At 69.4% G+C, this 57,671-nt stretch carries 47 protein-coding genes; 21 read left to right on the plus strand and 26 right to left on the minus strand.

The genetic code is table 11. The features are described 5' to 3' along the window. Positions 1-174 precede the first annotated feature (174 nt). The 6 genes from LKO27_RS14775 to cydC all read left to right on the plus strand — a co-directional run bounded on the left by LKO27_RS14775 (position 175) and on the right by cydC (position 7,983). Positions 175-606, plus strand: coding sequence for a transposase (locus tag LKO27_RS14775; protein ID WP_227738286.1), 432 nt, complete (start codon positions 175-177; stop codon positions 604-606). A 161-nt stretch (positions 607-767) separates the two neighbouring features. Beyond that, on the plus strand, positions 768-1,946 hold the full coding sequence (locus LKO27_RS14780; protein WP_227738287.1) for a PPK2 family polyphosphate kinase: 1,179 nt from the start codon (positions 768-770) through the stop codon (positions 1,944-1,946). Between the two features lie 235 nt (positions 1,947-2,181). After that, the gene (locus tag LKO27_RS14785) at positions 2,182-3,672 is read left to right on the plus strand and encodes a cytochrome ubiquinol oxidase subunit I (RefSeq protein ID WP_227738288.1); all 1,491 of its coding nucleotides are present in this window, start codon (positions 2,182-2,184) and stop codon (positions 3,670-3,672) included. Positions 3,673-3,683: 11 nt separating this feature from the next. Continuing rightward, complete coding sequence (cydB, locus tag LKO27_RS14790) at positions 3,684-4,760, plus strand: cytochrome d ubiquinol oxidase subunit II (protein ID WP_227738289.1); 1,077 nt, start codon at positions 3,684-3,686, stop codon at positions 4,758-4,760. After that, positions 4,757-6,382 (plus strand): thiol reductant ABC exporter subunit CydD, encoded by a 1,626-nt coding sequence (gene cydD, locus LKO27_RS14795; RefSeq protein ID WP_227738290.1) that lies wholly within the window; start codon positions 4,757-4,759, stop codon positions 6,380-6,382. Before cydB ends, cydD begins: the two co-directional genes overlap by 4 nt. Beyond that, a complete protein-coding gene (gene cydC, locus LKO27_RS14800; RefSeq protein WP_227738291.1) occupies positions 6,379-7,983 on the plus strand; it encodes a thiol reductant ABC exporter subunit CydC in 1,605 nt (534 codons plus the stop codon). The genes cydD and cydC overlap by 4 nt, the downstream gene beginning before the upstream one ends. A gap of 19 nt (positions 7,984-8,002) precedes the next feature. Here the strand turns inward: cydC and LKO27_RS14805 are convergent, their stop codons facing one another. Further along, a complete protein-coding gene (locus tag LKO27_RS14805) occupies positions 8,003-8,527 on the minus strand; it encodes a hypothetical protein (protein WP_227738292.1) in 525 nt (174 codons plus the stop codon). Between the two features lie 219 nt (positions 8,528-8,746). Between LKO27_RS14805 and LKO27_RS14810 the strand changes: the two genes are divergently transcribed. Both LKO27_RS14810 and LKO27_RS14815 read left to right on the plus strand, forming a co-directional pair. After that, positions 8,747-10,039, plus strand: coding sequence for a glycosyltransferase (locus LKO27_RS14810; protein ID WP_227738293.1), 1,293 nt, complete (start codon positions 8,747-8,749; stop codon positions 10,037-10,039). A 28-nt stretch (positions 10,040-10,067) separates the two neighbouring features. Then, complete coding sequence (locus LKO27_RS14815) at positions 10,068-11,081, plus strand: Gfo/Idh/MocA family protein (protein WP_227738294.1); 1,014 nt, start codon at positions 10,068-10,070, stop codon at positions 11,079-11,081. 85 nt (positions 11,082-11,166) lie between these two features. On the opposite strand, the gene LKO27_RS14825 is transcribed toward LKO27_RS14815, so the two are convergent. From LKO27_RS14825 to LKO27_RS14845, 5 genes are all read right to left on the minus strand, one after another. Continuing rightward, positions 11,167-12,330, minus strand: coding sequence for a resuscitation-promoting factor (locus tag LKO27_RS14825; protein ID WP_304650912.1), 1,164 nt, complete (start codon positions 12,328-12,330; stop codon positions 11,167-11,169). Between the two features lie 157 nt (positions 12,331-12,487). Further along, positions 12,488-12,931 (minus strand): CHRD domain-containing protein, encoded by a 444-nt coding sequence (locus LKO27_RS14830; RefSeq protein WP_227738295.1) that lies wholly within the window; start codon positions 12,929-12,931, stop codon positions 12,488-12,490. Positions 12,932-13,018: 87 nt separating this feature from the next. After that, a complete protein-coding gene (gene trxA, locus LKO27_RS14835; RefSeq protein WP_227738296.1) occupies positions 13,019-13,387 on the minus strand; it encodes a thioredoxin in 369 nt (122 codons plus the stop codon). 45 nt (positions 13,388-13,432) lie between these two features. Next, entirely contained in the window at positions 13,433-15,646 is a 2,214-nt protein-coding gene (locus LKO27_RS14840) for a heavy metal translocating P-type ATPase (protein ID WP_370630047.1), read from the minus strand. A gap of 41 nt (positions 15,647-15,687) precedes the next feature. Continuing rightward, positions 15,688-15,951 carry a heavy-metal-associated domain-containing protein gene (locus LKO27_RS14845; protein ID WP_227738297.1) on the minus strand — a complete coding sequence of 88 codons (264 nt, stop codon included), beginning with the start codon at positions 15,949-15,951 and terminating at the stop codon, positions 15,688-15,690. Between the two features lie 446 nt (positions 15,952-16,397). Between LKO27_RS14845 and dnaB the strand changes: the two genes are divergently transcribed. Further along, the gene (gene dnaB, locus LKO27_RS14850) at positions 16,398-17,756 is read left to right on the plus strand and encodes a replicative DNA helicase (RefSeq protein ID WP_227738298.1); all 1,359 of its coding nucleotides are present in this window, start codon (positions 16,398-16,400) and stop codon (positions 17,754-17,756) included. 29 nt (positions 17,757-17,785) lie between these two features. Here dnaB and LKO27_RS14855 read toward each other — a convergent pair whose 3' ends face one another. From LKO27_RS14855 to LKO27_RS14885, 7 genes are read right to left on the minus strand one after another with little or no spacing between them, the layout of a single operon-like run. Continuing rightward, a complete protein-coding gene (locus tag LKO27_RS14855) occupies positions 17,786-21,004 on the minus strand; it encodes a hypothetical protein (protein ID WP_227738299.1) in 3,219 nt (1,072 codons plus the stop codon). Positions 21,005-21,015: 11 nt separating this feature from the next. Continuing rightward, a complete protein-coding gene (locus LKO27_RS14860) occupies positions 21,016-22,908 on the minus strand; it encodes a glycoside hydrolase family 3 protein (protein ID WP_227738300.1) in 1,893 nt (630 codons plus the stop codon). Then, on the minus strand, positions 22,905-24,443 hold the full coding sequence (locus LKO27_RS14865) for a glucoamylase family protein (protein WP_227738301.1): 1,539 nt from the start codon (positions 24,441-24,443) through the stop codon (positions 22,905-22,907). The genes LKO27_RS14860 and LKO27_RS14865 overlap by 4 nt, the downstream gene beginning before the upstream one ends. Positions 24,444-24,489: 46 nt before the next feature. Then, positions 24,490-25,311, minus strand: coding sequence for a carbohydrate ABC transporter permease (locus LKO27_RS14870; protein WP_227738302.1), 822 nt, complete (start codon positions 25,309-25,311; stop codon positions 24,490-24,492). Continuing rightward, entirely contained in the window at positions 25,311-26,237 is a 927-nt protein-coding gene (locus LKO27_RS14875; protein ID WP_227738303.1) for a carbohydrate ABC transporter permease, read from the minus strand. Before LKO27_RS14875 ends, LKO27_RS14870 begins: the two co-directional genes overlap by 1 nt. 3 nt (positions 26,238-26,240) lie before the next feature. Then, positions 26,241-27,524, minus strand: coding sequence for a sugar ABC transporter substrate-binding protein (locus tag LKO27_RS14880; RefSeq protein WP_227738304.1), 1,284 nt, complete (start codon positions 27,522-27,524; stop codon positions 26,241-26,243). Then, positions 27,511-28,551, minus strand: coding sequence for a LacI family DNA-binding transcriptional regulator (locus LKO27_RS14885; RefSeq protein WP_227738305.1), 1,041 nt, complete (start codon positions 28,549-28,551; stop codon positions 27,511-27,513). Before LKO27_RS14885 ends, LKO27_RS14880 begins: the two co-directional genes overlap by 14 nt. A 1,301-nt stretch (positions 28,552-29,852) precedes the next feature. Between LKO27_RS14885 and LKO27_RS14890 the strand changes: the two genes are divergently transcribed. From LKO27_RS14890 to LKO27_RS14910, 5 genes are all read left to right on the plus strand, one after another. Next, complete coding sequence (locus LKO27_RS14890; RefSeq protein WP_227738306.1) at positions 29,853-30,317, plus strand: aminoacyl-tRNA deacylase; 465 nt, start codon at positions 29,853-29,855, stop codon at positions 30,315-30,317. A gap of 162 nt (positions 30,318-30,479) precedes the next feature. Continuing rightward, on the plus strand, positions 30,480-32,318 hold the full coding sequence (locus LKO27_RS14895) for a S8 family serine peptidase (protein WP_227738307.1): 1,839 nt from the start codon (positions 30,480-30,482) through the stop codon (positions 32,316-32,318). Continuing rightward, positions 32,315-32,986, plus strand: coding sequence for a hypothetical protein (locus LKO27_RS14900; RefSeq protein WP_227738308.1), 672 nt, complete (start codon positions 32,315-32,317; stop codon positions 32,984-32,986). The genes LKO27_RS14895 and LKO27_RS14900 overlap by 4 nt, the downstream gene beginning before the upstream one ends. Next, positions 32,983-33,807 carry a RimK family alpha-L-glutamate ligase gene (locus LKO27_RS14905; RefSeq protein ID WP_227738309.1) on the plus strand — a complete coding sequence of 275 codons (825 nt, stop codon included), beginning with the start codon at positions 32,983-32,985 and terminating at the stop codon, positions 33,805-33,807. Before LKO27_RS14900 ends, LKO27_RS14905 begins: the two co-directional genes overlap by 4 nt. Before the next feature lie 16 nt (positions 33,808-33,823). Continuing rightward, complete coding sequence (locus LKO27_RS14910; protein WP_227738310.1) at positions 33,824-34,567, plus strand: sulfite exporter TauE/SafE family protein; 744 nt, start codon at positions 33,824-33,826, stop codon at positions 34,565-34,567. Here the strand turns inward: LKO27_RS14910 and ligD are convergent. The 4 genes from ligD to LKO27_RS14930 form a co-directional block, all read right to left on the minus strand. After that, positions 34,552-35,622, minus strand: coding sequence for a non-homologous end-joining DNA ligase (gene ligD, locus LKO27_RS14915; RefSeq protein WP_227738311.1), 1,071 nt, complete (start codon positions 35,620-35,622; stop codon positions 34,552-34,554). The genes LKO27_RS14910 and ligD overlap by 16 nt on opposite strands. A gap of 40 nt (positions 35,623-35,662) precedes the next feature. Continuing rightward, positions 35,663-36,631 (minus strand): substrate-binding domain-containing protein, encoded by a 969-nt coding sequence (locus LKO27_RS14920; RefSeq protein WP_227738312.1) that lies wholly within the window; start codon positions 36,629-36,631, stop codon positions 35,663-35,665. A gap of 70 nt (positions 36,632-36,701) precedes the next feature. Then, positions 36,702-37,700 (minus strand): ABC transporter permease, encoded by a 999-nt coding sequence (locus tag LKO27_RS14925; protein WP_227738313.1) that lies wholly within the window; start codon positions 37,698-37,700, stop codon positions 36,702-36,704. Continuing rightward, positions 37,697-39,262: a sugar ABC transporter ATP-binding protein gene (locus tag LKO27_RS14930; protein ID WP_227738314.1), complete on the minus strand. Its 1,566-nt coding sequence runs from the start codon at positions 39,260-39,262 to the stop codon at positions 37,697-37,699. The genes LKO27_RS14925 and LKO27_RS14930 overlap by 4 nt, the downstream gene beginning before the upstream one ends. 93 nt (positions 39,263-39,355) lie before the next feature. On the opposite strand from LKO27_RS14930, the gene LKO27_RS14935 reads away from it, so the two are divergent. The 3 genes from LKO27_RS14935 (at position 39,356) to LKO27_RS14945 (ending at position 43,578) form a co-directional block, all read left to right on the plus strand. Beyond that, positions 39,356-41,665 carry an ATP-dependent DNA helicase RecQ gene (locus LKO27_RS14935; RefSeq protein ID WP_227738315.1) on the plus strand — a complete coding sequence of 770 codons (2,310 nt, stop codon included), beginning with the start codon at positions 39,356-39,358 and terminating at the stop codon, positions 41,663-41,665. Positions 41,666-42,085: 420 nt separating this feature from the next. Next, positions 42,086-42,760 carry a hypothetical protein gene (locus LKO27_RS14940; RefSeq protein WP_227738316.1) on the plus strand — a complete coding sequence of 225 codons (675 nt, stop codon included), beginning with the start codon at positions 42,086-42,088 and terminating at the stop codon, positions 42,758-42,760. Next, on the plus strand, positions 42,757-43,578 hold the full coding sequence (locus LKO27_RS14945) for a hypothetical protein (protein ID WP_227738317.1): 822 nt from the start codon (positions 42,757-42,759) through the stop codon (positions 43,576-43,578). The genes LKO27_RS14940 and LKO27_RS14945 overlap by 4 nt, the downstream gene beginning before the upstream one ends. A 478-nt stretch (positions 43,579-44,056) precedes the next feature. On the opposite strand, the gene LKO27_RS14950 is transcribed toward LKO27_RS14945, so the two are convergent. The 8 genes from LKO27_RS14950 to LKO27_RS14985 all read right to left on the minus strand — a co-directional run bounded on the left by LKO27_RS14950 (position 44,057) and on the right by LKO27_RS14985 (position 52,308). Further along, positions 44,057-45,046 (minus strand): FUSC family protein, encoded by a 990-nt coding sequence (locus tag LKO27_RS14950; RefSeq protein WP_227738318.1) that lies wholly within the window; start codon positions 45,044-45,046, stop codon positions 44,057-44,059. Between the two features lie 104 nt (positions 45,047-45,150). Continuing rightward, complete coding sequence (locus tag LKO27_RS14955; protein WP_227738319.1) at positions 45,151-45,543, minus strand: hypothetical protein; 393 nt, start codon at positions 45,541-45,543, stop codon at positions 45,151-45,153. A gap of 51 nt (positions 45,544-45,594) precedes the next feature. After that, a complete protein-coding gene (locus tag LKO27_RS14960) occupies positions 45,595-47,964 on the minus strand; it encodes an alpha-amylase family glycosyl hydrolase (protein ID WP_227738320.1) in 2,370 nt (789 codons plus the stop codon). A 154-nt stretch (positions 47,965-48,118) separates the two neighbouring features. Beyond that, a complete protein-coding gene (locus LKO27_RS14965; protein WP_227738321.1) occupies positions 48,119-49,990 on the minus strand; it encodes a DUF3592 domain-containing protein in 1,872 nt (623 codons plus the stop codon). A gap of 72 nt (positions 49,991-50,062) precedes the next feature. Continuing rightward, the gene (locus LKO27_RS14970) at positions 50,063-50,590 is read right to left on the minus strand and encodes a hypothetical protein (protein WP_227738322.1); all 528 of its coding nucleotides are present in this window, start codon (positions 50,588-50,590) and stop codon (positions 50,063-50,065) included. Next, positions 50,587-51,156: a signal peptidase I gene (locus LKO27_RS14975; protein ID WP_227738323.1), complete on the minus strand. Its 570-nt coding sequence runs from the start codon at positions 51,154-51,156 to the stop codon at positions 50,587-50,589. Before LKO27_RS14975 ends, LKO27_RS14970 begins: the two co-directional genes overlap by 4 nt. Position 51,157: 1 nt before the next feature. Continuing rightward, positions 51,158-51,721: a hypothetical protein gene (locus LKO27_RS14980; protein ID WP_227738324.1), complete on the minus strand. Its 564-nt coding sequence runs from the start codon at positions 51,719-51,721 to the stop codon at positions 51,158-51,160. A gap of 53 nt (positions 51,722-51,774) precedes the next feature. Beyond that, positions 51,775-52,308: an alternate-type signal peptide domain-containing protein gene (locus LKO27_RS14985; RefSeq protein ID WP_227738325.1), complete on the minus strand. Its 534-nt coding sequence runs from the start codon at positions 52,306-52,308 to the stop codon at positions 51,775-51,777. Between the two features lie 265 nt (positions 52,309-52,573). Here LKO27_RS14985 and LKO27_RS14990 point away from each other — a divergent pair, with 265 nt between their 5' ends. Beyond that, on the plus strand, positions 52,574-52,999 hold the full coding sequence (locus LKO27_RS14990; protein WP_227738326.1) for a hypothetical protein: 426 nt from the start codon (positions 52,574-52,576) through the stop codon (positions 52,997-52,999). A gap of 39 nt (positions 53,000-53,038) precedes the next feature. Here LKO27_RS14990 and LKO27_RS14995 read toward each other — a convergent pair whose 3' ends face one another. Continuing rightward, complete coding sequence (locus LKO27_RS14995; RefSeq protein WP_227738327.1) at positions 53,039-53,911, minus strand: response regulator transcription factor; 873 nt, start codon at positions 53,909-53,911, stop codon at positions 53,039-53,041. Between the two features lie 263 nt (positions 53,912-54,174). Between LKO27_RS14995 and LKO27_RS15000 the strand changes: the two genes are divergently transcribed. The 3 genes from LKO27_RS15000 (at position 54,175) to LKO27_RS15010 (ending at position 57,425) form a co-directional block, all read left to right on the plus strand. Next, complete coding sequence (locus LKO27_RS15000; RefSeq protein ID WP_227738328.1) at positions 54,175-55,533, plus strand: hemolysin family protein; 1,359 nt, start codon at positions 54,175-54,177, stop codon at positions 55,531-55,533. Further along, complete coding sequence (locus tag LKO27_RS15005; protein ID WP_227738329.1) at positions 55,530-56,591, plus strand: hemolysin family protein; 1,062 nt, start codon at positions 55,530-55,532, stop codon at positions 56,589-56,591. Before LKO27_RS15000 ends, LKO27_RS15005 begins: the two co-directional genes overlap by 4 nt. Before the next feature lie 201 nt (positions 56,592-56,792). Further along, positions 56,793-57,425, plus strand: coding sequence for a hypothetical protein (locus LKO27_RS15010; RefSeq protein ID WP_227738330.1), 633 nt, complete (start codon positions 56,793-56,795; stop codon positions 57,423-57,425). The last annotated feature ends 246 nt before the right edge of the window (positions 57,426-57,671 follow it).

Here is a 57,671-nt window from a genome sequence, read left to right on the forward strand (position 1 = left end):
TCGTGATACATCCGCACCGCCCGAGCCTTCAACTCGGCCGGGTACCTCTTCGACGTGTTTCCTGGCATGACTCCATCCTTCCCAAGGATCGAAGTCTCCGGACACACCGGGGTGATTCACCCAAACACAGCCACCACCGACCCCACCGCAGCAGCCAAGACCGCACTACGGTCAATGGCCCGCACCTGGCAACACCTCACCGACGAGATCACCGACCTCGACCAACACATCGCAACCCTGCTCGAGACCATCAACCCACGCCTCCTGCAGGTCCACGGCATCGGAGCAGCAGTGGCAACCCAACTCCTGATCACCTGCGGCGACAACCCCAACCGGATCCGCCACGAAGCCAGCTTCGCGATGCTCTGCGGCGCCGCCCCCATACCCGCATCCAGCGGCAAGACCCGCAGACACCGCCTCAACCGCGGCGGCGACCGCAAAGCCCACAGCGCCCTCTGGCGGATCGCGATCACCCGCATGAGCACCGACCAACGCACCAAAAACTACGTCGAACGACGCACCACCGAAGGCCTCTCAAAACGAGACATCACCCGCTGCCTCATCCGATACATCGCCCGCGAAATCCACCCAATCCTCACCAGTTGACAACCATAGGAGCATCGCCGACTCGTGCCTCGCCAGCTACTCGACCAGCGGAGAGCCAGCACGTGCGGCGACGTGTCGAGATCACCGCCCTGCCGCCTTCGGCCCCCTCGCGAGACACGGGATGGAAGAATGGAGCACTTGTATCGTCGAGAGGAACCTTCATGGCCAAGTCTGCGAGGACCCAGTGGAGCGAGGATCCGCGAGCGGCCCTGCGGCCGGGAGAGGGCTTCGACCTCTCCACCTTCGACCGCGCCGGCACCCCGGGATTCGCCGGGGACAAGGACATGGGCAAGGAGCTGACCGACACCAGAGGGGCGCTCCTCAACCAGCTGCAGGAGCGGTTGTTCGCCGAGGGCAGGGCCGGCGGCAAGCGCTCGGTGCTGGTGGTGGTCCAGGGGCTGGACACGGCGGGCAAGGGCGGCATCGCGCGGCACGTGATGGGCTACGTGGACCCACAGGGGGTGCACCTGCGATCCTTCGGGGTCCCGACTGAGGAGGAACGCAGCCACCACTACCTGTGGCGGATCGAGAACGCGCTGCCCGCGCCGGGGCGGATCGGGGTGTTCGACCGCTCCCACTACGAGGACGTGCTGGTCGTCCGGGTGGAGAACCTCGTCGAGCAGTCCGTGTGGGAGGACCGCTATGACGAGATCAACCAGTGGGAGAAGCGCCTGGTCGACTCGGGAACCGTCCTGCTGAAGTTCGCGATGATGGTCTCCCACGAGGAACAGGGCCTCCGGCTGATGGAACGCCTGGACAGGCCGGACAAGCACTGGAAGTACGCGCCGTCGGACCTCGACACCCGCGCCAAGTGGGAGCGGTACCAGGAGGCCTACCAGGCGGTGTTCGACCGCACCAACACCGACTACGCGCCGTGGTACGTGCTTCCAGCCGACCGCAAGTGGTACCCGCGCCTCGCCGTCACCGAGATCCTCACCCGTACGTTGATCGAGATGGACCTGCGTTGGCCACGCGTCCGCTGGAGCGACGACGTGCAGCGCCGGAAACTGGCGGAGACCATGACGACGGCGTCGCTGGCGGAATCCCTCTCCAACACCGAGGAGGTGGTGACCGAGGCGATCCAGGAGAGCATCGAGGTGCGCCTGGCGGCGGCCGCGCTGATCGGCGAGGACACGGACACGACCGCCAAGCAGCTGGACGAGCGGCGCCGGGAACTCCTCGTCGACATGGAGCGCAACATCGCCCAGAAGCGGGAACTGCTGGAGGCTCGCCGCCAGAAGCCCGCGAAGGAGCCGGCACAGGCCAAGCCCGCGAAGGAGCCGGCACAGGCCAAGCCCGCGAAGGGCAGGCAGCCGAAGCAGAAGAAGAAGCAGAAGTAGTCCCGGTCCCTCGGACTGGGGGTTGAGCTCGGAGCGCAGCAGCCCGGAGCGACGACGGTGTCACCCGCTCCGGGCACAGTCGTCGCTGGGCCGCGACGTAGCCAGGCGCGTTTGACCGCTGCCCGACCCCAGAACACGACCCCGCCGATTTTCACACATGGGCGGATGCGTAGCATGCCCGGGTTAACCGACCCCCGGTTCGACCCCCGGCCGTCCTGCTGCTAGCTTCGCGGCCATGGACCCAGTGACGCTCGGACGGTGGCAATTCGGCATCACCACCGTCTACCACTACCTTTTCGTGCCGATCACGATCGCCCTCTCGATGATCGTCGCCGTCATCCAGACCGTCTGGTACCGGACCGGCAACGACAAGTACCTCCGCCTCACGAAGTTCTTCGGGAAGCTGTTCCTGATCAACTTCGCGCTCGGCGTCGTGACCGGGATCGTGCAGGAGTTCCAGTTCGGAATGAACTGGTCTGAGTACTCCCGCTTCGTCGGCGACGTCTTCGGAGCCCCGCTGGCGCTGGAGGCGCTGCTCGCGTTCTTCCTGGAGTCCACGTTCCTGGGGTTGTGGATCTTCGGCTGGGACAAGCTGCCGAAGCTGGTCCACCTGGCGGCCATCTACATCGTCGCGTTCGGCACCATGCTGTCGGCGGTGTTCATCCTGGCCGCGAACTCCTGGATGCAGAACCCCGTCGGGACGGTGTTCAACAACGGCCGCGCGGAACTCGACGGCGTCGAGGGCTTCCTGGAGGTCCTCACCAACCCGGTGTTCCTCGTGACCTTCCCGCACGTGCTGTTCGGTGCCTACATGGTGGGCGGCGCCATCGTCGCCGCCGTCAGCGGCTGGCACCTGGCCCGCCTCCACAAGCTCGGCGAGGCCGCCCCGGTCGAGGACGTGGCCGCGTTCCGCTTCGGCGTGAAGCTGGGCGCCTGGATCCTCATCGCCGCTTCGATCTTCACGGTCGTCACCGGCGACATGCAGTCCAAGGTGATGATGCAGGCCCAGCCCATGAAGATGTCGGCGGCCGAGGCCCTCTACGACACCGAGACCAACGCCAGCTTCTCGGTCCTGACCATCGGCAGCCTCGACGGCACCAAGGAGATCTGGTCGCTCAAGATCCCCGGCCTGCTGTCGCTGATGTCGGGCTACGAGACCGTGGAGGGCATCAACGACCTCCGCGAGGACTTCGAAGACGGCGGCTTCCGCCGCGCCGACGGCACCCAGACCACCCTGCAGGCCGCCTACGCCGACGAACTGGCCGCCAACTACGACGTCGACCCCACCCCGAACATCTTCCTGTCCTACTGGACGTTCCGCCTGATGATCACCCTCGGCATGCTCGGTGCCGCCGTTGGAGTGTTCCTGCTGTGGAGCATCCGCGGCGGGAGACTCCCGAAGCCCGGCCGCGTGTGGACCGGCCTGATGGTGGCGATGCCACTGCTGCCGCTGTTCGCGAACTCCTTCGGCTGGATCTTCACCGAGATGGGTCGCCAGCCCTGGATCGTCGCGGGGGTGTTGCCGACGTCGGCCGGCATCTCCCCGACCGCGAGCGTCGCCGAGGTCCTCACCTCGATGATCGTCTACACGCTGCTCTACGGCGTGCTGGCCGTGATCGAGGTCGGGCTGTTCCTGAAGTACACGAAGCTGGGACTCCCCGATGTGCACCCCGTCGACCTGGACGCCGTCGATGATCCCGATGCCCCGCTGACCTTCGCCTACTGAGGAGCCGAGAAATGATGCTGCTTGAAACGGTCCCCACTCTGGTGGTCGTCTGGTTCGCCCTCATCGCGGTGCTCTGGATCGGCTTCTTCTTCTTGGAGTCGTTCGACTTCGGCGTTGCGCTCCTGATCCCCGTCCTCGGGCGCACCGACAAGGAGCGCCGGGTGCTGATCAACACCATCGGCCCGCTGTGGGACGGCAACGAGGTGTGGCTGCTCACCGCCGGTGGTGCGATGTTCGCGGCGTTCCCCGGCTGGTACGCGTCGATGTTCTCCGGCCTCTACCTCCCGCTGCTGCTCGTGCTGGTGGGCCTCATCCTGCGCGGGGTGGCCTTCGAGTACCGCAACAAGAACACCGACCCGCGCTGGCGCCGGATGTTCGACTGGTTCGCCATCGTGGGCTCGTTCCTGCCCCCGCTGGTGCTGGGGATCGGGTTCGCGAACTTCGTCGTCGGCCTCCCCAACGACGGCCTGCTGTGGAACGGCAACTTCTGGTCGCTGTTCGGGCCCTTCGGCCTGCTCGGTGGCGTGCTGCTGCTCGCGGTCGCGCTGATGCACGGTGCCACCTTCCTGACCCTCAAGACCCGCGGAATCGTCCGGGAACGCGCCCGCGCCTTCGCGGGCAGGCTCGGCTGGGTCGCCGTCGGGCTGCTGGCGGTGTTCGTGATCTGCCAGAACGTGTTCTGGCCGGCAACCTCCGAGTTCGCCGACCTGTCCGCCTTCGCCTGGGCGGCGGGCGCCGTCGCCATCGCCGGGTCGGCCGCGTCGGTGCTGCTGACCACCACGGTGAAGCGCGAGGGTTGGGCGTTCGTCACCGGGGGCCTGTCGATCGTCGCCCTGTTCGCAGGCATCTTCCTGCGGATGTACGGCAACATCGGCTTCACGCAGGACACGACGGTGCCCGTCCTCGACCGCCTGAACATGGTCACGGCTGCCTCGTCCGAGACCACCCTCACGATCATGACCTGGGCGGCGGTGATCTTCGTCCCGCTGGTCATCGGCTACCAGGCCTGGAGCTACTGGGTGTTCAGCAAGCGCATCAGCACCAAGAACATTCCCGACGAGGTAGAGGCGGCTGCCGCAACGGCATGACCGGACCCATCCACCCGCGACTGCTGCAGCGCGCTGGGGCCACCAGGAACTACCTGGTGGCCTCGGTTGCGCTGGGCACCGCGACGGCGTTCCTGCTCATCCTCCAGGCGTGGCTCATCGCGCGGGCCGTGACCTCGGTCTTCGACGCCTCCGGCAGCCCGTCCGACTGGGCCTGGCTCGTCGGGGGCCTGCTGGCCGTCTTCACCACCCGGGCGCTGCTGGCCTGGCTCGACTCGTGGCTGGCACACCGCTCGGCGGCCGCCGTGAAGTCGCAGCTGCGACGCGACGTCGTGGCCGCCCGCGCCGCCAGCCCAGTGTCGGGGCGGGTGTCGTCGTCGACGCTGGTGCACGTCACCACCACCGGCCTCGACGCGCTCGACGGCTACTTCTCCAAGTACCTGCCGCAACTCGGACTGGCGGTCACAGTGCCCCTGATCGTGGGCGCGGCGATCCTGGTGACCGACTGGCCCTCCGCCATCATCGTCGCCTTCACGCTGCCTCTCATCCCGATCTTCATGGCCCTCATCGGCTGGACCACCCAGAAGGCCACCAGGCGCAGCTTCGCGTTCGCCGACCGGCTGTCCAACCACTTCGCCGACCTCATCGAGGGGTTGCCGACGCTGCAGGCCTTCGCCCGCGCCCGCGCCCAGCGGGCCGGCGTCGAGATCACCGAGGCCAAGTACCGTCGCGCCACCATGCGCGTGCTCTACGTCTCGTTCCTGTCCTCGTTCGCGCTGGAGTTGCTGGCGACGCTGTCGGTGGCCGTGGTGGCGGTGACCATCGGCTTTCGACTGGTCTACGGCGACGTCACGTTCCAGGCGGCGCTGTTCGTGCTCATCCTCGCCCCCGAGGCCTTCCTGCCCGTGCGGCAGGTGGGTGTGCACTTCCACGACTCGGTCGACGGGATCGCCGCGGCGGACTCCGCCTTCGCCATCATCGACGGCGCTGGCGCGGCCGGTGGAGCGGCCCCGGTCGGGTCCCTGCTGGGGGAGACCGTCGAACTGGAAGACGTCGCCTTCAGCTACGACGGCGCATCGTCGCCGGCGCTCAGCGGCTTCTCCCTCCGGCTGGAACCCGGAGAGGTCGTCGCACTCGGCGGTCCGTCGGGGAGCGGGAAGTCCACCGTGCTCGGCCTGCTGATGGGATTCCGCCGCCCGGACTCGGGACGCGTGCTGCTCGGCGGCCGGGACCTCGCCGGACTCGACGCCGAACAGTGGCGTCGCCAGGTGGCCTGGGTCTCGCAGGAGCCGGGGATGGTGCACGGCACCGTCGCCGACAACGTGCTGCTGGGCAACCCCGGAGCCGGAGCCGACGACGTCGCCGCGGCCCTGCGCGCTGCAGGCGCCGACTTCCCCGCCGACAAACCCGTGGGCGATGACGGCGAGGGCCTCTCCGGCGGCGAGCGGCGCCGCGTCGCCGTCGCCCGGGCGCTGCTGCGGATCGCCGCGGGTGGGGTCCGGTTGCTGGTGCTGGACGAACCGACCGCAGGTTTGGACTCCGACACCGAGACCGCGGTCATCGAGGCCGTGCGCGCCAGCGGGGTCGGCGCGCTCGTCGTGACCCACCGTCCGACCGTCCTGGCCGCGGCCGACCGTGTCGTCGAACTGGAGCCGGTCCGGTGAGCGCCGCCCCACAGCCGGCCCCACGCCCGGGCGGTCTGGTGCTGGAACTGCTCCGCGCGGTTCCCAAGGGCCGACGTCGGTTCGCGCTCGCGACCCTGCTGGCGGCCGTGGCCTCGGCCTCGTCGGTGGCGCTGATGGGAATGGCGGCCTGGCTGATCAGCTTCGCCGCCATGCATCCCCCTGTGCTCTACCTGCAGGCGGCGGCGGTCCTGGTGCGCGCGTTCGGCATCTCGCGGGGGGCCTTCCGTTACTCGGAGCGGCTCGTCGGCCACGACCTGGTGCTCCGGATGCAGTCAGCGCTGCGGCTCAGGGTCTACGACAAGCTCGCGGGCACCACGCTCATCGGCCGACGGCGGGGGGACCTGCTTACCCGGGTGGTGGCCGACGTCGCCGCCATCCAGGACATCGTGGTCCGTGTGCTGATCCCTGTGCTGGCGGCGTCGCTGGTGGTGTCCGCCACCACGTTCGTGCTCGCCTTCTTCAACCTCCCCTCGGCGCTGGTGTTGCTGGCGACGACCGTGCTCGGGGGCGCCGTCGTGCCGCTGCTGGCGCAGCGGGCCACCCAGCGCGTCGACCTCGCGGCAGCGCCCGCCCGGGGCCGACTCGCCGACAGCGTGCGGGAGTTCTCGCGCAACGCCACCGACCTGGTCGCCTACGGAGCCACCGGCGACGCCCTCGCCAGGCTGGCGACCGTCGACGATGAGTTGCGCCGGATCGAGGCTCGCGGAGCCTGGGTGCGAGGGATCGCCGGCGGTGGGCAGTTGCTGGCCGCGGGGGTCGCCGTCGCAGCCGCCCTGCTCATCGGCGCACCGGCAGTCGCCGACGGCGCGCTGGATCCGCGCCACCTCGCGGTCCTGGTGCTGACTCCGCTGGCGCTGCACGAGGTGGTGGGCACCTTCACGCAGGCGGCCCAGACGTGGACGCGATCACGCGCGGCGCTGCAACGGGTGGCCGAGACGCTGGATGCCGCTGACGTCGGATCCGGCGACGCCACCGTCGGCGGCGGCGCTGCCCGGGGCCTGGTCCTGACCGACGTCACCATCGGCTGGCCCGGCGCCGGCCCGATCATCTCCGGACTGGACCTCACGGTGGGACCGGGCGAGCGGGTCGCGCTGGTCGGGCCATCCGGGTCGGGAAAGACCACGGTGGCCGCCACCGTGATGGGCCTGATCCCGCCGCTGTCCGGCAGCATCGAGCGTGGCGGGCGCGTCGGCTACCTCGCGCAGGACGCCCACGTCTTCACGACGTCGGTGGCCGAGAACGTCCGGATAGGAAACAAGGACGCAGGCGACGACGAGGTCGCGGCGGCGCTCGCGCGCGCCGGCCTCGACCTGGACCCGTCCCGCATCGTCGGCGAAGGCGGGACCGGCCTTTCCGGCGGCGAGCGCCGACGGCTGGCTTTCGCCCGCGTCGTCGCGGCCGAACGGGACCTGTTGATCCTGGACGAGCCGACCGAGCACCTCGACCACGAGACCGCAGAACGCCTCATCGACGACATCTTCACCGCCACCCGTGAGCAGGCGGTACTGGTCCTCACCCACGACCGCGCCGTCGTCGAGCGCTGCGACCGCGTCCACCGCCTGACCGGGACCACCGCCTGACCGGGCGGCGGCCCCATCCTCAGGCGCCGGGCTGTTCACCGGCCCGGCCGAGGCGCTTGCCGAGCCGTGGAAGCACGCGGCGCTCGATGAAGCCCATGACCAGCGCCAACGGGATGGCGGCGCGGCTGGTGAGGCGGGCGGCCGGCCGGAGTGCGTGGCGGGCAGCCAACGGCCCGCCCATCCTCGACAGCAGCGCGACGGCGGCGGAGACCGGGCGGACCAGCAGCGTGATGTGCTCTATCAGGCCGTCGTCGTCGAGGCGCACCAGCTGCACCTCCTCGAGGTTGCGTCCGGCCAAGGTGTTGGTCCCGTGGAGCACCCAGTCGCGACCGCCGCCGACCGGGTCCGGGAGCGTCATGTCCCGCAGCACCTCGAAGGCTGACTCGTAGACGGCGATGACGTCGTCGGGACCGTCGAAGGTGAAGCCGTCGGTCAGCGGTGAGACCAGACGGACCGACGGTGACAGCTGAGCGCGCATGGTGACCGTGTCCTGACGGCGGTCGGCGGCGACGAAGGCGGCCAGCGCCGCGGGGATCTCGGTCACGCAGCGAGGCTACCCGGGCACCGAGTCACCACGGCCGGAGTTGGGGGCGTTCACCAGCGTTGTTGCTCGCCACCAGCGCTCTATGGCTGGTGCCGAGCAACAACGCTGGTGAACGGCGGCAAGCGCTGGTGAATCGCGACCGAGGCGGGTGACGAAGGCCAACGCCGGGGGCTCACGTGCCGGTCTCGCAAGACACGTCCACTTGGGTAGAGTGAGCGGGTGACCAGCCAGCTCCCGCCCCAGGCGCCGACGCGTCGGCTCAAGGTCGCCCAGTTCATCGACAACTACGGCCCCGGCAGCAACGGCCTGATGTTCGCGGTGCAGCAGCTCGAGGGCAACCTCCTGGACGCAGGGCACGAGACGATCGTCGTCGCGCCGCGGGCCAAGGGACCGAACCCGCATTTCGGCAGGCCGGGCCGCACTGAGATCCGGCTGCCGTCGGTGCGGGTCCCCAACCTGCCGACGCGGGTGGCCAACGGCCGCCACTTCGAGAAGACCATCGAGGAGATCGGGCGGCTGCGGCCGGACGTGATCCATGTGCACGGGTTCGGTCCGGTGGGTATTCTGGGCGTTTGGGCCGCCAAGCGGCTCGGGATCCCGATGATGCTGACCTGGCACACGGATTTCGACGCCTACGCCGACCACTACGCCGCAATCCTGCCCCTGCTCACCCAGGTCGTGAAGGCCTTCATGGGCCTCTCGCGCGGAGAGTTGTTCGACTCCCGGGACCTCCGGGCGGCCGAGATCCGGTTCGAGGACCGCGGCAAGTCGACGGCGTCGCTGCTGGGGATCTGCCAGAAGATGCTCGAGACCGCGGACCTGATCACGTCCCCGTCGCCGAAGACCGCGGCCCGCTGCCGCGAGATCGCACCGGAGGCCAACGTCGTCGTGGTCCCCAACGGCGTTGATCCGCTCCCGCCCGGCCCGCCCCCGCTGCCCAAGCCGGACGGCCCGTTGATCCTCTACGCGGGACGGATCGCTCCGGAGAAGGACCTCCCGCTGCTGGTCAGCGCCTTCCAGCTGGTCTCCACGCAGCGGCCGGACGCCCGGCTGATGATCGTCGGGGACTGGCAGCGGTACGCGCGGATCAAGCGCGTCCTGGCCGAGGCCGCGGCCACTGGCAAGGTGACGCTGACCGGCGAGCAGCCCCGCGAACTGCTCGGCGCCTACTACGCCATGGCCGACGTGTTCGCGTTCCCCAGCCAGACCGACACCCAGGCCCTGGTCCTCCACGAGGCGGCGCTGGCAGGGTTGCCCATCGTCTCGGTGGACCCCGGCCTCCAGCTCGTGCTGGAGCCGGGCGTCAACGCCGAACTGGCGCGGCCCACCCCGGCGTCGATGGCGGCGGCCCTGATGCGGGTCATCGACCGGCTGGACGACGAGGAATGGCTGGCCAACGCCGCCGCCACGTCGAAGCGACTGGCGGGTCAATGGAGCATCGAGTCCCAGGCCGCCGAGGTCCTGCGGCTCTACCAGGAGGTCGCGACCTGCCGCGGCGACGTGGCCGCCTGAGCCGCCCGCGCCTCACTAGTGTGGGTGCATGAGCCTTCCGCTGCCCCGCACCCCGCATCCCTCTGAAGCACCGTCCATCCGTTGGGGCATCCTCGCCCCGGGAGGCATCGCACACGCCTTCGCCGACGCCCTGCGCAAGCACACATCGCAGGAGATCGTGGCCGTCGGCTCCCGCTCCGCCGACCGCGCCGCCGCGTTCGCCAAGGAGTTCGGAGCCGAACGCAGCTACGGCTCCTACGAGGAGTTGGTGGCCGACGACGACGTCGATGCCGTATACGTGGCATCACCCCACAGCCACCACGCCGAGCAGGCACTCCTCGCCATCGCCGCCGGCAAGCACGTCCTGGTGGAGAAGGCCTTCACCCCCACCGCCGACGAGGCGCGCCGGGTCGTCTCCGCCGCACGGGAGGCCGACGTCACGCTGATGGAGGCCATGTGGTCGCGGTTCCTGCCGCACTACGACATCGTTCGCCAGTTGCTCGCCGACGGCGCGTTCGGCGAGCTCGAGGTCCTGACGGCGGACCACGGGCAGTACTTCCCTTTCGACCCGCACCACCGTCTCTACGACCCGGCCCTGGCGGGCGGCGCCATGCTCGATCTCGGCGTCTACCCGGTCTCCTTCGCATCCTTCGTGCTCGGCACGCCCGGCGGCATCCGCGCCGTCGGCACGCGCGCCCAGACCGGTGTGGACCGTCAGGTTTCCATGGTTTTCGACGGCTACGCGGACCATCCGAGCGCCCACGCTGTCCTCAACACGACACTGCATGCCCGGACCCCGACGCGGGGCGCGATCAGCGGCTCCGACGGCACCGTCGAACTGCCCGGTGGTTTCTACGGACCCCAAGCGGTGCGCTGGGCTCCCCGTGACGGAGAGCCGGAGGTTGCCGCGGAACCATCGATCAGGGGCCATGAGGGCCTCGCCTACCAGGCGGCTCACTTCGCGACGCTGGTGACTTCCGGTGCTCGCGAGTCCGAGCTGCTGCCATTGGACGAGACCGTCGCGATCGTCGAGACCATGCAGGAGGCGCTGCGCCAGGTCTGAGCAGGCTGCCGCCGTCGGGACGGGAGAAGAAAGAGGCACTGCGTCGTTCGACGCAGTGCCTCCCGGGGGGTTCGGTGTTGGCCGATCAGGCGCAGGCCCAGGGCTGGGTGCCGCGGATCTCGTAGAGCCGGTTGGCGACGGTGATCTGCTCGGCGCGGGTGGCCTGGTGCGGGTAGGCCGCGAAGTCCTGGCCGTTCACGGAGCGCCACGTCTGCAGGTTGAACTGCAGTCCGCCGTAGTAGCCGTTTCCGGTGTTGATGTCCCAGCGGTTGGTCGACTCGCACTGGGCGATCCGCGTCCACATCGCCTCGCGGGCCAGATTCAGGCCGGCTCCCGAGGAGGAGGACGAGGAACTGGAGGAGGAGGAAGCCGACGAAGAGGACTGCTCGGGCGCGGGGGTCGGCTTGGGCTTCGGCTTCTCCTTCGTACCAACCGCGGTCACCTGGTGGACGGGCTGGACGGAGATGACCTTCTCGGCCAGCGCCGAGTCAACCACGACGCCGTCGTGGATGGTGTCGGTCCAGGTCTCGCGATAGGCACCCGCGGCGCCCTCGGTGGTCACCTTCTCCGTGCCCTTCAGAAGCTCGGAGGATTCGACGGTGTTCTTCTGGAACGGGATGGCCACCATCTCGGTGCGGGACTTGGTCTCGACGTCGACGAAGGTGATCTGCATCCCGTCTTCGAGGACGGTGTCCGCAGCCGGGGTGAGCTTGTCGTTCTCGTCGGGCTCCACGCCCGCCTCGGCCAGCACGTCAGCGACGGTGCCCGCGATGGTGAGCTGGGAGGGCTTGCCGGCGACGGTGAGCGTCACGTCCTTCGCGGTGGCGATCTCCAGGGAGAGCCCTTCCCGGCCGATCGCGGCCGAGCGCGACGTGGAGTACTTCGAGTCCTCGGCGTCCAGGTTCAGGTAGCCGAGGGCCTCGTCCACAGTCTGGGCGGTGGTCCACACCTCGCGCGTCTCGCCGTCGACGGTGACCTCAAGGGGCCTGCCGTAGGAGACGGTGATCTCCATGTCCTGGGTGACCTCGGTCTCGGGGTTGGGCAGGACGACGTCATGCTCGCCCACCGTGAGGCCCTCGAGTTCAAGGACTTCCGCGACGGTGTCCTCGCGGACCGAGAGCGAACTCGCCACTCCGTCCACCACCAGGACTACATCGTTCTTGTGCAGCGCCGTGGCGACTCCAGCGGTTCCGACGAGCGAGAGCGCGGCAACGCCTGCGGCTACGGGGATCCAGGTTTTCTTGGCCATGCAGTAACTACTCCGGTGAATCTAGGTTGCGCCGTGGGTGTCCGGCCAACTCAGATTAGCCCGAACCTGAGGAAATCCCAAACCATTTCTGAGAAATTCTCAGTGCACTTGGCGCGCGCCTCACCTCACCTGGACCTGACAGGCGCCGATTCCGCGCTCAGCCCAGTTGACCGCGCAGCGCACCGCCGGGGTAGTCGGCGTTGTGCACGTTGACGTAGTACTCGCCCGGATGACGCAGGATTTCCATGACCAGCTCCCGGTCGACATCGGCGCAACCCGACGACGAACCGTCAGTGGGCGCCACCAGGGGAACCACCACCGGCCCGGGGGCGTCGGGGCCGGCGACGTGGATGTGCGCGGCCCGAGCCGGGGAGATGCCGGACACCTCGAGGGCGTAGCAGATCTCCCCCAGCCCGGGATTCAGGGTGAAGTAGGCGGTGCCCACACCGTCGGGGTCCCCCGGGCCAGGGCGCTCGGCGGCGCCGGTCAGCTCGACAGCGAGGGGGCGTCCGCCGGTCACCGGCGGGGCGTCTCCGGCGGCCATCACGGGAACGGCGGCCAGGGCGAGGGCAAATGCTGAGACAAGAACTGTGCGTCGCATGATTCCTCCACGGAGATTCTGGCGGGGAGCCAGACTGGAAAGCCTACGCCCGCCGCCCCGGTGATGGAACCCCCGGCCCCTGCATGCCTACGAGGCGTCCGACTGCTCGGCGACGGCGGCCCGGACCTCTTCCATGTCCAGGCCCTTGACGCCGGAGATGACCTGCTCCAGCTGGGGAGCACGGAGCGCACCGGGCTGCGCGAAGACGATGATGCCGTCACGGAAGGCCATGAGGGTGGGGATGGAGGAGATCCCGAAGGCGGCGGCGAGTTCCCGCTCCTCCTCGGTGTCGACCTTGCCGAACACGACGTCGGAGTGGGCCTCGGAGGCCTTCTCGAAAACGGGCGCGAACCCGCGGCAGGGGCCACACCACTCGGCCCAGAAGTCGAGGACGACGATCTCGTTGTCCGCCACGGTCTGGTTCAGGTTTTCCTTGGTAATCGTTACGGTTGCCATGGCTCCACTATACCCCCCGGGGTATATCTGCCAAAATCGGTGTCGTCACCGCTTCTCGGGGCGGAAAGCCTTCAGGCGCAGGCTGTTGAGCACCACGAAGACGCTGGAGAACGCCATGGCGGCCCCGGCGATCACCGGCGTCAGCATGCCCATGGCGGCGATCGGAATGGCAGCCACGTTGTAGGCGAAGGCCCAGACCAGGTTGGACTTGATGGTCCGGTCGGTCGCCCGGGACAGGCGGACGGCGTCCACCACCGAGGCCAGGTCGTCGCGCATCAGCGTGATGTCGCTGGCCGCGATCGCGGCGTCGGTCCCCTTGCCCATGGCGATGCCAAGGTCCGCGCTGGCGAGGGCGGCGGCGTCGTTCACGCCGTCGCCCACCATGGCGACGTTGCGCCCGTCGGCCTGGAGGTCGCGGATGACCTGCGCCTTGCCCTGCGGGAGCACGCCGGCGCGGATGTCGACGATGCCGGCCTCCGCGGCGACCTTCTCAGCCGCAGCCTGGTTGTCGCCGGTGAGCAGGACGGGGCGCAGCCCGAGTTCGGCCAAGCGCGCCACTGCCGCGGCGGCGCCGGGCTTCAGTTCGTCGCCGACGACGACCCTGCCGAGGTACTTCCCGCCCAGCGAGACCAGCACCTCGCTGCCGACGACGCCCGCGTTCGCCGCGGGTGCGCCGTCGACGAGGCGTGCGTTGCCGACGAGGGCATCCTGCCACTCGGCCCCGAGCCGGACGCGGGCGCTGACGCCCTGGCCTGCGATGACGCTGAAGTCGCCGGCCTCGGCCTCGCCGTCGGCACCCTGCTCGCGGGCGTGGTCAACGACGGCTCGCGCGATGGGGTGCTCGGAGCCGGCCTCGACCGCAGCCGCGACTGCGAGGAGCTGCTTCGCGTCCACGCCGTCGGTCGGCTCGACGGCCAGCACGGCCATGTGGCCGGTGGTCAGCGTGCCGGTCTTGTCCAGGACGATCGTGTCGATCTTGCTCGCCTTCTCGAGCGACTGCGCGCCGCGGATGATCGTGCCCAGTTGGGCCCCTCGACCGGTGCCGACGAGCAGGGCCGACGGCGTCGCCAGGCCGAGCGCGCACGGGCAAGCGATGATCAGGACCGCGATGGCCGCAGTGAGCGCGAACGTGACGCCATTGCCGAGCAGCAGGTGCACCAGGAACGTGGCCGCGGAGATGCCGATGACGACGGGGACGAACCAGGCCGTCACCTTGTCGGCGATGCGCTGGGCGTTGGACTTGCCGGTCTGCGCCTCCTCGACGAGCCTTGCGATCTGGGCCAGCTGGGTCCTGGATCCGACGGCCTCCGCGCGGATCACGAGCCGGCCGGTGGTGTTGAGGGACCCTCCGACGACGCGGGTGCCGGGCGCAACCTCAACCGGGAGCGACTCGCCGGTGATGATCGAGGCGTCGACGGCCGAGTTGCCCTCGACCACCTCGCCGTCGGCGGAAACCTTCTCGCCGGGACGAACGACCACGAGGTCACCGACGGCCAACTCACCCACGGGGATGGTGGACTCGACGCCGTCTGTCAGTACGGTCGCCTGCTTGGCGCCCACCTCCATGAGCGCGCGGACCGCCGCCCCGGCCTCCTTCTTCGAGCGCGCCTCGATGTAGCGGCCAAGGAGGAGGAAGGCGATGATGGCGGCGGCGGCCTCGAAGTAGACCTGCGACATCGGATCCGCGTTGCCCAGGGACAGCGAGAACTCGTGCCGCATGCCGATCATGCCGGCGCTGCCGAAGACCATGGCGACCAGCGACCAGCCGAAGGCGGCCAGGGTGCCCATGGAGACCAGCGTGTCCATCGTCGTGGAGCCGTGGCGCAGGTTGTTCCAGGTGGCCGCGTGGAACGAGCGGCCGCACCAGAACACGATGACGGCAGTCAGCAGCAGGGCCACCCACTGCCAGCCCGGGAACTGCAGCGCGGTAACCATGGAGACGGCGACGACCGGGATGCCGAGCGCGAACGCCAGGACGACGCGCGGGCGCAGGACGTCGGCGCGGTCCGAGCGCGGCACGTCGGGGGCGGTCGGACGGGCGCCGTAGCCAGCCGCCTTCACCACCTCGACGAGTTCCTCTGCGGTCATGCCCTTGGGCGCACGCACGGCGGCCTTCTCCGTGGCGTAGTTGACCGTCGCGGTGACCCCCTCGACCTTGTTCAGCTTCTTCTCGATGCGGTTCGCGCACGAGGCGCAGGTCATGCCCTCGATGTCGAGCGAGATCGCGTTGTCGACGGGCTTGTCGGTCGTGGTGGTCACGGGTTCTCCTTGATGCGCCCGCGCGGGCGCGACGACGTGGTTCAGGCCTGGGTGACGGCGTACTTGTCGCCGGCTTCGGCGACGGCCGCCTGGATGTCGGTGAAGGCGATGGGGGCGTCGGACTCGACGGCCATCTGTCCGCCTTCGAGGGTGACGTTCACGTTCTTGACGCCCTCGACCTCGGAGACCTCCTCGGTGACGTGGTTGACGCAGTTGCCGCAGGTCATTCCGGTGACCTGGTAGTTGGTGATCATGCTGTTCTCCTTCGTGTCCGCGCCGGGGAGTGCGCCCGGCGCCTCGGTCATGATGTCACTCCCGAAACCAAGCATACCCCCGGGGGGTACTGGCCCGGAACGCGCCCTGGGGTTGCCGGGTTCTCCACAGCCCAGAGCGCCCTGTGGATGATTTCTGGTCGGGTTGCGACCACTGGCCCGCTCCCCCAATGAGGCCCCATCCTGCGGGTTTGTCGTCCTTTTCGTGGGCGCGGCGCTCCACCGGAACTGCTTCATAACGATTTGGTAACGACGCGCCGAGGGTGCCCTCCTCGGTCTTTCCACAGGCCTCAGGCGCGCCCTCCACCGCCGCCCACAGGCCTTCAACAGGCGATTCCACCGCGTTTGAGCGGGGGTGTCCCCAACTGTCAGAGGTGGGCCATATACAAAGAGGGACGTCCAAGCCGCGTGCGTTAACGTGGGGCCCTCCGGGGGCGGCCAAGGCTTGAACTCATCAACCAAGGAGGAACTGGCGAAGGATGTCTGTACACCAGATCAGCGGTGGTTCCGTCTCCGAACTGGACCGCACGCCGCCGCAGGATCTTGCCGCCGAGCAGAGCGTCCTGGGCGCCATGATGATGAGCAAGGACGCCATCTCCGACGTCGTGGAGGTGCTCCGCGGCGCGGACTTCTACCGCCCCAACCACGAGGCCATCTTCGAGGCCATCATCAGCCTGTACGGCCGCGGCGAGCCTGCCGACCCGATTACCGTCGCGGGCGAACTGGGCAAGGCCGGCCAGCTCAGCAAGGTGGGCGGCGCCGTCTACCTCCACGACCTCCTCGCATCGGTCTCGATCGCCGCGAACGCCTCCTACTACGCCGAACTCGTCCGCGAGAAGGCCATCCTGCGCCGGCTCGTGAACGCTTCCATCCGGATCGCCCAGCTCGGCTACATGGGCCAGGGCGAGGTGGACAAGATCGTCGACGAGGCCCAGCAGACGCTGTTCGAGGTCACCGAGAACAAGTCGTCGGAGGACTACAAGAGCCTGCGCGAGCTGATGGAGCCGACCTTCGACGAGATGGAGGCCATCAGCAACTCAGGTGACGGCCTCTCCGGCGTCCCCACCGGATTCATCGAACTGGACCGCATGACCAACGGGCTCCACGCGGGCCAGATGATCATCGTCGCGGCCCGCCCCGGCGTCGGCAAGTCCACCTTCGCCTTGGACGTCTGCCGTACCGCCGCCATCCACAACAACATGGCCACCGCGTTCTTCTCGCTGGAGATGAGCCGGACCGAGATCGTCATGAAGATCCTCAGCGCCGAGGCGTCCGTGCCACTCAAGCGCATTCGCGGCGGGAAGATGGACGAGTCGGACTGGCAGCGCATCACGGACAAGTCGGTGATGATGACGGAGAAGCCCCTGTTCATCGACGACTCCCCCAACCTGACGATGATGGAGATCCGGGCCAAGGCGCGTCGGCTGAAGCAGCGCCATGACCTGCGCCTCATCGCCATCGACTACATCCAGCTCATGACCTCTGGCAAGAAGGTGGAGTCCCGCCAGCTGGAGGTCTCCGAGTTCTCCCGCCAGATCAAGCTGCTGGCCAAGGAACTGGAGATCCCGGTCATCGCGCTGAGCCAGCTCAGCCGTAACACCGAGCAGCGCAAGGACGGCATCCCCGCGCTGTCGGACCTGCGTGAGTCGGGCTCGCTGGAGCAGGACGCCGACATCGTCCTCATGCTGCACCGCCCGGAGATGTACTCGCAGAACCCCACCGACGAGGAGCGGGGGGTGGCAGCATTCCACATCCCCAAGCACCGAAACGGGGAGACGGGCAAGATCGACGCACTGTTCCAGGGCCACTACTCGCGCTTCACCAACCCGCCGTTCTGACCGGTCGGGTCCGCGTCAACCGATGATGGTCAGCCGCCCACCCGCACCCGGAGGACGACCTCGTCGCGGCCCTCCGCCAGTTCCCGCCACCGCGCAGCCGGGATCCGGACCCCGCCAGGGCGGTAGCGCCGGGGCGCGGGTTCGGTGTCGATGACGGCGCCGTCGGACTCCACGGCGATGACGCCGTGACCGGGATCCGTGACGTCGTAGCTGACCCGGACCCGAACCCCAGCCAGGTTCACCACGGCCTCCAGTTCACCGACGGGCAGCACGGGATCCACGACGACGCCGTCGCGGGCCAGGCGCAGCCCGAGGAACCCCTCGGTCACCAGCCGCAGCACCAGCCCCGGACCCGACGAGTAGACGCGCCAGCCCCCCTCGAACCCGAAGCTCGGGTCGAACATCGATTCTGCGCGCGACTCGGCGTCGTCGCGGTCGCGGAACTCGGCGTCGATCGAGGAGAAGTAGCAGTTCGACTGCCGCGGCCTCGCACCCGGGACCGCCGCGGACAGGCCATCAGGGATCACCAGGTCCAGCGCCCGCCACGCCCGTTCGGCCAGGCCGAGGCGCAGCAGGGCCTCGATCCAGCGCAGGTGGGCGTGGGTGTACATGAGGCCGATCTCGCGGCCCCAGAAGGTCGCGGCCTCTGCCCGGAGGAAGGTATGGGTCTCGCCGCCGTGGTAGTCCACGGGGTTGTCGAACAGGTAGATGCCGACGGGCCCGTCGAGGTGCTCGTCGATGATGCGGACGTGGGCCGCAGCCTCCTCGGAGCTGAGTTGCTCGTCGGCGATGGCGTGGATCATCTGCAGCGACCCGTGCCTGAGGCCCGTGCGCCGGTCGCGTGGATGCACCAGCGGCTCCACGCCGTCTGCGGTGACGATGGCGTACCCGCACAGTTCGCCCTCCACCAGTAGCGAGTCGTGGACAGCCTCGACGGTGGCTCCCGCTACCGCCAGCAGGCGAGCGGCCAGTTCCTGGTCGGAATCGGCCACACCGTCGGCGAGTTCGCCCAGCGCCTTGGCCTCCAGGCCCGCTGTCCACGTCGAGACCAGTTGCCGGGCCAGTTCCGGTCTGGCCGGCTGGAGCGAGTCGTTCCAGTCGCCGTGTCCGTAGGCGGGAAGCCGGGGGTCCGCGCTGCGCTCGGAGAGCAGGTGGTCGACGGCGGCCAGCACATGGTCGCGCATCGCGGTCGGCGGCAGGAGCGCATCGCTGCCCACCCAACCGACCGGTTCGTCGAGGAGCGTGAGGTCGCCGGTCATCTGCAGGTACTCCCCCAGAGCGAGCAGCGGCCAGTAGACGACGTCGCCGTGGCTCTCGCGATGTCCTGGCGCCCGGTGCTGGTCGAGGTAGTCGAACCACTGCGGCCAGTCACCGTCGTCCTGTTGCCCCGCGAAGACGCTCAGCAGGACCTCGCGCACGACGTCGAGCCGACCGAGCGCCACCAGCAGCCCGACGGGGCCCTGGCAGACGTCGCGGGTCCCCCAGGCCCCTCCCGTGAACTGCTCCAGCCCGCGGGGGGCCTGGTAGTGCACGAACGCGTTCTGGGCCAGCCACGGCAGGAGCGCATCCAGCCGGCGGGCGACGTCGTCCCCGCCCGTCAGCGAGGGCACCGCAACGAAGTCCGGCCGTGCCTCGGCGGCGGCGTGCTCACTAACTGTGGCCGGAGCGACGAAAGACCGTTCTTTCTGCCACACCGAAGTGTCACCCGGCTGGGCACCTCCGCCCCGCAACGGGAGTTCGAGGGTCAGGTCGGTGACCTCGGAGTGCACGACGGCGTGCCACTGGTCCCCTCTGGGGCGCTCGTCGGAGAACAGGAGGGAGGAATCACCCCCGATGTCGGCGGACCCCGTGGCCGAGACCAACAGGCCGACGGGCTCGCCGTCGACGTGGACGGCCAGAGACAGCGCGGTGAGGGTCAACCGCGTCACCACCTGGACCGTGCGCCCCCCGAGCCGGTACCACCAAGTGGCCGAGGTGTGGTCGACGGCCCAGGCACTGGGGAGTCCGAGGAGGCGCCAGCCCTCCCCGGCGTCGACGAACAGGCGGATGCCCTCGGCCTGGGTGAGGCCGAGGTAACTGCGCCGCACCGACAGCAGCGGAGCCGCGGATGCGTGGCCCACCGTCAGCTGTGAGCCGAAGTTGCCGTTCATCCACACGGTGACCGCCGCGTTGGCGTCCTGTGGGAGCAGTCCCCCGGCCGCCCGGATGATGTGCCCGTGCGGCCGCAGGACCGCGGCCTCCTTCGCGGCGGTGACGACATGTCCGGCTCCGGCCCGGTAGGACCAGACCTCGCCGTCGGGGCCGCGTTCGGGATCGGTGGGGTCGCCCGCCAGACGGGCAAGCGCGCGCTCCTCCAGCGGCTCGCCGTGCGCGAACCGGGCCGGGCTGAACAGCGTCGGCACTGCCTGCCGCGCATCGTCGGCCGACGGCGCGCGTTCGGCCCAGCCGTCGGACAGCAGGGCTGCGAACCGTTCGGCATCCGCGGGCCCCGAGGCCCCCGGATGGTCCGCGACGACGACGGCGCGGAACCCGACCACGCCCTCTGCACCCGGCTCCAGCGTCCACGGGGTCGTCTGCAGCCCCGCCAGCGTGTGCTCGTGCTGGCGCCGCACGGAGGGGAGGTCCTTGGTGAGGTCGAGGCCGGTGCCGGGGGTCGCTGGGCGCAGTTGCACCGCGTCGGTGCACCAGCCTGCGACCGGCCGGGTGGCCCCGAGCAGCAGCCAGGGGTTCGTGGGTCCGGGCATGTTCTGGCGCACCGCCATCTGCAACCGGTCGCCGTCGGGGATGGGTGTCAGGTCCAGGTACTGGGAGACGTAGAACTCGTTGCGGCGCAGCGCGTCCCACGGAGTCAGGGCCGCGTCGAGGGTCCAGACCGCGTCGAGTTCAACGCTCTCCTCTCCCCGGTTCACCACGCGCAGGCCCCAGCCGAAGCGGCCCTCCCCCGGCTGCTCCCACCACAGCTCCCACTCGACGTCGCGGTGGTTGCCGCGCAGGACCACACCGTCGGCGGTGGCCGCGATCTCGCCCCCACTGGCCGGACCGGTGAGGCCGAGGGCTTCATGCCCTTCGGCTCGCGGCGCTTCGCGGCCAAGGCTCCGGGGGACGGGGTCGCGCCAGCGCAGCCAGACCTGGTGCGGACCCGGCTCCAGCTCGGATGCCGGGTACTGCAAGACACTCAGCTCGCCGGCGTCCAGACGGGCCAGTGCCCCGGCCTGCGTGAACTCCGCTCGGATCGGCAGGTTGCTCACTTCGACACCTCTCACTGGGGCTCGGGCATGGGTGGATTCGGCCCTTCGTCAGTCTCGGGCCGACGACGTGGGTCTCTGGTCCGGGGCACCGAGTGCCCGGCCGGGAACAGGGGCTTCGCGTCGCCGGCGACGTCCTCGCGGGCGGCGCGGACCGCGTCCATCGACTCGGGAAACGACATCGGGAGCCGGCCCTCGGGGGGCACCTGGCCCGTCATCGCGAGCAGCCAGGCGGTGTCGCTGACGCCGAAGGAAACCGTCAGCGCCGAGGCCACCTCCAGCAGCGGGGTGAGCACGGCGGGGCGGTCGGCCATGACGTCGACCAGCAGCGGGCACGGCAGCCGTCGGAGCCGGTGCGGCAGGCCGGGAGGGAAATCCAGACTTCCCTGGTGGAACCAGGACTCCAGGAACAGGTCGTCGCGGGGCTCGAAGGGGGCGGGCAGCCGGATGAGCGCGACGTCGGCCTCCTCGGGCCGGTCCACCACCCTCAGTGCCTCGCCCGCGGCGTCGGCGGCCACACCCTCCAGCCACACCCGCGTGCCCGGGCGCAGCGGGAGCAGGCCTGCGTCGTCGGCGCACACCACCACCGAGCGCGCCTGCGTCCGCAGCCCGAGTTCGACCGCCATCGGCGTGCCCACCAGCGCCTCCGCGGCGTCGGCGTCGACGAAGGGGTCGTCGAACAACCCGAGCTCGAGCTTCACCCGCAGCAGGCGCCTGGCCGACGCCTCCAGGCGTTCCCGGGTGACGCGGCCGTCGGCCACGAGAGCGAGCAGCAGGTCCACGCACTCCTCCCCGCCGAACTGGTCGATGCCCGCGTCGAGCAGTTTGAGCATGCGCTCCTGCGGTCCCAGGTGCTCCACGCCCCAGGCCCGGGCCGGGAGCACCTGGTCCCCCACCGAGTTGTCGTTGACCAGCTCCCAGTCGCTGAGGATCACCCCGTCGTAGCCCAGCCGTTCCCGCAGCAGGTCGGTGAGAACCTGCCGGTTGTAGCCGAATCCCACCTCCTCCACGGGCTCGCCGTCCAGCACCAGGCCCACGGGCCGGCCGTAGTAGGGCATGATCGCGGCGGTGCCGGCGGCGATGGCGGCCTCGAAGGGTCGCAGGTGCTCGTCGAAGCGGCCACCCGGGTAGACCTGGTCGCGGCCGTAGGGGAAGTGGGCGTCCTCGCCACCGGCCTGAGGTCCCGCGCCCGGGAAGTGCTTGGTGGTGGCGCTCACCGATCTGGGCCCGAGCCGTTCGCCCTGGAGGCCCTCGATGGCGGCGACGGTGAGGCGCGCCACCAGGTCGTGGTCCTGCCCGAAGGTCTCCCGCTGGCGGCCCCAGCGCGGTTCTGTAGCCAGGTCGGCGGTCGGGTGGAGCGCCTGCCGGATGCCGACGGCGACGTACTCGCGGCGGACGACGTCGGCGAAACTGCGCACCAGTTCGGGGTCGCCGAGCGCCGCCAGCCCGAGCGCGTCGGGCCACTGCGAGAAGAACACCGACGCCCAGCTGGTGCCCGCGTTCTGGGCGGCAGCGTGGCGGGGGTCGGTGGAGATCGTCACCGGAATCGAGTGTGGGGTCTCGCACGCCAGTTCCTGGAGCCGGTTGGCCCACGTCGCCGCATGCCGTGCGTCGACCAGGGCGTGGACGTTGAAGTGGTTCATGAGCTTGCCGACGACGACGTCGCGGCTGCCCGTCTTGGAGATCTGGCCGGGGCCGGCGAGGAGTTCCCCGCCCGGCCCGGCCTCGATCACGGTGTGGAACATGAGCCCGGCCAGTTCCTCGACCCCCAGCCGCGCCACGAGGTCCTCGACACGTTCGTCGACGTCCAGCCGGGGGTCCTCGAACGGGTCGAGGCGGCCGTTGTGGTTCAGGTCACGGAACGTGACGCCGTCAAAGGTCAGGAACTGTGGCCGGGTCATGGTCATGCGCTCGCGTTGAACTCCTCGATGCTGATCACCGGTCGCAGCGCGGCCTCCACCTCGCGGGTGGCGAAGTAGCTGCGCAACCGGCCGCCGAGCATGACGTTGGCCAGGGCCCCCATGATCATCGACTGGTCCAGCGAGAGGTGGCGCCTGGCCACCTGTCCGCTGACCACCGCGACGGCGTCGTAGAAGCCGCCGGGGCCGTAGGAGTCGAAGTCGGCCTGCAGGTTGCTCAGGTTGGCCGTCGCCTCCTCGGGTTCGTACATCATCGCCAGGAAGGCGGCGTGCGGTGTGACGACGCCGTCGCCGTAGTCGGTGGGTGGCGCGGTGTGGATGTAGTTGGTCCGCTCCTGGTCGGAGAAGTAGCCCTCGGGGTTCATCCCCAGGGCGTCGACGCCGTACTCGCGATAGCCACCGGCCGGGTTCGAACTGGGCGAGAAGCCCCAGTAGCCGTAGTCGGCGTCCAGCAGGCCGTGCTCACGCTGCGCACGGACGTGGAGGGGGTGGTTGAGGCCCCAGCTCCTGGGTCCCCATTCGGCCTCCGGCACGAAGATGTCGGGCATGAGCTCCTCGAACATGGAGCCGCCCCAGCCGGGCACCACCTGCATGCCTCGGTAGGTGTAGGCACCCTCGTAGACCGGGAAGCCCAGGTACTCGCGCCACTCGCCCACGGGCGGCATCTCCTGCCAGGTCCAGTCCGGCGGGAAGGTGCGGTAGGTGCCGAAGTAGGCGACGGGCGGGATCTGCCCGCGGATGATCCCGAGATAGTTGACCATGCGAGCCTCGGAGATCGCCGTGTCGTAGTGGTGCTGGACGTGGTACCACAGGTCCGGCCCGATCCCGATGGTCGGTGGCAGCAGCGCCGTCCCCGGACGCTCCGGGTTCTCGATCCAGAAGCCGCCGTAGACGGCGCCGGCGGGTGCCCGGAAGTCCTTGTCGTAGAAGATGTCCCAGCGCATCGCGTCGAACAGCGCCCCGGCCACCTTGCTGTTCGACGGGTCGGCTTGCGCGACCACGTGCAGCGCCGCACCGAGCCAGCCCATGTCGACGCTGGAGACGAACGGGACGATGACGTCGTGTCCGCCTTCGGCGTTCGGTTCCGGCCACAGCCGCAGCACCTCGCCGGTGGCCTCGTCGTACCAGTTGAAGTACATGCCGCTGGCGTCGTGGCGCTCCATGCGTTGCAGCGTCCGCAGCGTCCTGCTGATCCGGTTGCGGGCCTCGCCGGGGGTGATGAGGCGCAGGTCGCGGGCGATGATCGTGCTCCACAGCAGGCCGGCGATGTTGGTCGGCGAGGTGTAGCCGCTGCGGGTGGTGAGGTCGCCGTCGATGTTGTCGGCCACGAGCCCCGTGTTCGGGTCGGTCATGGCGACGAGCGAGCGCCAGGTGTCGGCGGCCCAGGTGAGCAGCAATTCGTCGTGCTCGCCGGGGCGTCCGCGACCAGGATTGCCCCACGCCGGGATGCCGCCGACGGCGGCCAGCGCACCGGCGCCGGTGGCGGCGCCGAGCAGTCCCCGTCTGGTCAGGTTGGGTTGCATGTCGTGACTCCTTCGGTTCGGTACCGGGCGGCTGTGCCCGGGACCCTCACTTGATTCCGGTGGTTGCGATGCCCTCGATGATGAAGCGCTGCAGCAGCAGGAACACCACGAGGATGGGCAGGACGACGACGCATGCGCCGGCCAGGAGAAGCCCGTAGTCGGTCTGGTTCTGGCCCGTTGAGACGAGGGCCAGGGCGACGGGCAGCGTGTAGGTCTGCTCGGTGGAGGCCACCACCAACGGCCACAGGAAGTTGTTCCACGAAGCGAGGAACGTCAGGATCCCGAGGGTGGCAAGTGCCGGGCCGGCGAGTGGCAGGAAGAGCCGGAAGAAGATCCCGAGCTCGCTGGCACCGTCGAGTCGTCCCGCCTCGAGGATGTCCCTGGGCATGCCGAGGAAGAACTGCCGCATGAGGAACACCCCGAACGGTCCCACCAGGAACGGCAGGAACAGCGCAGGCAGCGTGTTGCCCAGGCCCATGTTCACCACCAGGACGAACTGCGGGATGAACGTGACGAGCCCCGGGATCATCAGCGTCCCGAGCACAGCACCGAAGATGATGCGCTTGCCCGGGAAGTTCAGGTGGGCCAGGGCGTAGCCGAGCATGGAGCAGAAGATGAGGTTGGAGACGGTCACCACGACAGCGACCACGGTCGAGTTGAAGAAGTAGCGGCCGAAGGACAACCGGTCGAACAGCCGGGCGAAGTTGTCCAGCGTGGGCGCGTCGGGGAAGAAGTTCGGGGGCACCCGGAGCAACTCGCCCTGCGTCTTCAGGCTGCCCAGCACCATCCAGATGAACGGCATGATGACGATCAGCAGGAGGATGCTCAGGATGACGTAGAGGATTCCCATGGAGCGTGACCTGGTCATCACTTCTCCCTCGTCGCGCGGAACTGGATGATCGTGACGATGACGATGACGATGAAGGTCATGTAGGCCATCGCGCCGGCCACGCCGTAGTTGCCGAACCCGAACTGCTGGTAGGTGTACATCGAGGCCGAGATGGTGCTGTTCAGCGGCCCGCCGTCGGTCATCACGAACGGCTCCTCGAAGAACTGGAGGTAGCCGATGGTGGTGGTGACCATCACGAACAGCAGGGTCGGGCGGAGGATCGGCAGGGTGATGTACCAGAAGCGCTGCCAGGAGGTCGCACCGTCGATGGCGGCTGCCTCGTGCAGGCTCCAGGGCACGGCCTGCAGACCCGCCAGGAAGATGATCATCGCTGTGCCGAAGTTGCGCCAGGTGGCCATGACGATCAGCGACAGCAGGGCAGTGCGGGTGTCGCCCAGCCAATTGGGGCCGTCGATCCCCACCCAGCCCAGCACCGTGTTCACCAACCCGCTGTCGGGCTGGAGCAGGAACCGCCACACGACGGCGACGGCGACGATGCTGGTGATGACGGGGGTGTAGAAGCCCACGCGGAACAGGCCGCGGAACTTCGTGATGCCCTTGTTGAGCGCCACCGCCAGGGCCAGCGCGACTCCGATGGTGAGGGGAACCCCCACCACGACGAAGATCGCGGTGTTGAGAGCTGCCTTCTGGTAGACCGGGTCGCTCAGTGCCTTGATGTAGTTGTCGAACCCCACGAAGTCGACCGCGAACGGTGAGCGGATGTCGGAGATGCGGGTGTCGGTGAAGCTCATGAACATGGACTGCACCACCGGCCACAGCGTGAACACCGAGAACAGCAGCACGAACGGGAGCGCGAGCACGATGCCGGCCCGCGCCTCGCTCGCGTTCCGCTTACCGGAACGCGAGCGAGGCTTGAGGTCGGGCTTGGCGGCCACGGTCGTCATGGGTCAGCCCATGCCGATCGAGGTGGCCTCCTGCTGAACCGCGGCCAGTGCTTCCGCGGGATCCGCGCCGGTCTTGGTCACCTGCTCCACCTGGGAGTCGAAGGTGTCCGCGATCTGCTCCCAGGTCGGGATCGACGGCGGGGCGTAGGCGGTCTCGAGCTGCGTGCCGAACTTGGCAAGCTTCTCGTCGGCCGAGAGTTCATCGGAGTCCCAGGCGGACTGGACAGACGGCAGGTCGGTGCTGATCTTGAACCACTCCACCTGAGTCTCCTCCTGCGTGAGGAAGTCCACGAACTTCCACGCGGCATCGCGGTTGTCCGTTGACTTGAACACGCCGAGGTTCGAGCCGCCGATGAAGGAGGCGCTCATCTCAGCCTCGGGCATCGTCATCACGTCGTACTTGTCGGCGAAACCCTCACCGCCGACGTCCTCGACTGCGGCCATCATCCACGGACCCGAGATGAACATCGGGACGTCGCCCGATACGAAGTCGGACTCCGTGGTGCCCTCCGTCGGGGCGTCATTGGCGATGCCCTCGGTGAAGAACGACTGGTAGTAGGCCAGTGCCTCGGCGTTCTGCTCGGACTCGAAGGTGAACTCGGTGCCGTCCTCATTGGTGATCTGGCCACCGTTGGACCACATCAGGGGAAGCACGGTCTGCCAGGAGCCGGTGCCGCCGGGCTGGAGCGCGATGCCCCACTTGGCGCCCGCCTCCTGCATCTTCGCGGCCATCTCCTTCAGGCCGTCCCAGTCGGTGGGGGTATCGGTGATCCCGGCCTGCTCGGCGAGATCGGTGCGGTAGTAGACCAGACGCGTCTCGACGTACCACGGGACGGCGTAGGAGACGCCGTCGACGACGGTGGTCTGCTGGGCGCCTTCGAAGAACTTGCCGCCGTCGATGAGGTCGGGGGTGGGATCGAGTGCGTCGAGGCCGACGAACTCGCCCATCCAGGTGGTGCCCACCTGCGCGACGTCGGGGGTGGTGCCCGCGGCGATGGAGGCGGTGAACTTGTCGTGCGCCGAGTCCCAGGGCACCGGGGTGACGTTGATGTCGACGTCGGGGTTGTCAGCCTTGAACAGTTCGACGAGTTCCGGGAGTTTTTCACCCTCGGCGCCCATCGCCCAGACTTCGAGGCTGCCGGTTGCGGGGCCCTCGGAGATGGGGGTGGTCTCGACGTCGCTCTCGCCGTCGGGGGATTCGGGGGTTTCCTCGCGCCCGCAGGCAGCGAGGCTGATCAGCGACAGCACAGCTGTCAGTGCCACGAGGGCACGCTTACTGTTCTTCATTGAACTTGGCCTTTCCGTTCGGTGTGGTGGTTACGGGTTGTCCCTTGCTGCAGCCGCAGGATTCGCGGTGCACGAGGGTGGTGGGAAGGACTGTGACGTCGTCGACGGGGGAACCGGAGAGCATCTGGTGCAGGTGCTCCGCTGCGGTGGCGCCCAGTTGGGCGACGGGTTGACGCACGGTGGTGAGGCCGGGGCGCAGGTAGCGGGAGACGCGGATGTCGTCCCAGCCGACTACCGAGATGTCGGCGGGGACGTCCACCCCGAGTTCCTGCAGCTCGTAGACGATGGCGACGGCGATCTCGTCGTTGCCGCACACCAGCGCGTCGTGCACGAGGCCGTCGTCGACGAGGCGGCGCGCGAGTCGTCGGCCGTTGTCCTCGTCCAGTTCCACGGAGATGTTCGACGGCGTCTCCAGACCCGCTTCACCCAGGGCCGCGCTGAAGCCGCGGTAGCGGGCGGCGATGTCGGAGCCCGGGTCGACGGGGCCGACGAAGGCGAACCTGGTGCGACCCAGCTCGACCAGATGGCGGGTCAGTCGGGTCGCGGACTGCTCGGACTCGGCATAGATGGCGGGCAGTCCGGGCAGCTGGGTCCTGGCGACGGTGACTGTCGGGCGGCCGGTCGCGGCCTTGGCGACCAGTGCGTCGGTGGCGGCGCTGCGTGCCATGAACGCCAGGGCGTCGACGTGGCTGGTCAGCCGGCGCAGGGCCTGCCGCTGGTCGGCACTCGGGTCCGCCCGGAGGAGGACGACGGAGCAGTCGAGTTCGCTGGCACGGGACTCGAAGCCGACTGCCAGTTCCGCGTAGTAGGTGCCGGTGACGACGGGCAGGACCATGCCGAGCGACCGCACTGGCGAACCCGCGAGAGCCTGCGCCGCCGCCCGGGGGACGTAGTGGAGTTCCTCGGCGGCCTGCTGGACGCGCAGCCGGGTGCCCTCGGTGATGCGGGGATCGTTGCGAAGCGCTCGCGAGACCGTCGACGTGGCGACTCCCGCACGTCGGGCCACTTCGTAGATGGTCACGAGCATCTCCGGCGGTCCTCCTCGACCTCTCGTGGTAGGCGGGGTGTCCTTTGGAGGCTCCCCTGCGCACCAATCTGTGCAATCTGTGCAATCTGTGCAAGCGCTTGCATGTCACAGTAACTCGCGGTCGAGTTCATGTGCAAGCGCTTGCACATCTCGTTACCAAACCGTGCCCTGGGGTTCTCCCGCCTGCCGACGGCGCGCGCGGGGATCGCGTCCGTCCCGGCCCCGGGCGCCCTCCCCCCACGTCGGGCGGTGCTGGTGGCCCTGGCGATTCACCAGCGTTATCACTCGCCACCAGCCGTACAGCGCTGGTCACGACGAACAACGCTGGTCAACCGACGGAAGCGCTGGTCAACCCACGGAAGCGCTGGTCAACCCACGGAAGCGCTGGTGAACCGACGGAAGCGCTGGTCAACCGGAGCGACCCACCGCCTGAGTCCTGGCCCGGTGGCCACGCCGTCCCCCGACGTCGCCCCGGCGCCGCCCTCTGCGATTCACCAGCGTTATCGCTCGCCACCAGCCGTAGAGCGCTGGTCACGACGAACAACGCTGGTCAACCCACGGAAGCGCTGGTGAACCGACGGAAGCGCTGGTCAACCGGAGCGACCCACAGCCCGAGTCCTGGCCCAGTGACCAGGGCCGTCCACACGACGTCGCCCCGGCGCCGCCCTCTGCGATTCACCAGCGTTATTGCTCGCCACCAGCCGTAGAGCGCTGGTCACGACGAACAACGCTGGTCAACCCACGGAAGCGCTGGTGAACCGACGGAAGCGCTGGTCAACGGAGCGACCCACCGCCTGAATCCTGGCCAAGTGGCCAAGCCGTACCCCCGACGTCGCCCCGGCCCCGCCCCCCTGCGATTCACCAGCGTTATCGCTCGCCACCAGCCATACAGCGCTGGTCACGACGAACAACGCTGGTCAACCCACAGAAGCGCTGGTGAACCGACGGAAGCGCTGGTCAACGGAGCGACCCACCGCCCGAGTCCTGGCCCAGTGGCCAAGCCGCCCCCCCCGACGTCGCCCCGGCCCCGCCCTCTGCGATTCACCAGCGTTATCGCTCGCCACCAGCCGTACAGCGCTGGTCACGACGAACAACGCTGGTCATCCCACGGAAGCGCTGGTCAACCCACGGAAGCGCTGGTGAACGCGACCAACGCAGGCGAGCGCCGTCGAGGTGTGGGTCGATTGCCGCCGAGGCCGACGACGGACGCCGAGCGACCGCGTCGACCATCACACTCACGACGGCGGACTCCAGTGTGCGATGGATCGCCGGAAGGGCGGGCCAGCCGTATGCTCGACGACATGGACGGCGAGACCCGAGCGCTCGAGGCGCTGCAGCAACTCGGCATCAACCACCAGGTCACCCGGCACGGCCGGGTGAGGTCGCTGGAGGAGGCCGCGGCAGCGCGCGGAATCGACCCGCGCGACCTCATCAAGACCCTCGTCGTGCGTCGGGGAGACGACGACTACCTGTTCGTGCTCGTCCCAGGCGACCGCGAGTTCTCCTGGCCCAAGCTCCGCGCGCTGCTCGGCGTGAGCCGGCTCTCCATGCCCGACGCCGAGACCGCCCGCGACGTCACCGGCTACGAGCGCGGCACGATCACGCCCTTCGGCGCCCTGCATCCATGGCCGGTGATCGCCGACGCGGCCATCGTTGGGCGCGTGATCTCCATGGGCGGCGGCGGCCACGGCGTCGGGGTCACCGTCGCCGCCGACGACGTGATCGCAGCCTTCAACGCCACCGTCGCCGACGTCTCCGACCAGTAGGCCGACGACCCACCAGCCTCGCCGACGACACCCAGCCTCGCCGACGACCCTCACGCCGACGCCTCCGAACAGCACGCAGCCGAACCACCCGTATCAAGGCCCCACCGCGGCCCTCTTGGTTGGTGAACGCCCCACCGGGGCACCACCAGAAGGAGTCGCACCATGCCTTTCCCGACGAACATCGTCCACCCGAGCGGAGCCAAGCTCACGCTCGTCCCTGACAAGGTGCTGGTCAAGGTCGCGGCGGGTCGCACGGCCCGAGCCGAGGACCCGCTGTCCAAGCTCGGCCTCGTACCCCTCGACGACGGGGCGCAGCGTCGCTCCGGCCCGACGGCCAGCGGTGAGGAGGCCAAGGCCGACCGCCCCAACGCCGCGATCAACAACTCACCCGACCTCGTGTTCACGCGGACCGAGGACGGCAAGAAGTTCAAGCCTGCCGCTGACCAGACGGTCTCCGACGACGGCGCCAAGTGGGTCGCACCGGTCTACGCCGCGGAGTTCAGCGGGACAACCGAGTACCTCTCCCCCGCCGCCGACGCCCTGGTCATCCCCACCGTCGCCGCCGACGACCCGCGCAACGCCGAAATTCTGGCCAAGTACGGACTCGTGCGCGACGAAGCGCGCAGCGAGTACCTGGGCGACTACGACCTGTTCACCGTCGAGGCGGGCAACCGGCCTGCCTACGAGATCCGCGACGAACTGTCCAAGCAACTCGGCACCGAGGTGAAACTGGAGTTCATCCCCATGCTGGTGCCAGTGGCCATGAACCCGAACGATCCGCTGTTCGGTTCGCAGTGGGACATGGTGCGCATCGGCGCCGGCGGCTCCGGCACCACCGGCTGGGACCTCCAGCGCGGCGCGAACACCGTCACCGTCGCGATCCTCGACGAGGGCGTCGACCTCAACCACCCGGACCTCGCGGGCAGCTTCCTCAACAACGGCATCAACCTGGGCACCATGTCCGGGACGGGCGCGCCGACGGGCAACCACGGCACCCCGTGCGCCGGCATCGCCGCGGCACCACTGGACAACGCCGTGGGGACCGCGGGGGTCGCGGGCGGCGCCCGGATCCTTCCGATCGCCTTCCAGAACTGGACCGACACCGAGGTGGCGGCCGGCCTCCGGTACGCCCGGGCCCAGGGTGCGCGCGTGGTCTCGATGAGCTTCGGCTGGAACGCATGGGACCCGGCCATCATCGACCCGGCCATCGCCGAGGCCCATGCCGCGGGGATGGTGCTCGTGGCAGCCACGCACAATCACAACACAATGAACGGCATCACCTACCCGGCGACGAACCCGCTCGTGATCGCCGTCGGCGCCTCGGACCAGAGCGACAACCGCAAGTCCCCGGCCAGCCCCGACGGCGAGCCCTGGGGCTCCAACTGGGGTCCGCAGATCTCGGTGGTGGCTCCGGGCGTGCGCTGCCCGGCACCTGACCGGACCGGCGGCAACGGCTACACCGGCAACGATTACACGATGACGTTCAACGGCACCTCAGCCGCGACGCCGCACGTCGCCGGCCTGGCCGCGCTGCTGATCTCACGCAAGCCGTCGATCACCAACGTCGAGGTCCGCCGCATCATCGAGACGACGGCGGCGAAGGTGGGCACCGTCGCCTACGCCAACACCCCGGGCCGGCCGAACGGCACCTGGAACAGCGAGATGGGCTACGGCCGCATCGACGTCCTTGGCGCGGTTCGTGCCATCCGGCGGATCCCGAAGTTCCGCTGGGAGGACGACGTGCCGGTCATCAAGCGCTGGTACCGCGATTTCGACGAGGTCATCCCCAAGCGCATCCGGGAGTTCGACAAGTACGTAGTCGAGATCGACGAGGTCAAGCACACCGGCCGCGAGGTCGACGACCTGGGAATCGACGTCCTGCGGGACCCGGTGGTCCAGGAACTGCAGGTGCGGCTGGAGCACCTGGAGAAGAACATGGAACGGATCGGCGCCGCGTTCATCGACCAGGACTACCGCCCGGACCTGGACCAGCCTCGATGATCATCCTCCTGGCCCACGGGCCGGATCCGTGGGCACCCGAGCTCGCCCGACAGGTGGAAGGCCTGTCGGGCGAGCCGACCCGCGTCCTCACCCCCCGCGACCTCTCGCGGCGCGGGTGGGCACTGCCGTCGCCGCCGGACGGCACCGGCCGGCTCGTGGTCGACGGCGAACCGGTGGCCGAGGCAGACGTCGGCCTGGTCGTCGCACTCCTCGAGGACGTGCTCCCCGAGGAACTGGTCTGGATCCGCGAGGAGGACGCGGACTACGTCGCCGCGGAGATGACGGCCTTCCTGCGGTACTGGCTGGCCGGCCTGCCGGAGCGAGTGCTGGTGGCGCCCGGCGCGTGCTCGCTGGCCGGGCCTGACCACCCCGTCGGCGCCTGGGCCGACGCGGCCGGCCTCGCCGCCGCCGCACCAGGACGGCGCGACTGGCGGCAGTGCCGGGAGGTCTCGGTGGCCGACGGCGTGGCCACCGGCGACGCCTCCCCGCGGCTCCGCGCCGCGGCCACCGCCATGGCACGCTGGGCCGGGCTGCCGTGGCTGCGGGCGTTCTTCGCCCCCGACACCGAAGAGCTGTGGTCAGTCTCGCCGCTGCCCGCCCTCGCGCACTCGACCGGGGCGGCCGCGGGCGTGATCGCCGCGGCGCTCGACGGGAGGCGGGCGGCATGATCGTCCTCGCCGGGCTGCGCGACGACCCCCCGCTCGAGGCGGCGCACACCGCCGCGCAGGGACTCGGCCTCGACGTCGCCTTCGTGGACCTGGGCGGCCCCGGAGCGCGGTTGCGGGGCACCGTTCTGGAGTCCCAGGGCACCGAAGTCGACCTGGACGACGCCACCGGGCTGTACCTGCGCGGCCACGGCGCCGCAGACCCCTACCTCGTGGCCTGCTTGCGCGACTGGGCCGAGCGCGCGCCGTCGACGGTGCGGGTGGTGAACCGGCGTGCCGGGGCCGCCACCAACGCCTCCAAGCCCGCCCAAGGGCTGCTGATCGCACGGGCCGGGTTCGAGGTCCCCACCGGCCTGCTCACCACGGACCCCGCCGCCGCCCACGCGTTTGCGCTGCGCCACGGGAAGGTGATCGTGAAGTCCACCAGCGCGGTGCGCAGCATCGTGCGGCTGGTCCGGGCCGACGAGGACTTCTCCGCCGTCGAGTGGTGCCCCACCCAGTTCCAGGCGTGGGTGCCGGGCGTCGAGTTCCGGGTCCACGTCGTGGGGGACAGCGTCTTCACCCACCGCGTCCTGTCCGACGACGTCGACTACCGCTACGGGTCGGCCGCCGTCACACCGGACGAGCTCCCCGCCGACGTCGAGGCCCGCAGCTGGCGCCTGACCAGCGAGCTCGGCCTGGAGCTGGCCGGGCTGGATCTGCGCCGCACCCCTGAGGGCCGGTGGTTCTGCTTCGAGGCCAACACGTCGCCGGTGTGGTCCGCCTATGACGCCGACGGCGCCATCGCCGACGCACTCGCCCGCAGGCTCGCGGCGGTGGCCTAAGGCCTAGGCTGGGGCGGTGATCGACCTCCCCACAGCGTCCTGGGTGGTGCTCGCCGCGGCCGCCCTGCTGATCGGGGTGGCCAAGACGGCCCTGCCGGGCGCGGGCACGCTCGCCGTCGCCGCGTTCGCCGCCGTCCTGCCCGCACGCGAGTCGACCGCCGCGCTCCTTGTGCTGCTGATCGTCGGCGACCTGGTGGCCATCTGGACCTACCGCCGCGACTGCGACTTCCAGGCACTCCGCCGCCTGGTGCCGACGGTGCTCGTGGGGCTGGTCCTGGGCGCGGTGTTCCTGGCCCTGGCCGACGACACCGTCATGCGCCGCACCATCGGCGTCATCCTGCTGGCGCTCATCGCCCTCACGCTCCTGCTGATGCACCGCGGCACGCTGTCCAGCGACGCCACGCTCACCAACCCGCGGGTGCGAGGCGTCTACGGCGTCCTGGGCGGGTTCACGACCATGGCGGCCAACTCCGGTGGCCCGGTGATGACCATGTACTTCCTCGCGGCCCGCTTCGACATGGTCCGGTTCCTGGCAACCCAGGCCTGGTTCTTCTTCTGCGTGAACGTCGCGAAGCTGCCGTTCTCGATCGGGCTGGGGCTGCTGCAGACCGACATGCTGCCCGCCCTGGCGGCCCTCGTCCCCCTGGTCCTTCTTGGGGCGTTCGTCGGCCGACGGTGGGTGAAGCGGCTGGACAAGGACCTGTTCCAGCGCATCATCATCGTCCTGACGGTGCTGTCGGCGCTCTACCTGCTGCGCTGACCCGCTTCGTCGGCCCGCTGCCCGCGGACGCGGGCGAGGTGGCTGGGCGCCACCTGCTGGCGGCTCTTGCCCTTGCCCGCGCCCTCGTCGTCGCGCGGCGGCGGGGGCTCCTGCAGTGCCGGGTCGGCCTCGTCGCGGGCCGCCCACTCCAGGAGCGTGTCCAGGCGGTGGTGCACGTCGTCGATGCCGGCGTGCAGTTCCCCGACGTCGGCCAGCCGGGCCGGCACCGTCGCGAGCGTCAGCTCCCGGGGTTCGACGTCTGCCAGCTCGTCCCACCGGAAGGGGGCCGACGCCGTCGCCCCCGGCAGGCCGCGCAGTGAGTAGGTGGCCGCCAGGGTGTGGTCGCGGGCGTTCTGGTTGTAGTCGACGAACACGGCGTCGGGCGCGCGGTCCTTGCGCCACCACGCCGTCGTCACGTCCTTCGGCAGCCGACGCTCCAGCTCGCGCGCGAAGGCCAGGGCCGCGCGCCGCACGTCCTCGAACTCCCACTCCGGTTCGATCCGGACGAGCACGTGGACGCCGTTGCCGCCGCTGGTCTTCGGGAAACCGGCGATCCCCAGTTCGTCGAGGAGGTGCCGGGCCGCGTCGGTTACCCGCCGGACCTGCTCGAAGGTGGCCTTGGGGCCGGGGTCGACATCGATGCGCCACTCGTCGGGGCGGTCGACGTCGGCGCGACGAACGTTCCAGGGGTGGAACTCGACGGTGCTCATCTGGACCGCCCAGATGACCTGGGCGACCTCTGAGACGCACAGCTCGTCGGCGGTCAGGGAGTAGCGCGGGAAGAACAGCTCCACCGTCTCGACCCAGTCAGGCGCCCCTTTGGGAAGCCGCTTCTGGTGGACCTTCTCCCCCTCCAGTCCGTCGGGGTAGCGGTGCAGCATCGTCGGCCGTTCCCGCAGCGCACGCACGATCCCCTCCCCGACGGCCAGGTAGTACTGGGCCACGTCGAGCTTGGTGTGACCGTGCTCGGGGAAGTACACCTTGTCCGGGCTGGAGAGGCGGACGGTGCGCCCGCCCACCTCCAGCTCCACTGCCGGGCTCTTCTTGGTGGCCATGGGTACATGCTCCCCGCGCCCGCGGGGCGGTGGCAAGGGCTCAGCCGATGACTTCCTGGACCTCCGGGTCATCCAGGTTGTCCGCGCTCACCCAGACCGACTCGGAGACGATGTCGCGCTCGCTGGGGAACTCGCCCTTCGACGCGGCGAGCAGGATCTCGACGGTCTGGTAGCCGATCCCGAAGGGGTTCTGCACGATCACGCCGGCGATCGCGCCCTCCTCCACCAGGGTGAGGACGTCGGGGGTGGCATCGATCCCGACGACGACGGTGTCGCTGCCCTTGGCCACCACCTCGTCGGCGATGGCGACGGCGGAGTCGTCGTCAGTGCCGAAGAACCCGACCAGGTCGGGGTGCGCCTGCAGGATGCCCTGCGCCTTGTCGCGGGACTTGGCGGGGTCGGACTCGCCGTTCTGGATGTCGACCACCTCCAGGCCCGGCGCGTTCTCCTCCAGGTAGGAGATGAAGCCGTCGCGCCGTTCGGCGGCCGTCCCGAGTTCGCCGTGTGCGATGACCGCGACGGAGCCCTCGCCGCCGGTGAGTTCCACCAGCCGCTCGGCGGCCTGCGCCCCCATGCCGGAGTTGTCGGAGGCGACGGTGGCGAACGGGATGTCGGAGGTGGCCAGCGGGGTGTCGAAGATGGCGACGGGGATGCCCTTCTTCTCGGCCTCTTCCAGCAGGCGGGGCGAGCCGTCCTGGGCGCCGTCCTGCGGCGCGAAACCGATGCCGAGCGGCGCGTCGTTGATGGCTGTCTCAAGCATGTTGAGCTGCTTGTCGCCCTCGGATTCGGTGTCGGTGCCGTTGAAGGTGACGTCAACCCCGAGGTCGTCGCCGGCCTTCATGGCGCCGTCGCGGACCTTGATCCAGTAGTCGGCCGAGTTGGCCTTGGCGATCAGCACGATGCGTCCGGCGTCGTCACCGTTGCCCTCGTCCGTGGGGCCAGCAGTTGAACAGCCGGCCAGCGCCGCCGTCATGGCCAGTCCCAGTGCAGCGGTGATGAGTCTTCTCACATTGTCTCCTTGGTCGATTTCCCACCCTCAGCAACCACCGCCGCCGCCCAAACATTCCCGACGCGGGGCCTCACTCCTCCTTGCCGCCGCGCCGCATGATGTCCACCAGTACCGCCACCAGCACGACGACGCCGAGCACCACTTTCTGCCACTGGTCCTGCACGCCCATCACGGTGAGCCCGTTGAAGATGGTCTGGATGGTCACGGCACCGATCACGGCCCCGAAGATCGAAGCCCGCCCGCCGCGCAGCGAGGTGCCGCCGATGACCGCCGCCGCGATTGCGTACATCTCGTAGCCCTGGCCGAGGGTCGGCTGCGCGGCGGACAGCCGGGAGGACATCAGGATTCCGGAGATGCCGGTGAAGGCGCCGCCGATGACGTAGGCCAGCACCTTCCAGCGCCGCGTGTTCACCCCGGAGATGCGCGTGGCTTCCTCGTTGGAGCCGATGGCCAGGGCATACCGGCCCACCGGCGTCTTGTTCATCAGCACGCCGGCCACCAGCGCCAGCACCACCAGGATCAGCACGCCGTTGGGGATGGCCGGGATGAGCTCCCCGACGGCGATCTGGCTGTAGCCCTCGACGCTGCGCAGCGAGACCGTGGTGCCGTCGGCCAGGACCAGCGCGCCGCCCCAGCACACCATCATCATCGCCAGCGTCGCGATCATCGGCTGCATCTTGCCGTAGGCCACCAGGACGCCGTTGATGGTGCCCAGCAGGACGCCGGCCCCCAGCATGCCGAGGATGCCCACCCACATCGGCAGCGCCGCGCGGGTCTCGGCGATCAGGATGGCGCCGAACACCGACGTCACCGCCATTCCGAAGCCGGGGGTCAGGTCGATTCCCCCGGTGGCGATCACGAACGACAGCCCGAGCGCCTGGATGCCCGTCACGACCGAGGCCACCAGCAGGGAGGAGACGTTGCTCCAGCTCGCGAAGTTCGGGTTCATGAGGGAGAAGAACACCGCCAGCGCGACGAGTACCAGCAGCACCAGTCCCTGCTGCAGGAACGTCTTGTAGCGGCTGGGGAGCCCCAGTCCCCTGCCTGCGGCCGCGTGCGTGGCGGTCATGGCAACTCCTCTGGCGCGTCGTCGTCGGACTGGTGGAACCGGGTGGCCAGTTCCATGATGTTCTCCTGGGTGGCCTCGGCGTTGGTCAGGAAGCCGGTGATCTGGCCGTTGCACATCACAGCGATCCGGTCGGACATCCGCAGGATCTCCTCGAGTTCGGAGGAGATCATGATGATCGACTTGCCCTCGTCCGTGAGCCTGTCGAGCAGGTTGTAGATCTCCTGCTTGGCGCCGACGTCGATGCCGCGGGTCGGCTCGTCGAAGACCAGGACGTCGCAGTCCCGCTCCAGCCACTTCGCCAGCACCACCTTCTGCTGGTTCCCGCCCGAGAGGTTGCGCAGCCGCTCACGCACCGACGGCGTCTTCACGGCCAGCCGCTCCACCCAGCCCGCGGCGGCACGACGCATGGGCTCCTCCTGCAGGATCCCCGCCCTGGTGAACTTCGGGATGGACGCAAGGGCGATGTTGGCGGCGACGTCCTGGCCCAAGATCAGGCCGTAGCGCTTGCGGTCCTCCGACAGATAGCCGATGCCGAGTTCCACAGCGTCCCGCGGGTTGCGGATGTCCACCTGCCTGCCGTGGAGCGTCACGGTGCCGGCGGTCCGGGGGTCGGCGCCGATGAGCGCCCGGGCGGTCTCGGTGCGCCCGGCCCCCATCAGCCCGGCGAAGCCGAGGATCTCACCCTTGTTCAGGGTGAAGCTGACGTCCATCAGGAGGTCCGTCGTCGACAGCCCCCGGACCTCAAGCACGGGCTGGGTGGCGGCACGGGGTGCGGGCCGGGCGTCGGCGTCAAGTTCACGGCCCACCATGAGCTGGATGATCTCGCGGATGCTCAGCTCGTCCGCGGGGCGCGAGTCGACCAGGGCGCCGTCGCGGAGGACGGTGACGCGGGTGGCGATCCGCCTGATCTCCTCCATGCGGTGCGAGATGTAGATGACGGCCGACTCCGGCGTGACGAACTCGTCGATGATGCGGAAGAGGGTATCCACCTCAACGTCGACGAGGGCGGCAGTGGGCTCGTCCATGACCAGCACGGAGGCGTTGAACGTGAGGGCCTTGGCGATCTCCAGCAGCTGCTGGGAGGCGACGGTGAGGTCGGCCACGCGGACGCGCGGGTCGATGTGGACGCCGAGCCGTTCCAGCACCTCCCCGGCCATCCGGTTCAGTTCGCGGTCGTCGTTGAGGAAGCCACCTGGGAGCTTCGGCTCACGTCCGATGAACATGTTCTGGGCCGCGCTCAGGTGCGGCATCAGGTGGAACTCCTGGTGGATCACGCTGATGCCCGCCCGCTGCGCGGACAGGGGGTTGGGCAGCACCACCCGCTCGCCGCGGAGCCTCAGCTCACCCTCGTCCGGCTGGTGGAGGCCGGCCATGATCTTCATGAGGGTGGACTTGCCGGCCCCGTTCTCGCCGACGAGGGCGTGGACCTGGCCGGCCCGGAGGGTCAGGTCCACCTTGTCGAGGGCCCGGACGCCGGGGAAGAACTTGCTGACGCCGCGCGCCTCGAGGAGCACCTCTCCTGCACCGCTCGCCGTCATGATCGCCTCCCCGCCGGTCCCCATCGCCACCCTGAAGGGTAACGCTAGTCCCCTGCACGCCGCCGTCGACGGGACGCGGCTGCGGACTTGTCAGCCGACCGTGACAGGCTGGGGGCCATGAGTGATCGCGAGTTCTGGATGGACGAGCCGCCGCCGGATCCGTGGGACCTGCCCCCGGACCCGGTGGAGGAGGCGCCACCGTTGGACTCCGCGTCCTCGACGACGGCGGCGCCCCGGCGCGCGGCCGCGGCGGCGGCGGTGCAGGAGCCTGCCCGGCGGATCGCGCGCGGTTCCGACGGCCTGCGGGAGGAGGCGCTCACCGTCCTGCGTGACCTCACGGCCAACCCGTCGGCGGACTTCCATCCGGGTCAGTTCGAGGCCATCGAGGCCCTGGTGGCCAAGCACGAGCGCGCGCTCGTCGTGCAGCGCACGGGCTGGGGCAAGTCCGCGGTCTACTTCATCTCCGCCCTGCTCCAGCGACGCGCAGGCGCCGGTCCGGCGCTGATCGTGTCCCCGTTGCTGGCCCTGATGCGGGACCAGGTGGCCGCCGCGGAGCGGGCCGGCGTCCGCGCCGTCGCCATCAACTCCGCCAACGTCACCGAGTGGACCGAGATCGAGCAACTGCTGGCCGCGGATGCCGTCGACGTGCTGTTCGTATCCCCGGAACGCCTGGTCAACCCCCGGTTCCGGGAGGAGCAGCTGCCCCGGCTGGTCTCCGTCATGGGCCTGCTCGTGATCGACGAGGCCCACTGCATCAGCGACTGGGGCCACGACTTCCGGCCGGACTACCGGCGCATCCGCAACCTGATCGCCGAACTGCCGCCGACGGTGCCCGTCTTGGCCACCACGGCCACGGCCAACGAGCGGGTGGTGGCCGACGTCGAGGAGCAGATGGGCGTCGGCGGGCACCAGGTCTTCACCCTCCGCGGGCCGCTCGCCCGCGCCTCGCTGCGGCTGGGGGTGCTGGACCTGAAGACCACCTGGCGACGCGTGGCCTGGCTGCGCGAGCACCTGGCCTCGCTGCCCGGCAGCGGCATCATCTACTGCCTCACAGTGGCCGCTGCCGAGGACACCGCCGCCGCACTGGTGGCAGCGGGGCACAGCGTGGCCGCATACACCGGGCGCACCGACGGCGCGGAGCGGATCGCCGCGGAGGAGGCGCTGAAGGCGAACCAGGTGAAGGCCATCGTTGCCACGTCGGCGCTGGGCATGGGCTTCGACAAGCCAGACCTGGGCTTCGTGGTCCATCTGGGCGCGCCCAGCTCACCGGTGGCCTACTACCAGCAGGTGGGACGCGCGGGTCGCGCCACGGACAACGCCGACGTGCTGCTCCTGCCGGGCCCGGAGGACCGGGAGATCTGGCACTACTTCGCCACCAACGCGATGCCCACCCAGGCCCGCGCCGACGCCGTGCTCGGGGCCCTCGCCGAGGCGCCCAAGCCGCTGTCGGTGCCCGCGATGGAGGCACGGGTGGACCTGAAGCGCACGCAGTTGGAGCTGCTGCTGAAGGTGCTGGCCGTCGACGGCGCCGTCGAGTACGTGCAGGGCGGCTGGGTGGGCACCGGCCGCGCCTGGACCTACGACCAGGAGCGCTACGAGCGGATCGCGGCCGCCCGGGTCGACGAGCAGGACGCCATGCTGGCCTACGAGCGTGGAGAGTCCTGCCGGATGGCCTTCCTCACCGAGCAGCTCGACGACCCGCACTCGGCCCCGTGTGGCCGCTGCGATGTCTGCGCCGCGGCTTGGTACCCGGACACTGTCACGGTGGACCAGGCGGAATCCGCGCAGGCCAAGCTGGATCGCGTCGGCGTGCCGCTGGCGCCCAGGGCCCTGTGGCCGAACGGTCTTGACCGCGTCGGGGTTCGGGCCGACGGGAAACCTGTCAAGGGCAAGTTGCCGGCCGACGAGCAGGTGCTGGAGGGGCGGAGCGTCGCGCGGCTGACGGACCTCGGCTGGGGTGGGGCCCTGCGCGAGCTGTTCCGCACCGACGGCGACGGGCAGGCCGTGGATGCCGACCTGCCGCCGGAGCTGGCCCGCGCCTGCATGCGGGTACTCAAGGAATGGGACTGGCAGGAGCGTCCCGTCGCGGTGGCGTGGGTGCCGAGCCTGACCAGGCCCCGGCTGGTGGAGTCCCTGGCCACCGCCATCGCGACGGCGGGCCGGCTGGCCCTCCTCGGCTCGCTGGACCTCGCGCCGGAGGCGCCAGTGTTGAGCAGGTCGACCAACAGCGCCTTCCGGGTGCGGGACGTGTGGGACCGGTTCGCCGTGCCCGCCGCCATGGAGCAGGCCCTGGCGGGCCTGGAGGGGCCGGTCCTGCTGGTGGACGACCTCGTCGACTCCCGCTGGAGCCTCACCGTCGCTGGACGACAACTCCGGCGCGCGGGCGCCGACGCCGTGCTGCCGTTCGCGCTGGCCTCGGCCGGGTGACGCACTGGCGCGCCGCTCGGGACCCATCCACTGTTCGAGCCGGCGAGTACGACCACCACCCGCTGGTCGAGCCGACGAGGAACGACCACCACCCGCTGGTCGAGCCGACGAGGAACGACCACCCATCCGCTGGTCGAGTAGCCGACGAGGAACGACCACCCACCCGCTGGTCGAGTAGCCGACGAGGACGACCACCCACCCGCTGGTCGAGTAGCCGACGAGGAACGAGTCGGCGTGTCGAGACCACCCCCGCCACCATCCGCTCGTCGAGTAGCCGACGAGGACGACCACCCATCCGCTGGTCGAGTAGCCGACGAGGAACGAGTCGGCGTGTCGAGACCTGCAGACGGATGTATCAAGCGGGGCCCGTGGGTCTCTTGGTATGGCGAGAACCCGAATTGGGAACTCGCCCAGAGGGAAGTGACGACGATGATCGTGCTGCTCGCCCACCATCGGGACCGCATGGCTCCGGTGCTCGCCCGTCAGATCGGGGGACTGACGGGAGAGGATGTGGGCACGCTGACCCCGCGGGACCTGTCCCGCCCGGGTTGGACGCTCGCGTCGCCTCCGGATGGGAGTGGCCGGCTGGTTGTCGGGGGGCAGCCGGTCGAGGAGTCGTCGGTGAGGCTGTTCGTCAGCCTCACCGACGACGTGCCCGCGGCCAGCCTGGACTGGATCGCGCCCGCAGAGCGGGCCTACGTCGCCTCCGAGATGACCGCATTCCTTCGATTCCTGCTTGAGACCGTCAGCCCCCGGGTACTGGTGCCACCGGGCGACTGCTCGCTCGCCGGTCCCGACCACCCGATCGAGGTCTGGGCCGCCGTCGCACGGCTGCGCCCCCGCCTCGACGTCGGTCGGCGCGACCTGCGCGAGGTCAGCGTCGTCGACGGCGTCGTCGCCGGGCACTCCTCCTGGACGCTCCGCAGAGCCGCGAAACGGATGTCTGACTGGTCAGCGTCGCCCTGGCTCCGCGCCCGCTTCTCACCCACCGCCGACGAACTGGTCTCAGTCACCACCCTGCCCGACCTGAGCACGCGCCTGGACGAGGCCGCCCGGCTGGTCGCCTCGGTGGTCGAGGGGAGGTGGGCGGCATGATCGTCGTAGCCGGCCGACGCACGGACCCGCCTCTCGCGGCCGTGTGGACCTCGATCCAAGAGCTCGGCTTGCCGGGCGCCTTCGCTGACGTGACCACCCGCAGCGTCGCACTCGACGGCACCCGCGTGCTGACCCCGGGAGCGGCCGTGGATCGCGGCTCGCTGCGCGGGTTCTACCAGCGCGACGACTCCGCCGCGGATCCCGCGCTCGCCACTCGGCTGCACGGCTGGGCAGAGTTGACTCCGAGGACCGTGCGGGTGATCAACCGCCGCAGGTCCGCTGCTTGCACCACGTCGAGGCCAGCCCAAGCCCTTCTCATCGCGCGCGCGGGGTTCCGGGTCCCGATCGGGCTGCTCACCACCAGCCCCGACGCCGCGCGCGAGTTCGTCCGTCGACACCAGCGCGTGGTGGTCCGCTCTGCCAGTGCCGTGCGCGGCATCGTGCGCCTGGCGGAGCCCGAAGAGGACTTCTCCGCCGTCCAGTGGTGCCCCACTCAGTTCCAGGCGTGGGTCCCCGGGGACGAGTTCCGGGTTCACGTCGTGGGTCCGCGGGTGTTCACGAGCCGCGTGTTGTCAGACGACGTCGACTACCGCTACGGGTCTGTTGCCGTGGTCCCCGGCTCACTGCCGGTGGAGGTCTCGGACCGCTGCGTCGCGCTCGTGCGGCAACTGGGGCTCGAACTGGCGGGGCTGGAACTGCGACGCACGCCCGAGGGCGACTGGTTCTGCCTCGACGCCAACGCCTCACCTGTCTGGACCGCCTATGATCCCGACGGCGCCATCGCGACGGCGCTGGCCCTGCACCTCGCCGGAGACTGACCGCTGTTGACGCCACGTCCAGCCAGCAGCCAGCCGACCCACAAGCCGGCCGCCCCAGTACCCGACCCCTCACCACCGCACGCCCCGCAGGCCAGCCGCCCCAGTACCCGACCCCTCACCACCGCACGCCCCGCCGCGCCTAGCTCCTCACGATTCACCAGCGTTGTTGCTGGGCACCAGCCGTAGAGCGCTGGTGGCGAGCAACAACGCTGGTCAACACGCGGAAGCGCTGGTGAACCCGCGGAAGGGCTGGTCAACCCGACGAAGCCCTGGCGGCATACAACAGCCCGACCCCGCGCCGCCGCCGGCTCCTGGGATTCACCAGCGTTGTTACGCGGCACCAGCCGTAGAGCGCTGGTGGCGAGCAACAACGCTGGTCAACGCAAGGAAGCGCTGGTGAACCCGCGGAAGGGCTGGTGAACCCACGGAAGCGCTGGTCAACGCAGCACGCACTGTGCGAGCGCACCGGTCGGACCGCTCAGGCGGCGACGCGCCGGGCGGCGGCGACCTTGCGCCGTCGCTGCCTCGCGAACCAGGCGCTCGCCAGCGCCACCGTCATGCCGATGATGGCGCCGATGGTGGTCTCGACGAACCGGTCCCACAGCAGGTTGGGCCCGAGGCCGGTCGTGAGCGCGACGCCGATCAGCGCCATCGGCGTCACGAACATCTGCCCAAGGAAGTAGTTGCGCGCCATGAACATCTCGGCACCCACCTGCATCACCCCGATGATGAACACCGCCGCGACGATGTTGGGCTCAAGCGCGATGATCACCGCGATGATCCCGAGCCCGACGTAGGTTCCGAGGATTCGATGGACGCCGCGGGCCAGTCGGTGCCGGGTGGTGTGGCCGACGAGCGGCACGACGGCGGCCACCATCGCCCAGTAGTTGTGGCCTGTGGCGAGCATCGACTGGGTCAGCGTCGCCACGGCGCCGGCGGCGCCCGCCGCGACCAGCACCGCGAGCGAGTCCAGCCAGATGGTGCGGGCCAGCTCAGGGGTGATGGGATGTCTCGTCTCGCGGCGCCAGACGGTCCGACGATGCGGCAGGAGCCACTCGACCACACCGATTCCGATCGACAGCATGATGGCCAGGGTCGCGGTGAGCATGCCCTCCTGGATCGGCGGCAGGTCCGGGGTGGATGCGATGGCCGCGAACGCGAAGATGTGGAACAGGGGCCCGGCCGGGCGGAGCCGGAGGAAACCCGCCAGCACGTTGCAGCCCCATGCGACGAACGTGGTCAGCGCCACCACCGTCCAGGTGCCAGCTCCAGTGCCGTGCTCCACGATGTGCGACGACGTGAGCCCGGCTCCCAGGATCACGGCGAAGAACAGGACGCCCGAGCGGGTCTGCTCGACCAGCCTGTCGAGGTGCCCCGGACTGCGGCCGTAGATTCCGGTGAACGCCCCGAAGATGGCGAACATGGCGAGGTCGAGCCGACCGATCCCCAGCAGGATGATCAGCGGCACGAAAACACCCACCCCGGCGCGCAGGCCGAGGTGGTGGTCACCGTTGGACGGCCCGAGCCGGAACAGTTGACGCCAGTGGAGCGGGTTGTGGGGCGTCTCCGTGTTCAGCGCTGGTCCCCCGGCTTTTGCAGCCAGGCGTGCGCGTAGTTCACAGCCACGATCGAGGCCATGACCACCAGCAGTGGGAAGACGGCACCGTTGAGCCCCAGCACGATGCCGATTGGAATGAACGAGACGAGCGAGACGATGCCGAGCGCCAACTGTTGTCCGCCCCCACGCGCGGGCGGCTGCCCGTGACGCCCGGGAGCCACGCCGTACGCGTTCTGTTGGCCGCGGCGCGACAGCTCGGCCGAGACCCGGGCGTCAATGGCCTTCTCCACCTTGTCGGCGAAGTTGTCCAGGAGCGCGGGTTCGTAGTCGCTGCCCAGTTCCTTGCGGGTGGCGCCCAGCGCCTCTATGTCGGAACGTGCGACGCCCTCGTTGTGCTGGCTGGTCATGGTCCCCCCAATCTGCGTACAGGTTAACGTCGCCGGAGGCCGCGTTCCACCTCAGTCCTCCCAGACGGGGATCTCGCGGCTACCGTCGGGCTCGGGGTTGTCGTGCCAGACGACGATGGACCACGGCTCCACCGTCGCGCCACCCTCTACGATCATGCCCTCGCCCTCCGGCCAGTGGTTGTGGGCAGGCTCGGCGAACTGGGCGGTGTCGATCAGCCGTCGCCACACCCGTCCGTCGGCGGCGGGCGCCACCGCGAAGTCGACCGGGTCGGGTGTCATGTTGATCATCAGCCAGAAGTCGTCTTCGGGGGAGTTGATGAAGACGGAGACGGCGCGGTCGCCCTCCTCGGGGAAGTGGTCCAGCGTCGGGGTGTGGAACAGGTAGGAGACATCCTTGTTGTCCGGAATCAGGTCCCCGTAGGCATCCTGGCGCAGGGAGTCGTGGCGCTGGCGGAGGTTCGCCACGAAGGTCGCGAACCGGAACAGCCCGTTCACGTCCGGCTCGTTCTCGAACTCCCCGAAGTTGTCGTGGTAGGCAGCGTCGGGCAGCTCCGGCGCCACCTGCACGCGGTGGGGCGCGTTGGTCCGGATCATCGCGTAGTTGTTGGTCATGGCGATGCTGTCCAGCGCCCACGGGTTGTTGTTGCCGTTCTGGGTGCGGCCGAACTCGTCACCCCCAACCACCATGGGCACGCCCCGGGAGAAGAACAGCAGCGTCCACAGGTTGCGCACCCGCTGGCGACGCAGGGGCTGGCTGCCCCCCGAATCCCAGGACAGGTTGTTGTTGGAACCGCCGTCCGAGGGCCCGAACGGGTAGGGCTGGTCGTTGACCTTCTCCTGGTAGCTCACCAGGTCTGTCATCGTGAAGCCGTCGTGGGCGTCGACGAAGTTGACCGTCTTCTGGGCCCCCTCGTTGTCATGGAAGTGGTGGTGGTCGCCGTTGATCATTTCCAGGAACGCCTGGGTGTTGCCGTCGCCCTTGGTGAAGCGGCGCACGGCGTCGCGGTATCGGCCGTTCCACTCGCCCCAGCCGCGCGGGAAGTTGCCGACCTCGTAGCCCCACAGGTCCCACGCCTCGGCGATGACCTCGATGTGTTCGCGCTTGGCCCAGGCGGCGATCTCCACCAGCAGCGGATGGTCGGTGAAGAAGCGCTTCTGGAGCGACCAGTCGTCGGGGTGGGCCTCCTCCGGCTTGCGCCCGAGCACGGTGGCGAGGTCGAAGCGGAAGCCGTCCACCCCCATGACGCGGGTCCAGTACGCGAGGGAGTCGAGCACCAGTTGCTGCGCCGCCGCCGAGGAGAAGTTGAGCTGGTTGGAGGTTCCGGTGGCGCCGTCGACGAGCATCTTGTCGCTGGTCATGACGTAGATGTCCGACGCCGCGAAGCCGCCGAGACTGGTGAAGCTGACCGTGTTGACGTCGCCGTCCCAGTTCCCGCCCTCGGCGGTGTGGTTGTAGACGACGTCGAGGTAGACCTCCACGCCGCACTCGTGGAAGGCGTTGATCATCTCCTTGAACTCGCGGGTGGGCCCGCCGATGGACTTGTCCGAGGAGAACCGCCTGCTGGGCGCGAAGTAGGACAGCGTCATGTACCCCCACTGGTTGGTGAGGCCCTGCCGCCCGGACTCGGAGACGTTGGTCTCGTGCACGGGCAGCAGTTCGACGGTGGTGAACCCCAGCGCCTTGATGTAAGGGGCCATCATCCCGACCGCCTTGTAGGTGCCGCGCAGCTCGTCCGGGATGCCGACGACGTCCTCGAAACCGGGCTCTCCCGCGAGGAGCTCGCTCAGGTTCAGCACCGACGGGTGGCCGGTCAACTGCTCGACCTGCACCTCGTAGATGGCCGTCTCGGCACCGCTGATCCTGGGCTTGGCGGCCAGCGGCGTCGTGTCGGCGAGGACCGCGCCCTTGGGGGCGTACGGCCCGGTGTCCCACTGTCGGCGCGGCTTGCCCTGGTAGTCGTCGTCACCGGTTGCGAAGATGCCGTTGTCGATGCCCTCCTCGAAGATCAGGTCGGAGAACATGTTGTGGGTGATCTCGTGCGCGTAGGGGTCGAATAGCACCTTGTTCGGGTTGAACCGGTTGCCGTCGACGTCGAGGTCGCCGAGGAAACCGGCCAGCGACCCCGGTTCCCAGTCCTCCACCCACGGCCAGTTCATTCCCCAGGCGCGGTAGGCGTACAGGTCGCCGAGGGTGACCCCCGTGAGCTTCGCACGCCAGATCCCGTCCAGACCCTTCGCGGGGAGGAACGTGATGGCTGCGTCGGAGCCGATGGCGGTGGGGTAGAACTCGAGTTGCAGCCTGGTGGCGGCCGGGGCGTAGACCGCGAAGGTCGTCCCGTCCGGGCGCGGCTGGGCACCGAGGGGCCAGTCGGCGATGGCCCATTGGTCCTGCTCGATCGGCAGGATCATTTCCAAAGTCATGGGTGAATGTTGCCACGAACGTCCCAAAGGACACGGATCAGCCGCTGCCGCCCAGCCTTGAGACGTTCGCCTGCCCTCAACCAAGCGTGGGGCTTGCGGGTCTGACTACCGACCCGCAAGCGCCACGCTTGATGGCCGCGTCCGCCCGGATGCGTCAGAGGACCACCGCCGGGACCAGCACCACCCAGATGGCGAGCATGATCACGACCGCCACCAGCATCGGACTCGGCGCGCGGCCGCTCCGCGCCCCCGCGGGGGCGCTGGCCACCCAGTTGCGGATCTTCGTCGCGGCCAAGTCGGGCGTACCGTCCCTGATCAGCTCCTCGGGCAGCACCACGATGGCGTCCTCCGGGGCGCGGAGCCGGACGACGACGGCTGCCTCGCCTGCCAGGACGGAGACGACACGGTCCCTGCCCACGAGGTCGTCGAGGAAGAATCCGTAGTACGCCAGCCCGCGGCGCGATCTCCCGATCTGGGCGGGGGCCTCCTCGAACAACCTGAACGGCAGGTACAGCAGCCCCGCCAGCAGCGGCAGTACCGAAAGCCAGTCCTCGGCCAGGGAGAAGTCCTCGGCCAGCAACCAGGGCAGCAGCAGTCCGCCGCAGACGGCCACCACGAGCGCCCCCACCCAACGGCCCCACCAGAAGTTCCGGGCAAGCCAGCCGCGCAGCGGGTGCACCTCTGGGGCTACACCCGATCCCGTGACTTCCGGCCCCAGGTGCCGCTGGAACCGCCTCCGCGACGTCGGCTCGGCAACCTCGCCCAGCCACACTCCCCCGTCAAGAACGACCGCGACGGAACTGCCGACGGTCAGGGTTCCGATCATGATCACGGGCTGGGTGCCCTCGACGTCGGGTCCCGTGAGCGACGCCAGCAGGTCCCTGTCCTCGTCGGGAAGGGGCATGGGGTCGGCGAAGTCCTCCTCGCCGCGGGCCAGCGCGTCGGCGAACCTGATGAGCTCCGCGTCGTCGTCGGGGATCGGCGGCGGTTCCGGGTCGTCCTCTTCGTCGTCGGGGAAGGCCTCCTCCGCGCGTTCGAGGACGGAGGCGACCTTGGCGCCCGGCGCCACCGCCTCGAGGTCCTTGAGCACCAAGGCCGGCCAGATTCCGTCGACGGGCAGGACGCGGCCACCGTCGAGGTAGTCGGCGCTCTCCCCCAGGAGGTAGCGGGCCGCGACGACGGGACCACCGCGGGTCAGGAGCGAGCGCCGTCGCCGGTCCCGGAGGAAGTCCGACAACCCCCAGAACATCCCCGCCAGCGGCGCGGCCGCCGCCAGCCCGATGAGCCAGGAATGGTCCTCCAGATCGGAGAGGAGGACGACATGTCCGGGGTCCTGCGGGTCCACCAGGACTGACACCGATGCGCCGTCCTCAGGGATCCCGGACCACGGTTCGGGGACGCGCACCTCGCGGCCGTCGGTCCGCAGCACGACCTCCTCGGCGTCGGCGTCGTAGCCGACGACCTCCGCCGTCGTCTGCTGCGCCCGGGCCTCGAAGGCGGCGGTCTCGGCCACCAGGAACTGGTGCACCACCAGGAGCACGACCGGCAGGACCGCTCCCAGCAGGAGCGCGATCCGGGGGATGGTGGTCTCCACCCTCGCGAAGGAGTCCTCGTAGGCGTGGTCCACCGGCGGCATGCGCCGGGCGCCGCCCGCCGAACCAGGGGGGCGGCTCCTCACCAGCAGCCACACCACCCCGACGGCGCACGCCACGGCGAGGAGGTGCCACAGGTCCGGCAGCGACGACTCCCCCAGCGGGATGATCCAGGCCACCGGGACGGTCCACAGCAGCGTGAGCCGGGGCACCCGCCAGACGGCGACCAGGAGCAGGAACGTCGTGAGCTGCAGGCCCATCGCGAGGTACTGCCCCGACCCCAGAGGCGGCCTGCTGGCGACGTCGGAGAGCTCCGCGGGCGCGAGGGCGATCTCGGCCAGCAGCAGCGCCCCGAGCGCGGCGGTGTAGGCAACCTTGATCGTGGTCAGGTGGAGTCGGCTGCGCCGGAGTTCCCCGGCGGTGAGCTGGTGCATGCGCCCATTGTGGAGGAAGCGCTTACCCTGTGTTGGCCCGGGGCGCACCTGGGCCCAACCGTGCCTCGCGGCTCAGGAGAAGGTGTAGCTGGCGGAGTTGCGGCTGATGGTCAGAACGCGGGTGGTCCCGGGAACCGCGACCCCATCCACCGTAGGCGTGATGGTGATGGCGAACGTGGCGGAGTAGGGGTTCTGGTTGTTGACGTCGACGCGCACCGTCGCAGTGTGCCTCGTCCCCTCCAGCACCACCGCCCCAACCTCGCGCACCCGGCCCGAGCCGCCCGTCTGCACGACGCTGAGCGTGTAGGCAAGGTTGCGCTGCCTGTCGGTCTCCCGGGTGGGGAGCCAGGACAGCTTGAACTCCTGGAAGCCGGGCTGGAACGAGATCTGCACTGCCTGCACGTCCAGCGGCACGTCGGCGACGGGTGTCGGGTCCTGCCAGGTGCCGGTGGTCAGCGTCAGGTTTGCGGTGGTCTGCTGGCTCCACAGCGCGGCAGCGCCGGAGACCATCAGGCCACCGATGAACACCGCGAGGAACACAATCACCGCCGCGCGCCAGGTCCGCGGGCCCAGTGCCGTGGTGGTGGGCGGCCTTCTCATTCCTTGACCGCCTTCGTCTTCCGTCCGGCGGCGCCGTGCCCGACGAGGAACAACCCGTAGGCGATCAGGGCGGCGGCGAGCAGGTTGACCGTCATGCTCCGGTTCGTCTGGCCGAGCGCGTTCGCCAGGAATCCTGCGTAGGGCACGGCGTAGAGCAGCTTCCCGCGCACCTGCACCTCCTGCACCGGCTCGGGGTCCGTGGCGTCGTTGTTGTCACCCTTTGTGATCAGGAGCCGGTTGCCCTCCTGGTCGGTGGAGAAACCAGTGATTCGGTGGGTGATGACGGCCGGCTTGCCCGACTCGATCTGATAGGTGACGACGTCGCCCACCTCCAGCGTCGAGAACTCGGCCGGCTTGACCACGATGAAGGTGCCGGGTGAGTAGCGAGGAGCCATGGAGCTGGTGAGCACCGTGTAGGTCTGGGAACCGGTGGCGAACGGGACCACGATGAGCACGAGCGCCGCAAGCACCGAGGCGGCGAGCAGCACCAGCGAGACGGCCTGGCCCACCGCGCGCAAGGTCTTCGTGGGCGTGCCTGAAGGACTGTTCCTCTTACCCTGCAACATGTCAGGCCGCTCCCTGGTTCTGGCTGATGCCGACAGGGACGCTGATGGTGGCCGAGGCACCCCGGACGGAGGCCGGTGCTGCGCTGGCGAGGGTGATGCGCACGCAGAAGGCGGCGGCGCCGCCCTTCCCGATGGGCGCCGACGCCGTCGGGTACCAGGACGTGACCTCGGCGCACCTGCCGCTGGCGGGTGCGACTGCGGTATCGAACCTCAGGTTCGCCGTCAGAGCGGCGACGGAGGTGCTGGAGACGGCGGGCGTACCGAGCGTGGCGGTGACGTCGAAAGCGGCGCTGGCGTTCGTCGGCACGGTGACGTTGACGGGTGCGTGGACCGAGGCCCCGGGCACAAGAGCGCCGACGTCACCGAGTGAGAGTGAGACGGCCTCACCGGCGACGATCGTCCGGCGGCCGTTGAGGTTGATCTGGAAGTCCGCGGCCTGGACGCTCTGGGCGCCGGCCGCCGTCTGGACGTTCCACAGTGCCCAGGTCCCCTGGACGGCGAGCAGACCCGCCACCACCGCAGCACACATGACACCTGCCATCCGCAGCGTGTTCTTGATGCTCATGATTCCCCCGAATATGTGGTGGTGGCGGGTCTGCCCGGATCCTTTACTGCTGGTCAGCCCTCGGAGGGTGCCAGCTGCTCGAGGAGGTAGCCGATTGCCGCGAAGTCGTAGGTGGCGTTGACGCTGTCACGCCCGGTGGTGGTGCTCTTGAAGGTGAAGCTCGTGCTGGCGGTCACGGTCTCCGGGGAGTCCTCGTCCAGGACGGTGGAGGCCAGGACGTCGCCTGCGGAGTTGGCCAGGGTGGGCTCGCTGATGGCGACGTTGGCGGCCGTGAAGCCGTTGTTGGCGCTGGCGCCGGTCACCTTCAGAGTCGCCTCCAGTTCGTCACCGACGAGGGTGACGGTCAGCGGCTGGGTGTAGGTGAGGGTCTCACCGGGGATGACGCGGTAGGTGGAGATGTCGCTGATGGCGCCGGACAGGTTGGACTTCCAGCTGCCCGCCCCTGCCTCCAGGTTCAGGTCACCTGCGACGATCTGGCCGGCGCTGGACTCCTGTGCCGAGTTCCAAACGGCCAGGGTGCCGCCACCGCCGAGCAGCAGCGCGACGCCCACACCGGACACCACTGCGCCCTTGATCATCTTGTTCATCTGGTTTCTCCTCATGTTTGGTTCGAGTCCGGGAGGCAGAGGTGGAGCTTCGTCCTGTTTTCCTGCTGACTTCGGTGATGACCACATCAAATCGAGCCCGGCTCAAGGTCCCCGCTGCATGTGGCGAAAGTTTGCAGAAAGGTTCTCGCGTGGTCCGAGGCGAGCCTTGTGCGTTTCTTGAGGTAGGACGGCCTTGAGGTTGTCTTGACCAGATCTTTGGGAAAACCGGGCGTCCATCTCGCGGCTGGCAACAGATGCTTGGGGCATGTGCACTGTGCCCGTGGTCGACGCCTGCGCCCTGCGTCGCCTTGGCGATCAGCTGGGTGACCCAGCGACGCTGTTCAGGTTCGTGTGCGAGTACACCGACATGCTGGAGGGCCGGGTGGACCGGCTGCAGCACGCGCTGGTCGCCCACGACGTGGAGGACTTCCAGGACGCCGCGCTGAGCCTCAAGGTGGCCTCCCAGATGGCCGGCGCCTGCGCGCTTTCGGGGAAGGTGGCCGAACTCATGGAGGATCTGGCACCCGACAGGGCATCCGAGGTTCGCTGGTTCTGCGCCGACCAACTGGTGGCCCTGTGCACGGAACTGCGACGCCTGGCCGTCGAGACCGCGGCCAACCTGCGGGCCTTCCTCGACCGCCTGGCGCTGGAGGCGCACGTGACCCGCAACTGTCCCCCGCTTCCTGCCTGAGGGTGGCGGGCGCTGACGCCGAAGTTCAGTGACGTTGGGTCAGTGGGCGTGACTGCGGAGATCCGGGATCCCGGCCATCCGGTAGCCCACCCCGCGGAGCGTCTCCACCCAGCGCGGCTGCCTCGGGTCATCGCCCAGTTTGCGCCGGAGGTTGCCCATGTGGACCTCGATGGTGCGTTCGTCCGACTCCGAGACGAAGGTCCCGGAGTCCGGCTCCTCGTCGCGCAGGATGCGGAACAGCTCCGGCTTGGACCTGACCACGCGACGCGAGACGAGCAGCGTACGCAACAGGGTGAACTCCGTGGGGGTCAGTTGGACGTCGCGGCCGTCCACCACCACCTTGTACAGACCGGGGAACAGCTCAAGTCCGTCGAGGCGGTAGGGGATCTCCGTGGCGTCGTTCCCACCATTGTGACCCGGCGACGACTCCCACCGCGGGGCCGACTCGGGGGACCTGGCCGTGATGGCGTACGGGGTTGGCTGGTGCCGTAGGTCCGGTGCCGGGACGAGGGACTCGGGCGAGAACTCTGGGGTGGTCTGCATCCGGGGGCGGCGCAGCATCGCCTCGATCCGCGCCCGCAACTCTCGGGGGCGGAAGGGTTTGGTGACGTAGTCGTCGGCGCCGGCGTCGAGTCCCATCAGGGTGTCGATCTCATCTGCACGGGCCGTCAGCATCAGGACGTAGGCGTCGCTGATCCGCCGAACCCGACGGGTGACCTCGAAGCCGTCGATGTCGGGCAGGCCCAGGTCCACAGTGACGATGACCGGGTTGTGCTCTGTGACCGCTCGGACGCCGTCGGCGCCGCTACCGGCTTCATGGACCTGGAATCCGGACTGGGTGAGCAGGCCGACGAGGAGCGCGCGAATGTCGGCGTCGTCCTCGATGACGACAGCTGCTCCGCGCTCGTCCAACCTGACCTCCAGCTCCCCGTGCCGATGGACCTAATTGGAACAAAGATTACACGGCCCGAGTACCCCTTAGATAGACCCCTCCCCGAGTATCATTCCGCCGCCGCGTCCGGCCATGCCCGCGGACACCGTTACGATATTGGCCTACATCGATTCATCGAGAGGCATCATGGACCGCCCGTCCCGACCCGAGCCCCCAGCCCTGCGGGGGGCCGAGAGATGACCGCCCATAGTCCCAGGCCCCCGTTCCGGATGGGGGCACCCCGATGACACCGGCCGTGTCACTGCTGGTCGGACTGGTCGTGGTGATCCTGATCACCGTGGCCACCGGTTACTTCGTCGCCCAGGAGTTCGCCTACATGGCGGTGGACCGCTCCAGGTTGCAGGCCCGCGCGGCCGCCGGCGACGAGACCGCCGTCCGAAGCCTCGACATCACCAGGCGCACCTCCTTCATGCTCTCCGGAGCCCAGCTCGGCATCACCGTGACGGGACTGCTCGTCGGCTACGTCGCCGAACCGCTCATCGGCCAGGCGCTGGGGCGGCTGGCTCCCGGCGGCTCGACTGCGGTCTCCGTCGCCGTCGGTGGAGTGCTGGCCATCGCCTACTCCACACTGGTCCAGATGCTTTTCGGCGAGTTGTTCCCCAAGAACTACTCCATCGCCAACTCGGAGAAGGTATCCGGCTGGCTGGCGCGGAGCACGCAGATCTACCTGACCGTCTTCGGGCCGCTGATCTGGGTCTTCGACCGGGCCGCAGAGTCCCTGCTGAAAGTGCTGCGGATCCAGCCGGTCCACGACGTCGAGCACTCGGCCACCGCACGCGACCTGGAGCGCCTCATCGACGCCTCCCGCGAGACCGGGGACCTCTCACCCGAACTGTCCCTGCTGCTCGACCGCATCCTCGACTTCCCCAACCGCGACGCCGAGCACGCGATGATTCCCCGTCCCCGGATCGACGTCGTGCGGGCTGGCACCACTGTGGCCGAGGTCCGCGAACTGATGGCCACCGGACACACCCGCTACCCCGTCGTCGACGCCGAGGACCGGATCCTCGGCATCACTCACCTGACGCACGTGATCGCGCCGGACACCGACCCCGACACCCCCATAGAGCAACTCGTCAGGAAGCCGCTCGTGGTGGCCGACTCGATGTCGCTGCCCGACGCCCTGGCACTGATGGACGAGGCGGCCGAACAGTTGGCGTGCGTCGTCGACGAGTACGGCGGCTTCGCCGGGATCATCACCATCGAGGACCTGGCCGAGGAGGTCGTCGGGGACATCACCGACGAGCACGATCCGGCCGCCGCGGAGGAACTCGACGACCGGGGTGAGGGCATCTGGCGGGTCAGCGGCGAGGTGCACGTCGACGAGGTGGAACGCACCCTCCACGTGGACCTCCCCCGAGGCGACTACGAGACGATCGCGGGCCTTGTCATCGACGTCTTCGGCAGCCTGCCCGCAGAAGGCGACACCGCCGACATCGAGTTGCCGCCGGCACCCGAGGAACTCACCGAGTCCGACCCCGAGCGACGCTTCCTGCACGCCCGGGTCCTGGAGATCGACAACCACGTGCCGTCGCTGATCGAGTTGACGCTGCCCACCCGCCACGAGGGCGATGCCTCATGAGCGGCCAGTGGGTGGTCCTGTGGACCGTAGTGATCATCGGCCTCAGCGCCTTCTTCGTCGCGGCGGAGTTCGCGCTGATGTCGGCCAAGCGGCACCGGCTCGAGGAGGCGGCGCAGGAGTCGGCTGCCGGCCGGGCCGCGTTGAAGAACTCCTCCGAACTGACGCTCCTGCTCGCCGGTTCACAACTGGGCATCACCGTGTGCACGCTGGCCCTGGGCGCCATCACCAAGCCCGCGGTCCACCACGCGCTCACGCCGTGGCTCGAGGCGATCGGACTGCCGCTGACAGCGGCCGACATCGTCGCCTTCGTCCTCGCCCTGTTCATCGTGACGTTCCTGCACCTGGTGGTGGGCGAGATGGCACCCAAGTCGTGGGCGATCGCCCATCCCGAGAAGTCCGCCATCCTGCTGTCGCTGCCGATGCGCGCCTTCATGGCCGTGACCAGACCCGCCCTGCGGGCGCTGAACGGGGCGGCCAACTGGCTGGTCCACAAGACGGGGTCACGCATCGTGGACGAGCTGTCGTCCGGGCAGGACCCCGACAGCCTCCGCCATCTGGTGGAGCACTCGGCCAACGTCGGCGCCCTCGACGCCGGTTACCGCGCGACCATCTCCAGCGCGCTGGACCTCAGGGAACTGACCGTGGCCGACGTCGCGGTCCACGAGGACATCACCTCCGTCGGCCCGGACGCGACGGTGGAGCAGATCCAGCAGGCCAGCCTGGCCAGCGGGCACCGCCGCATCATCGTGCGCGACGAGGGTGTCACCGTCGGCGTCGTCCACGTGCGGGACACGCTGCATTCCTCCGCCCAGGACCTGACCGCCGCAACCCTTGCGCGTGAGGCGCTCGTCCTCCAGTCCAACACCCTGGTGGCGTCGGCGCTGCGGCAGATGCGCGCAGGGGGCAACCAGCTGGCGGTCGTCGCCGACGGCGACCGCGAGACCGGTCTGCTGTCGGTGACCGACATCATGCTGCGCGTGCTTCCCCGCAAGCGGAAGCAGGCAACCAGCGCTCCTGCGGCCATCGCGAAGGGCGCCCATCCGCACCCAAGACCCTAGGACCCGAGGCTTCCGGGAACTACAATGGCGGGATGTCTGACGCACCGTTCCAGCGGCCGGGCACCCACCTCGGCGAAGCGAATGTGCGCCCCGTGACGTTCCGTCCGGCGATGACGGATCCGGACCCTTCGCCCTTTTGACGCCGAGCCCGACCTGGTCCGCATCGACGAGCCGGAGGACCGTCCGTCCGAGAGGCGCGGGGTGCTCTCCCTCTTGGCTGCGGGGGTCGCGGGCCTGCTGTGCGGCGGCCTGCTCACGACGGCGATCCTGACTGCCCCGACCGGCGAGGTCACCCCTGTTCCCATCACGCCCGACACGTTCCCGCGGACGGTGCTGGGCCTCGAGCGCGACGACCTGTGGTACCGCGATGCCGGCCGCAACCCCGTCGTGGACCGGCTGGACGACCAGTTCGACGCGCAGGTGGCCCATCACCGTTTCGCCTACGGCGGCGACGGCGCGACGCTCAGCTACACGATCGGCACCGGCGGAGTGCGGCTGACGATCGTCAACGGCCTGCTCCCCCGGCCGCTGCCCTCCGACGGCGCGCGGCTGTTCGGCACGGGCGGTCCCGTGGTCAGGGCCACCCTGGAGGAGGACGAGGTGGCCTGCACCGCCGACGTCACGCAGTCCTTGGAGTACACCACGGAGGGCTGGCCGGCCGACGGCTGGGACGACCCGCCGCTGCTGGGGCGATCCACCTGCCTGCTCGTGGACCAGGACCGCAACCTGAGCCTCCGCCTGGTCGAGGTCAGCCTGCGGCCCTCCGACGTCGTCGCGACGGCGGAGGCGTTCAGCGCCGAACTGCGCCGGCTCCACAAGGACCTCGTCAGTTGAGTCCCGGGGGTTCGCGGACTTGGGTCTCGACACGCTGGGTCGAACCACCCCCGTTGATCGAGTAGGAGCCCGCGAGGAACGAGCGGCGACGTGTCGAGATCACCAGCGACCAGCGATGGGGCGAACCACCCCCACCCCGTTGATCGAGTAGGAGCCCGCGAGGAACGAGCGGCGACGTGTCGAGATCACCAGCGACCAGCGATGGGGCGAACCACCCCCACCCCGTTGATCGAGTAGGAGCCCGCG

The organism is Tessaracoccus sp. OS52 (assembly GCF_020687685.1).
GTDB lineage: Bacteria > Actinomycetota > Actinomycetes > Propionibacteriales > Propionibacteriaceae > Arachnia.

Bases quoted from the DNA above. Each gene is read 5' to 3' on its own strand.
- LKO27_RS14960 (WP_227738320.1), bottom strand. From the start codon at position 47,964: ATGACTTTGGAAATGATCCTGCCGATCGAGCAGGACCAATGGGCCATC.
- LKO27_RS14985 (WP_227738325.1), bottom strand. From the start codon at position 52,308: ATGAACAAGATGATCAAGGGCGCAGTGGTGTCCGGTGTGGGCGTCGCG.
- LKO27_RS14930 (WP_227738314.1), bottom strand. From the start codon at position 39,262: ATGGGGACCGGCGGGGAGGCGATCATGACGGCGAGCGGTGCAGGAGAG.
- LKO27_RS14830 (WP_227738295.1), bottom strand. From the start codon at position 12,931: ATGCGACGCACAGTTCTTGTCTCAGCATTTGCCCTCGCCCTGGCCGCC.
- LKO27_RS14935 (WP_227738315.1), top strand. From the start codon at position 39,356: ATGAGTGATCGCGAGTTCTGGATGGACGAGCCGCCGCCGGATCCGTGG.
- LKO27_RS14990 (WP_227738326.1), top strand. From the start codon at position 52,574: ATGTGCACTGTGCCCGTGGTCGACGCCTGCGCCCTGCGTCGCCTTGGC.
- LKO27_RS14965 (WP_227738321.1), bottom strand. From the start codon at position 49,990: ATGCACCAGCTCACCGCCGGGGAACTCCGGCGCAGCCGACTCCACCTG.
- trxA (WP_227738296.1), bottom strand. From the start codon at position 13,387: ATGGCAACCGTAACGATTACCAAGGAAAACCTGAACCAGACCGTGGCG.
- LKO27_RS14900 (WP_227738308.1), top strand. From the start codon at position 32,315: ATGATCATCCTCCTGGCCCACGGGCCGGATCCGTGGGCACCCGAGCTC.
- LKO27_RS14880 (WP_227738304.1), bottom strand. From the start codon at position 27,524: ATGAAGAACAGTAAGCGTGCCCTCGTGGCACTGACAGCTGTGCTGTCG.
- LKO27_RS14925 (WP_227738313.1), bottom strand. From the start codon at position 37,700: ATGACCGCCACGCACGCGGCCGCAGGCAGGGGACTGGGGCTCCCCAGC.
- LKO27_RS14865 (WP_227738301.1), bottom strand. From the start codon at position 24,443: ATGCAACCCAACCTGACCAGACGGGGACTGCTCGGCGCCGCCACCGGC.
- LKO27_RS14970 (WP_227738322.1), bottom strand. From the start codon at position 50,590: ATGAGAAGGCCGCCCACCACCACGGCACTGGGCCCGCGGACCTGGCGC.
- LKO27_RS14945 (WP_227738317.1), top strand. From the start codon at position 42,757: ATGATCGTCGTAGCCGGCCGACGCACGGACCCGCCTCTCGCGGCCGTG.
- LKO27_RS14890 (WP_227738306.1), top strand. From the start codon at position 29,853: ATGGACGGCGAGACCCGAGCGCTCGAGGCGCTGCAGCAACTCGGCATC.
- dnaB (WP_227738298.1), top strand. From the start codon at position 16,398: ATGTCTGTACACCAGATCAGCGGTGGTTCCGTCTCCGAACTGGACCGC.
- cydB (WP_227738289.1), top strand. From the start codon at position 3,684: ATGATGCTGCTTGAAACGGTCCCCACTCTGGTGGTCGTCTGGTTCGCC.
- LKO27_RS14885 (WP_227738305.1), bottom strand. From the start codon at position 28,551: ATGCTCGTGACCATCTACGAAGTGGCCCGACGTGCGGGAGTCGCCACG.
- LKO27_RS14815 (WP_227738294.1), top strand. From the start codon at position 10,068: ATGAGCCTTCCGCTGCCCCGCACCCCGCATCCCTCTGAAGCACCGTCC.
- LKO27_RS14825 (WP_304650912.1), bottom strand. From the start codon at position 12,330: ATGGCCAAGAAAACCTGGATCCCCGTAGCCGCAGGCGTTGCCGCGCTC.
- LKO27_RS14785 (WP_227738288.1), top strand. From the start codon at position 2,182: ATGGACCCAGTGACGCTCGGACGGTGGCAATTCGGCATCACCACCGTC.
- LKO27_RS14980 (WP_227738324.1), bottom strand. From the start codon at position 51,721: ATGAGCATCAAGAACACGCTGCGGATGGCAGGTGTCATGTGTGCTGCG.
- LKO27_RS14895 (WP_227738307.1), top strand. From the start codon at position 30,480: ATGCCTTTCCCGACGAACATCGTCCACCCGAGCGGAGCCAAGCTCACG.
- cydD (WP_227738290.1), top strand. From the start codon at position 4,757: ATGACCGGACCCATCCACCCGCGACTGCTGCAGCGCGCTGGGGCCACC.
- LKO27_RS15000 (WP_227738328.1), top strand. From the start codon at position 54,175: ATGACACCGGCCGTGTCACTGCTGGTCGGACTGGTCGTGGTGATCCTG.
- LKO27_RS14975 (WP_227738323.1), bottom strand. From the start codon at position 51,156: ATGTTGCAGGGTAAGAGGAACAGTCCTTCAGGCACGCCCACGAAGACC.
- LKO27_RS14905 (WP_227738309.1), top strand. From the start codon at position 32,983: ATGATCGTCCTCGCCGGGCTGCGCGACGACCCCCCGCTCGAGGCGGCG.
- LKO27_RS15005 (WP_227738329.1), top strand. From the start codon at position 55,530: ATGAGCGGCCAGTGGGTGGTCCTGTGGACCGTAGTGATCATCGGCCTC.
- LKO27_RS14780 (WP_227738287.1), top strand. From the start codon at position 768: ATGGCCAAGTCTGCGAGGACCCAGTGGAGCGAGGATCCGCGAGCGGCC.
- LKO27_RS14860 (WP_227738300.1), bottom strand. From the start codon at position 22,908: ATGACCATGACCCGGCCACAGTTCCTGACCTTTGACGGCGTCACGTTC.
- ligD (WP_227738311.1), bottom strand. From the start codon at position 35,622: ATGGCCACCAAGAAGAGCCCGGCAGTGGAGCTGGAGGTGGGCGGGCGC.
- LKO27_RS14955 (WP_227738319.1), bottom strand. From the start codon at position 45,543: ATGACCAGCCAGCACAACGAGGGCGTCGCACGTTCCGACATAGAGGCG.
- LKO27_RS14870 (WP_227738302.1), bottom strand. From the start codon at position 25,311: ATGACCAGGTCACGCTCCATGGGAATCCTCTACGTCATCCTGAGCATC.
- LKO27_RS14875 (WP_227738303.1), bottom strand. From the start codon at position 26,237: ATGACGACCGTGGCCGCCAAGCCCGACCTCAAGCCTCGCTCGCGTTCC.
- LKO27_RS14775 (WP_227738286.1), top strand. From the start codon at position 175: ATGGCCCGCACCTGGCAACACCTCACCGACGAGATCACCGACCTCGAC.
- LKO27_RS14845 (WP_227738297.1), bottom strand. From the start codon at position 15,951: ATGACCGAGGCGCCGGGCGCACTCCCCGGCGCGGACACGAAGGAGAAC.